The 43,840-nt window shown below is 32.0% G+C and carries 52 protein-coding genes and 1 tRNA gene; 29 read left to right on the top strand and 24 right to left on the bottom strand.

Going from position 1 to position 43,840, the window contains the following annotated elements; translation table 11 throughout:
• Nucleotides 1–242: 242 nt before the first annotated feature.
• Nucleotides 243–1,436, bottom strand: coding sequence for a pyridoxal phosphate-dependent aminotransferase (locus tag M9Q43_RS12540; RefSeq protein ID WP_262319217.1), 1,194 nt, complete (start codon nucleotides 1,434–1,436; stop codon nucleotides 243–245).
• Nucleotides 1,437–1,536: 100 nt separating this feature from the next.
• Here M9Q43_RS12540 and M9Q43_RS12535 point away from each other — a divergent pair, with 100 nt between their 5' ends.
• From M9Q43_RS12535 to M9Q43_RS12525, 3 genes are all read left to right on the top strand, one after another.
• Nucleotides 1,537–2,346 (top strand): helix-turn-helix domain-containing protein, encoded by an 810-nt coding sequence (locus tag M9Q43_RS12535; protein ID WP_262319216.1) that lies wholly within the window; start codon nucleotides 1,537–1,539, stop codon nucleotides 2,344–2,346.
• Between the two features lie 66 nt (nucleotides 2,347–2,412).
• Nucleotides 2,413–2,823: a DoxX family protein gene (locus M9Q43_RS12530; RefSeq protein WP_262319215.1), complete on the top strand. Its 411-nt coding sequence runs from the start codon at nucleotides 2,413–2,415 to the stop codon at nucleotides 2,821–2,823.
• A gap of 28 nt (nucleotides 2,824–2,851) precedes the next feature.
• On the top strand, nucleotides 2,852–4,189 hold the full coding sequence (locus M9Q43_RS12525; RefSeq protein WP_262319214.1) for a PDZ domain-containing protein: 1,338 nt from the start codon (nucleotides 2,852–2,854) through the stop codon (nucleotides 4,187–4,189).
• A 31-nt stretch (nucleotides 4,190–4,220) separates the two neighbouring features.
• Here M9Q43_RS12525 and M9Q43_RS12520 read toward each other — a convergent pair whose 3' ends face one another.
• Complete coding sequence (locus M9Q43_RS12520) at nucleotides 4,221–4,646, bottom strand: DUF1573 domain-containing protein (protein ID WP_262319213.1); 426 nt, start codon at nucleotides 4,644–4,646, stop codon at nucleotides 4,221–4,223.
• 196 nt (nucleotides 4,647–4,842) lie between these two features.
• Between M9Q43_RS12520 and M9Q43_RS12515 the strand changes: the two genes are divergently transcribed.
• Nucleotides 4,843–7,473: a valine--tRNA ligase gene (locus tag M9Q43_RS12515; RefSeq protein ID WP_262319219.1), complete on the top strand. Its 2,631-nt coding sequence runs from the start codon at nucleotides 4,843–4,845 to the stop codon at nucleotides 7,471–7,473.
• Nucleotides 7,474–7,553: 80 nt separating this feature from the next.
• On the opposite strand, the gene M9Q43_RS12510 is transcribed toward M9Q43_RS12515, so the two are convergent.
• From M9Q43_RS12510 to M9Q43_RS12490, 5 genes are read right to left on the bottom strand one after another with little or no spacing between them, the layout of a single operon-like run.
• Nucleotides 7,554–8,207, bottom strand: coding sequence for a DUF6565 domain-containing protein (locus tag M9Q43_RS12510; RefSeq protein ID WP_262319212.1), 654 nt, complete (start codon nucleotides 8,205–8,207; stop codon nucleotides 7,554–7,556).
• Between the two features lie 9 nt (nucleotides 8,208–8,216).
• Nucleotides 8,217–8,546: a hypothetical protein gene (locus M9Q43_RS12505; protein WP_262319211.1), complete on the bottom strand. Its 330-nt coding sequence runs from the start codon at nucleotides 8,544–8,546 to the stop codon at nucleotides 8,217–8,219.
• 10 nt (nucleotides 8,547–8,556) lie between these two features.
• Nucleotides 8,557–8,931 carry a hypothetical protein gene (locus M9Q43_RS12500; RefSeq protein WP_262319210.1) on the bottom strand — a complete coding sequence of 125 codons (375 nt, stop codon included), beginning with the start codon at nucleotides 8,929–8,931 and terminating at the stop codon, nucleotides 8,557–8,559.
• 15 nt (nucleotides 8,932–8,946) lie between these two features.
• Nucleotides 8,947–9,216: a YtxH domain-containing protein gene (locus M9Q43_RS12495; RefSeq protein WP_262319209.1), complete on the bottom strand. Its 270-nt coding sequence runs from the start codon at nucleotides 9,214–9,216 to the stop codon at nucleotides 8,947–8,949.
• A gap of 19 nt (nucleotides 9,217–9,235) precedes the next feature.
• A complete protein-coding gene (locus tag M9Q43_RS12490; protein WP_262319208.1) occupies nucleotides 9,236–9,388 on the bottom strand; it encodes a lmo0937 family membrane protein in 153 nt (50 codons plus the stop codon).
• 197 nt (nucleotides 9,389–9,585) lie between these two features.
• On the opposite strand from M9Q43_RS12490, the gene pyrF reads away from it, so the two are divergent.
• Both pyrF and M9Q43_RS12480 read left to right on the top strand, forming a co-directional pair.
• Entirely contained in the window at nucleotides 9,586–10,401 is an 816-nt protein-coding gene (gene pyrF / locus M9Q43_RS12485; RefSeq protein ID WP_262319207.1) for an orotidine-5'-phosphate decarboxylase, read from the top strand.
• A gap of 112 nt (nucleotides 10,402–10,513) precedes the next feature.
• Nucleotides 10,514–10,909: a hypothetical protein gene (locus M9Q43_RS12480; protein ID WP_262319206.1), complete on the top strand. Its 396-nt coding sequence runs from the start codon at nucleotides 10,514–10,516 to the stop codon at nucleotides 10,907–10,909.
• Here M9Q43_RS12480 and M9Q43_RS12475 read toward each other — a convergent pair.
• The gene (locus M9Q43_RS12475; protein WP_262319205.1) at nucleotides 10,906–11,664 is read right to left on the bottom strand and encodes a TIGR02757 family protein; all 759 of its coding nucleotides are present in this window, start codon (nucleotides 11,662–11,664) and stop codon (nucleotides 10,906–10,908) included. The genes M9Q43_RS12480 and M9Q43_RS12475 overlap by 4 nt on opposite strands.
• 3 nt (nucleotides 11,665–11,667) lie before the next feature.
• The gene (locus M9Q43_RS12470) at nucleotides 11,668–12,333 is read right to left on the bottom strand and encodes an ABC transporter ATP-binding protein (RefSeq protein ID WP_262319204.1); all 666 of its coding nucleotides are present in this window, start codon (nucleotides 12,331–12,333) and stop codon (nucleotides 11,668–11,670) included.
• Between the two features lie 277 nt (nucleotides 12,334–12,610).
• On the opposite strand from M9Q43_RS12470, the gene msrA reads away from it, so the two are divergent.
• Genes msrA through M9Q43_RS12455 form a run of 3 tightly spaced genes read left to right on the top strand, consistent with a single transcriptional unit; the run spans nucleotide 12,611 to nucleotide 14,181 of the window.
• Nucleotides 12,611–13,138: a peptide-methionine (S)-S-oxide reductase MsrA gene (gene msrA, locus M9Q43_RS12465; RefSeq protein WP_262319218.1), complete on the top strand. Its 528-nt coding sequence runs from the start codon at nucleotides 12,611–12,613 to the stop codon at nucleotides 13,136–13,138.
• A 15-nt stretch (nucleotides 13,139–13,153) separates the two neighbouring features.
• Nucleotides 13,154–13,822 (top strand): GTP cyclohydrolase I FolE, encoded by a 669-nt coding sequence (folE, locus tag M9Q43_RS12460; RefSeq protein WP_262319203.1) that lies wholly within the window; start codon nucleotides 13,154–13,156, stop codon nucleotides 13,820–13,822.
• Between the two features lie 47 nt (nucleotides 13,823–13,869).
• Nucleotides 13,870–14,181: a hypothetical protein gene (locus M9Q43_RS12455; protein WP_262319202.1), complete on the top strand. Its 312-nt coding sequence runs from the start codon at nucleotides 13,870–13,872 to the stop codon at nucleotides 14,179–14,181.
• An 11-nt stretch (nucleotides 14,182–14,192) separates the two neighbouring features.
• Here the strand turns inward: M9Q43_RS12455 and M9Q43_RS12450 are convergent, their stop codons facing one another.
• The 6 genes from M9Q43_RS12450 to M9Q43_RS12425 form a co-directional block, all read right to left on the bottom strand.
• The gene (locus tag M9Q43_RS12450; protein ID WP_262319201.1) at nucleotides 14,193–14,525 is read right to left on the bottom strand and encodes a DUF6787 family protein; all 333 of its coding nucleotides are present in this window, start codon (nucleotides 14,523–14,525) and stop codon (nucleotides 14,193–14,195) included.
• Between the two features lie 3 nt (nucleotides 14,526–14,528).
• The gene (locus tag M9Q43_RS12445; protein ID WP_262319200.1) at nucleotides 14,529–14,960 is read right to left on the bottom strand and encodes a DUF6146 family protein; all 432 of its coding nucleotides are present in this window, start codon (nucleotides 14,958–14,960) and stop codon (nucleotides 14,529–14,531) included.
• Between the two features lie 80 nt (nucleotides 14,961–15,040).
• Complete coding sequence (locus M9Q43_RS12440) at nucleotides 15,041–15,595, bottom strand: DUF937 domain-containing protein (protein WP_262319199.1); 555 nt, start codon at nucleotides 15,593–15,595, stop codon at nucleotides 15,041–15,043.
• Nucleotides 15,596–15,634: 39 nt separating this feature from the next.
• A complete protein-coding gene (locus M9Q43_RS12435) occupies nucleotides 15,635–16,591 on the bottom strand; it encodes a D-2-hydroxyacid dehydrogenase (protein ID WP_262319198.1) in 957 nt (318 codons plus the stop codon).
• 50 nt (nucleotides 16,592–16,641) lie between these two features.
• On the bottom strand, nucleotides 16,642–17,712 hold the full coding sequence (gene serC, locus M9Q43_RS12430) for a 3-phosphoserine/phosphohydroxythreonine transaminase (protein ID WP_262319197.1): 1,071 nt from the start codon (nucleotides 17,710–17,712) through the stop codon (nucleotides 16,642–16,644).
• Between the two features lie 232 nt (nucleotides 17,713–17,944).
• A complete protein-coding gene (locus M9Q43_RS12425; RefSeq protein WP_262319196.1) occupies nucleotides 17,945–19,003 on the bottom strand; it encodes an acyl-CoA reductase in 1,059 nt (352 codons plus the stop codon).
• A 110-nt stretch (nucleotides 19,004–19,113) separates the two neighbouring features.
• Between M9Q43_RS12425 and M9Q43_RS12420 the strand changes: the two genes are divergently transcribed.
• Nucleotides 19,114–19,464, top strand: a complete 351-nt coding sequence (locus M9Q43_RS12420; protein ID WP_262319195.1) for a 4Fe-4S dicluster domain-containing protein — start codon at nucleotides 19,114–19,116, stop codon at nucleotides 19,462–19,464.
• Nucleotides 19,465–19,512: 48 nt separating this feature from the next.
• Here the strand turns inward: M9Q43_RS12420 and M9Q43_RS12415 are convergent, their stop codons facing one another.
• The gene (locus tag M9Q43_RS12415) at nucleotides 19,513–20,049 is read right to left on the bottom strand and encodes a hypothetical protein (protein ID WP_262319194.1); all 537 of its coding nucleotides are present in this window, start codon (nucleotides 20,047–20,049) and stop codon (nucleotides 19,513–19,515) included.
• 206 nt (nucleotides 20,050–20,255) lie between these two features.
• Between M9Q43_RS12415 and ychF the strand changes: the two genes are divergently transcribed.
• From ychF to M9Q43_RS12375, 8 genes are all read left to right on the top strand, one after another.
• Nucleotides 20,256–21,350, top strand: coding sequence for a redox-regulated ATPase YchF (gene ychF, locus M9Q43_RS12410; RefSeq protein ID WP_262319193.1), 1,095 nt, complete (start codon nucleotides 20,256–20,258; stop codon nucleotides 21,348–21,350).
• Nucleotides 21,351–21,352: 2 nt separating this feature from the next.
• Nucleotides 21,353–22,054, top strand: coding sequence for a porin family protein (locus M9Q43_RS12405; RefSeq protein WP_262319192.1), 702 nt, complete (start codon nucleotides 21,353–21,355; stop codon nucleotides 22,052–22,054).
• 89 nt (nucleotides 22,055–22,143) lie between these two features.
• Nucleotides 22,144–22,809, top strand: a complete 666-nt coding sequence (locus M9Q43_RS12400) for a hypothetical protein (protein ID WP_262319191.1) — start codon at nucleotides 22,144–22,146, stop codon at nucleotides 22,807–22,809.
• Nucleotides 22,810–22,815: 6 nt separating this feature from the next.
• Entirely contained in the window at nucleotides 22,816–23,487 is a 672-nt protein-coding gene (locus M9Q43_RS12395; RefSeq protein WP_262319190.1) for a TIGR02117 family protein, read from the top strand.
• Nucleotides 23,488–23,496: 9 nt separating this feature from the next.
• Nucleotides 23,497–24,033: a hypothetical protein gene (locus tag M9Q43_RS12390; RefSeq protein WP_262319189.1), complete on the top strand. Its 537-nt coding sequence runs from the start codon at nucleotides 23,497–23,499 to the stop codon at nucleotides 24,031–24,033.
• Between the two features lie 122 nt (nucleotides 24,034–24,155).
• Complete coding sequence (locus tag M9Q43_RS12385) at nucleotides 24,156–26,012, top strand: DNA topoisomerase IV subunit B (RefSeq protein ID WP_262319188.1); 1,857 nt, start codon at nucleotides 24,156–24,158, stop codon at nucleotides 26,010–26,012.
• A gap of 73 nt (nucleotides 26,013–26,085) precedes the next feature.
• Nucleotides 26,086–28,791: a DNA gyrase/topoisomerase IV subunit A gene (locus tag M9Q43_RS12380; RefSeq protein WP_262319187.1), complete on the top strand. Its 2,706-nt coding sequence runs from the start codon at nucleotides 26,086–26,088 to the stop codon at nucleotides 28,789–28,791.
• Nucleotides 28,792–28,984: 193 nt separating this feature from the next.
• Nucleotides 28,985–30,658, top strand: a complete 1,674-nt coding sequence (locus tag M9Q43_RS12375) for a formate--tetrahydrofolate ligase (RefSeq protein ID WP_262319186.1) — start codon at nucleotides 28,985–28,987, stop codon at nucleotides 30,656–30,658.
• A gap of 68 nt (nucleotides 30,659–30,726) precedes the next feature.
• Here M9Q43_RS12375 and M9Q43_RS12370 read toward each other — a convergent pair whose 3' ends face one another.
• From M9Q43_RS12370 to M9Q43_RS12335, 8 genes are all read right to left on the bottom strand, one after another.
• The gene (locus tag M9Q43_RS12370) at nucleotides 30,727–31,497 is read right to left on the bottom strand and encodes a TerC family protein (protein WP_262319185.1); all 771 of its coding nucleotides are present in this window, start codon (nucleotides 31,495–31,497) and stop codon (nucleotides 30,727–30,729) included.
• A 32-nt stretch (nucleotides 31,498–31,529) separates the two neighbouring features.
• Entirely contained in the window at nucleotides 31,530–31,916 is a 387-nt protein-coding gene (locus M9Q43_RS12365; RefSeq protein WP_262319184.1) for a DNA topoisomerase IV, read from the bottom strand.
• A 24-nt stretch (nucleotides 31,917–31,940) separates the two neighbouring features.
• Nucleotides 31,941–32,177: a DUF6095 family protein gene (locus tag M9Q43_RS12360; RefSeq protein ID WP_262319183.1), complete on the bottom strand. Its 237-nt coding sequence runs from the start codon at nucleotides 32,175–32,177 to the stop codon at nucleotides 31,941–31,943.
• On the bottom strand, nucleotides 32,177–32,641 hold the full coding sequence (locus M9Q43_RS12355; RefSeq protein ID WP_262319182.1) for a hypothetical protein: 465 nt from the start codon (nucleotides 32,639–32,641) through the stop codon (nucleotides 32,177–32,179). Before M9Q43_RS12355 ends, M9Q43_RS12360 begins: the two co-directional genes overlap by 1 nt.
• 2 nt (nucleotides 32,642–32,643) lie before the next feature.
• Entirely contained in the window at nucleotides 32,644–33,468 is an 825-nt protein-coding gene (murQ, locus tag M9Q43_RS12350; protein WP_262319181.1) for an N-acetylmuramic acid 6-phosphate etherase, read from the bottom strand.
• Between the two features lie 4 nt (nucleotides 33,469–33,472).
• A complete protein-coding gene (locus tag M9Q43_RS12345; protein ID WP_026726256.1) occupies nucleotides 33,473–33,853 on the bottom strand; it encodes a PH domain-containing protein in 381 nt (126 codons plus the stop codon).
• 67 nt (nucleotides 33,854–33,920) lie between these two features.
• Complete coding sequence (locus M9Q43_RS12340) at nucleotides 33,921–34,655, bottom strand: ZIP family metal transporter (RefSeq protein ID WP_262319180.1); 735 nt, start codon at nucleotides 34,653–34,655, stop codon at nucleotides 33,921–33,923.
• Nucleotides 34,655–35,398, bottom strand: coding sequence for an SAM-dependent methyltransferase (locus M9Q43_RS12335; RefSeq protein ID WP_262319179.1), 744 nt, complete (start codon nucleotides 35,396–35,398; stop codon nucleotides 34,655–34,657). Before M9Q43_RS12335 ends, M9Q43_RS12340 begins: the two co-directional genes overlap by 1 nt.
• Before the next feature lie 147 nt (nucleotides 35,399–35,545).
• Between M9Q43_RS12335 and M9Q43_RS12330 the strand changes: the two genes are divergently transcribed.
• The 11 genes from M9Q43_RS12330 to M9Q43_RS12280 all read left to right on the top strand — a co-directional run bounded on the left by M9Q43_RS12330 (nucleotide 35,546) and on the right by M9Q43_RS12280 (nucleotide 43,772).
• Complete coding sequence (locus M9Q43_RS12330; protein ID WP_262319178.1) at nucleotides 35,546–36,709, top strand: THUMP domain-containing class I SAM-dependent RNA methyltransferase; 1,164 nt, start codon at nucleotides 35,546–35,548, stop codon at nucleotides 36,707–36,709.
• An 82-nt stretch (nucleotides 36,710–36,791) separates the two neighbouring features.
• Nucleotides 36,792–37,025, top strand: a complete 234-nt coding sequence (locus M9Q43_RS12325) for a hypothetical protein (RefSeq protein WP_262319177.1) — start codon at nucleotides 36,792–36,794, stop codon at nucleotides 37,023–37,025.
• Between the two features lie 169 nt (nucleotides 37,026–37,194).
• A tRNA-Ser gene (locus tag M9Q43_RS12320) sits at nucleotides 37,195–37,279 on the top strand.
• 273 nt (nucleotides 37,280–37,552) lie between these two features.
• On the top strand, nucleotides 37,553–38,806 hold the full coding sequence (locus M9Q43_RS12315; protein WP_262319176.1) for a site-specific integrase: 1,254 nt from the start codon (nucleotides 37,553–37,555) through the stop codon (nucleotides 38,804–38,806).
• Between the two features lie 115 nt (nucleotides 38,807–38,921).
• Nucleotides 38,922–39,533, top strand: coding sequence for a TetR/AcrR family transcriptional regulator (locus M9Q43_RS12310; RefSeq protein ID WP_262319175.1), 612 nt, complete (start codon nucleotides 38,922–38,924; stop codon nucleotides 39,531–39,533).
• A 3-nt stretch (nucleotides 39,534–39,536) separates the two neighbouring features.
• Nucleotides 39,537–40,787: a TolC family protein gene (locus M9Q43_RS12305; RefSeq protein ID WP_250593412.1), complete on the top strand. Its 1,251-nt coding sequence runs from the start codon at nucleotides 39,537–39,539 to the stop codon at nucleotides 40,785–40,787.
• Between the two features lies 1 nt (nucleotide 40,788).
• The gene (locus M9Q43_RS12300; RefSeq protein WP_262319174.1) at nucleotides 40,789–41,664 is read left to right on the top strand and encodes an HlyD family secretion protein; all 876 of its coding nucleotides are present in this window, start codon (nucleotides 40,789–40,791) and stop codon (nucleotides 41,662–41,664) included.
• Between the two features lie 150 nt (nucleotides 41,665–41,814).
• Nucleotides 41,815–42,384, top strand: coding sequence for a DUF2202 domain-containing protein (locus tag M9Q43_RS12295; protein WP_262319173.1), 570 nt, complete (start codon nucleotides 41,815–41,817; stop codon nucleotides 42,382–42,384).
• Between the two features lie 23 nt (nucleotides 42,385–42,407).
• On the top strand, nucleotides 42,408–42,818 hold the full coding sequence (locus M9Q43_RS12290; RefSeq protein WP_262319172.1) for a hypothetical protein: 411 nt from the start codon (nucleotides 42,408–42,410) through the stop codon (nucleotides 42,816–42,818).
• A 21-nt stretch (nucleotides 42,819–42,839) separates the two neighbouring features.
• The gene (locus M9Q43_RS12285) at nucleotides 42,840–43,316 is read left to right on the top strand and encodes a Dps family protein (RefSeq protein WP_262319171.1); all 477 of its coding nucleotides are present in this window, start codon (nucleotides 42,840–42,842) and stop codon (nucleotides 43,314–43,316) included.
• A 3-nt stretch (nucleotides 43,317–43,319) separates the two neighbouring features.
• Nucleotides 43,320–43,772: an OsmC family protein gene (locus tag M9Q43_RS12280; protein WP_262319170.1), complete on the top strand. Its 453-nt coding sequence runs from the start codon at nucleotides 43,320–43,322 to the stop codon at nucleotides 43,770–43,772.
• The last annotated feature ends 68 nt before the right edge of the window (nucleotides 43,773–43,840 follow it).

The following is a 43,840-nucleotide window of genomic DNA, read 5'->3' as shown; positions in this document are numbered from 1 at the left end:
GCAAAACAATTTAAAGCGCATTTTTCAATGAAAAGATAAGAGAAATTTGGTTTTTAAAAGCGGTACTTGATTAGTACCGCTTTTTTTATGCCGAAAGTTTGAGTTTAGCCCCGATGGTAGTGAAAATCCTACTATTGTGAGATTTGAATAACAAGCTCATAATAGTAGATTGAAACGGACAGCGGGAACAAGCCATAAAAAAAGCCCGAATGATGGGCTTTATAAAAAAAGAAAAATCTTAATTATTTTTTGTTGTAAACTGCGATTGCTTCTTTCAGAATTTGAACCGATTTAATCAAGTCTGCTTTCTTTAAAACGTAGGCTATACGCACTTCATCTAAACCAACATTTGGTGTTGAATAAAATCCGGCAGCAGGAGCAACCATTACAGTTTCTCCATTAAAATCATAAGATTCTAATAACCATTGTGCAAATTTATCGGCGTTGTCAATAGGTAATTTTGCGATACAATAAAAAGCTCCTTTTGGAGTAGCAACTGTTACCCCTTCAATTTTTTGTAATTCTGCAATTAATGTATCTCTTCGGTCTTTGTATTCAGAAATTACATCATCAAAATAACTTTGAGGTGTTTCTAAAGCAGCTTCACTAGCAATTTGAGCATATGTTGGTGGACTCAAACGTGCTTGAGCAAATTTCATAGCGGTTGCCATTACTTCTGCGTTTTTAGAAACAATACAACCAATTCTAGCGCCACACATACTGTAACGTTTTGAAACCGAATCAATCATGATTGCATGTTCTTCTAATCCAGGAACATTCATTACTGAAAAGTGTTTTTCACCATCATAAATAAATTCACGATACACTTCGTCAGCGATTAAAAATAAATCGTGTTTTTTTACGATTTCAGCTAGTTTTAAAATCTCTTCTTTAGAATATAAATAACCAGTCGGATTTCCAGGGTTACAAATTAAAATGGCTTTTGTTTTTGGTGTAATTAATTTTTCAAAAGCTTCAATTGGAGGCAAAGCAAAACCAGTTTCAATTCCTGAAATAACCGGAACTACTTTTACACCAGAAGCAGTCGAAAACCCATTATAATTGGCATAAAACGGTTCAGGAATAATAATTTCATCATCTGAGTCCATTGTGCTTCCCATAGCAAAAAGCAAAGCTTCTGAACCACCAGTTGTAATGATAATATCTTGTGTTTCTATTGGTAAACCATGATTTTTGTAGTATTGCGAAAGTTTGTTTCTATAGCTTTCAAAACCAGCAGAATGACTATATTCTAAAACTGTAATATCGGCATTTTTTACAGCTTGTAGTGCAACTTCTGGAGTTTTAATATCAGGTTGCCCTATATTTAAATGATATACTTTATGTCCTTTTTTCTTAGCAATTTCGGCATAAGGAACCAATTTTCTAATCGGAGATTCTGGCATTTGTTGCCCTTTAACGGAAACTTTTGGCATGATTTGTTTTTTAAAGATGCACAAAATTGCGATTTTTTTTTGTGATATTAATAGTAAAGCCTATTAAAAAATGTTAATTTTGAGTATCTGAATTATAAAAATGGAATATAAGCAATATCCTGTGCCAAAAGAATTAAAACAAATTGTACGTTATTTTTGGAGTTACAATGCATCCGCGCCAAGCGCTAATAAATTAGTTATAAAGAGTTTTGCTGATAAATATCCAAGACTTATTTTTCAAGATATTGATAATTTTGAACCCATAATTTCGGACGGAAATAAAATGCCAAGTTGTTATTTAAGTGGTCTTGATACAAAACCAACAGAGGCTTTTTGGTATGAATCATTTTCTCATTTTGGTGTAAGTTTTTATCCAAATGCTTTATATAAAATTTGGGGAATTAATTCGGTCGATCTTGTTGATAAAACGCCTGATTTTTTTGATATTGAAAAAACTATTTTGCCTTTAAAATTAAAAGATGCAAAAAGTCATGAAGAAAGAGTTTTAGTGCTTTCTAATTATTTTTTTGATAAGATTCAGAAAAAGCATGTCGATTTTTTTAGCGATTTTATTTTGTCTAAAAAAGGTATTCATGATGCAAATGATTTTACAGTTTTGCTAAAAGAGTTTAAAATTTCTGAGCGACAATTTCAACGAAAATTTAAGACAGAAGTAGGAATTACCTATAAAAACTTCAGCCGATTATCGCGTTTTGAAAAAGCTTTAGACTTAATTTCAAATGATAAAGAAGCTAATTTTACTCAAATTGCGTATGATTTAGGTTTTGCCGATCAATCTCATCTGATTAAAAATTTCAATGAATTTGCGGGTTGTACTCCATTAGAATTTAAAAAGAACAACCAACTTGGTAACGAAAGCAATTCGTTTATTTACAATACAAATAGCTAATGTCGGATTTTTACAATTTTCAAGGATAAATGCCTGATACTTTTGTAAAAATTAAATTTTGTTTATATGAAAATTAATAGCACACTTTTTTGGATAAGAATAAGCTTAGCGGTTATCTTTATTATGCATAGCGTTCCTGGAATGTTTAATGGCGGTGTTAATGATTTTGGAACTCAGTATTTAGATGTTATAGGTTTTTATCCTTTCGGAATATATGTGGCTTGGTTAATTAAGTTATCGCATTTGGTTTTAGCAATTTTATTAATTTTTAATCGATGGTTAATTGTACCAATTATTCTCACTATCTTTATTCTAATAGCTGGAATTATTTTGGTTCATTATGAATCTGGTTGGTATGTAGTTGGCGGCGGAGCTAATGGGATTGAATTTAATTTCCTTTTGATATTTGTCTTATTTCAAGTTTTGCTTGTGGCAATAAAAGAACGAAATAATAAATTAGAATCATTAAAGGTGTAAGATTATTCATTTTTTAAATAAAATTATTTTGAAATTTAAAACATTTAAAATACTTGTTTTATTCATTAATATGGCAGCTATTTCACTGACAAATGTTTGCTATTCACAAAATAATTGGACTTATAAAAAAGATAAAATAAAAATTCCTTTCGAGCTAACTCATAATTTGATTATTGTTGACGTACAGTTTAATGGTACTCAATTAAAAATGATTGTCGATACTGGCGCTGCAAAAAATATGATCTTTAGTGTTCCTGAAAATGATTCATTATACATAAACAAAGCGGAAAGAATAGTAATTTCAGGTGTTGGAATAACGGAAAATGTTGTTGGCTATCTGTCTCAAAATAATGCTTTAAAAGTTAATCAATATTATGATTATAATTTTGAAGTGGTTTATGTAAGTAATCACGAAATTAGTATAGTAAATAAACTAGGAATTCCCATCAATGGAATTTTAGGAAGTTCTTTCTTTAAAAAATATTTAGTTGAAATAGACTATCAAAGAAAAATACTTACTATTCACAAAAACAAAGATATTAAACTGATTAAAGTTAAAAAAAAATATTCTAAATCTGAAGTAGCAATTATTGAAAACAAACCATATTTTACGCTAAAAACTACAATTGATAGTAAAGAGCAGAATCTTAATCTTTTATTTGATACTGGTCTAGGAGATGGTTTATGGTTGTTTGAAAATGATACGATTCAATGTGGTAAAATTCATTTCACAGATTTTTTAGGTAGAGGATTATCGGGTGATATTAAAGGTAAAAAGGCAAGAATTAAAGAACTTTCAATTCAAAATAATTCATTAAATAATGTCCTGGTTTCCTATCCCGAAATTAAATATTTTGACCAATTAAAGGTTTTAAAAAGTAGAAATGGTTCATTAGGTGGAGAAATTATAAAACGATTTAATTGGTTTTTAGACTATGAAAGTCAAACGTTTTACTTTAAAAAAAATGACCTTTTTGATTTACCATTTGAATACAATATGTCAGGGATAGAAGTGCAGCATTCTGGATCAAAATGGGAAAAAGAAGAAATTAGAAATGATTCACCAACAATGACAATTAATGCGAATGAGTTTGTATTTGAAAATTCAAATTTAAAGTTTAATTATAAATATGAGCTAAAGCCAATTTTTGAAATATATACGGTTAGAGAAAATTCGCCAGCTGCAAAAGCTGGTATTCTAGAAGGTGACAAAATAATTAAAATTAATAATAAATCATCTAAGTACCTTTCAATTCAGTCAATAACAAATTTGTTTCAATCTGAAGAAGGGAAGCTTATAAAAATTACAATTGAACGTGATGGAAAGAAAATTGATTTTGAATTTCGTTTAGAAAAAATACTATAAAAAAAGTCCCAACTAAATTGGGACTTTTTATTTATGAGTTTGGAAACGTTTTCTTTTTTACTAGTGGACTAACTTCTTCTTTAACAATTACCGTTCCTTTAATTCGTAACGGAACCATACCATTTGTTTTATTTACCGCATTAGTTTCAACTGTAATAGTTTTACTAATCGGACCAGGATTCATATTATACTGCACTTTAATTTGTCCTTTTCCTCCTGGAACGATTGGTTCTTTTGGCCATTCAGGCACAGTACAACCACAACTTGATTTTGCATTGATAATATTTAAAGGTTGATCACCTGTATTTGTAAATTCAAAAATACGAATTCCATCATCTTTTCCTTTTTCTACTTCTCCATAGTTAATGGTCTCTTCTTTAAACTCAATCTTTGGGCCAGTTTGAGCAAATGATACCATTCCAACGAATACAGTTAAATAAACAAGTAATTTTTTCATCATCTTATAAATTAATAGGTTGTTGTAAAATTAATTAAATAAAAGCAACCAACAAACTACTCCTAACATTTTTTTTATTTTCGTGATATAGTTACTTTTGCAGTAAGTAATACAAAAAACATACCAAAGTAAGTTTTGGAATGTTAAAACGAATTGTCAAACAATTCAATGATTCAACAATTAAACAAGAAAAAATATAATGATTCCTGCACAATTCAACGCTAAAGAAGTAGAACAAAAGTGGTACGACTACTGGATGAAAAATGATTATTTTACATCCAAACCCGACCACAGAACGCCGTACACTATTGTAATTCCGCCACCAAACGTAACGGGAGTCTTGCATATGGGACACATGTTGAATAACACCATTCAAGATGTATTAATTCGTCGTGCGCGTTTAAAAGGGTTCAACGCTTGCTGGGTGCCAGGAACAGACCATGCCTCTATCGCAACCGAAGCTAAAGTAGTAGCGAAGTTAAAAGAAGAAGGCATCAATAAAAACGATTTAACACGCGAAGAATTCCTAAAACACGCTTGGGAATGGACCGATAAATATGGTGGAACCATCTTAGAGCAATTAAAACAATTGGGTTGTTCTTGCGATTGGAGTCGTACAAAGTTTACGATGGATGACGACATGTCAGCTTCAGTAATTCACTCATTTGTAGATTTATACAACAAAGGGTTGATTTATCGCGGTTACCGAATGGTAAACTGGGATCCAGAAGCAAAAACTACGTTATCTGATGAAGAAGTAATCTTTGAAGAACGTCAAGGAAAACTATATTTCATCAAATATAAAATTGAAGGTTCGGAAGATTTCTTAACCGTGGCAACGACTCGTCCTGAAACTATTTTTGGTGATACTGCTATTTGTATCAATCCAAATGATGAACGTTTTTCGCATTTAAAAGGTAAAAAAGCGATTATTCCAATTTGTGGTAGAGTTATTCCTATTATCGAAGACGAATATGTTGATGTAGAATTTGGTACAGGTTGTTTAAAAGTAACGCCTGCTCACGATACTAACGATAAAGTTTTAGGTGATAAACACAATCTAGAAATTATCGATATTTTCAACGAAGATGCGACTTTGAATTCTTTCGGATTGCATTATCAAGGAAAAGACAGATTTGTGGTTCGTGAAGAAATTTCGAAAGAATTAGAAACTATAGGAGCGTTAGCAAAAACCGAAACACATTTAAATAAAGTAGGAACTTCTGAAAGAACCAAAGCAGTAATCGAACCAAGATTATCAGATCAATGGTTCTTAAGTATGGAAGAATTAGTAAAACCTGCTATCAAAGCGGTTTTAGAATCAGACGAAATCAAATTATATCCAAGCCGTTTTAACAATACGTATGCGCATTGGTTAAACAATATTCGCGATTGGAATATTTCACGTCAATTGTGGTGGGGACAACAAATCCCGGCGTATTATTTTGGTGACGGAAAAGAAGATTTCGTAGTAGCAGAAAACATCGAAAAAGCCCTTGAGCTTGCAAAAGTAAGAACAGGAAATACACAGCTTCAAGCTTCTGACTTAAAACAAGATGCTGACGCACTTGATACTTGGTTCTCATCATGGTTATGGCCAATGGCGGTTTTTGGTGGTGTTTTAAATCCAGAAAGCGAAGATTTTAAATACTATTATCCAACAAATGATTTAGTTACGGGACCCGATATTTTATTCTTCTGGGTAGCGCGTATGATTATTGCAGGTTATGAATATGCAGACGAAAAACCATTTTCAAACGTATATTTAACGGGATTGGTGCGCGACAAACAAGGTCGTAAAATGTCGAAATCATTAGGGAATTCCCCTGAACCGCTTGGACTAATTGAAAAATTTGGTGCTGATGGTGTTCGTGTTGGATTATTATTGAGTGCTTCGGCAGGAAATGATATTTTATTCGACGAAGAATTATGCAACCAAGGAAAAGGTTTCTCTAATAAAATTTGGAATGCTTTCAAACTAATCAAAGGTTGGGAAGTAGCGGATATTGCGCAACCAGAAGCATCAAAAGTAGCTATTGAATGGTACGAAACGAAGTTGCAACAAACCTTAGCCGAAATTGAAGATAATTTTGATAAATACCGTTTATCCGATGCGTTAATGGCGATTTACAAATTGGTTTGGGACGATTTTTGTTCGTGGTTCTTAGAAATGATAAAACCAGGTTACCAACAACCAATCGACCGCGCTACGTTTGACAAAGCAATTGAAATGTTAGAAAACAACTTGAAATTGTTACATCCTTTCATGCCGTTTTTAACAGAGGAAATTTGGCATCATATTGCCGAAAGAACGCCAGAACAAGCGTTGATAGTAGGTGAGTGGCCAAAAGCAAAAGCGTTTGACGCAAAATTAATTGCTGATTTTGATTTCGCAACGGAAGTAATTTCTGGAATTAGAACCATTCGTAAAGACAAAAACATTCCGTTTAAAGATGTGATGGAATTAAAAGTCGTTAACAACGAAAAAGCGTCAACATATTTTGATTCAGTAATTCAGAAGTTAGGAAATGTTGCTACTTTAGCATACGTTTCAGATAAAGTAGATGGCGCGTTGTCGTACCGTGTGAAATCGAATGAATATTTTATTCCAATTACAGGAAACATCGATGTGGAAGCTGAAATTGCAAAATTAACCGAAGAGTTAAACTACATCAAAGGGTTCTTACGCTCAGTACAAGGGAAATTATCTAACGAGAAATTCGTAGCCGGCGCACCCGAACAAGTAATTGCCAACGAACGCAAAAAAGAAGCCGACGCTTTAGCAAAAATCGCAATGATTGAGCAAAGTTTAGCTGGTTTGAAATAGTTTTTCTTGGGATTAATTGTATACAAAAGATGCCAAACTAAATAAATAGTTTGGCATCTTTTTTTGAATCAATAATTAACTTATTCTTTAGCGTTGGAATTTTCTTCTGCTTTAGAACCCATTCTATTCAAGGTATACATTGGAGCAAATTTTATTTTTAATCCAGCAATTTTACTATTATCAGAACTTGATAAACCTTCGGTTTCTACTGTATTTTTTCTTGTATCTAATGCTTCATATAATAATTTGATTTCATCCCAATCTTCTCTTGAGTAGGCATCTTTGTTTTTTTCTACTGTAGAAACAAAGTTTTCATATACACTTAAAATATTGGTTTTGTTTACCCAACTAAAGCCCATATCGTCACCGATATCATTTGTTCCAAAAAGAGCTGTTCTAACTGCTGATTTTGTTACTGTTTTTGGTTGTTGTGCTAAATAACTATTTTTGTAAACTTCATATTTATCACTTGAAACCATGATTTTTCCTTCATATTCTTCACGATTTTCTAAGTCTTGTAAAGCACTTTCAGCAGCAAATTTTCTTCTTTGGTGATCATTTTCAATGCTATCCCAATCTGATTTTAAATCAGCTGCATTTACATTGTTAATAGAATCTACAAACATTTCATAATCTGCTACAGCTTTTTCAGCTTGAGTTTGTTTTTCGTTTTTACAAGAAATTAATGTAAATCCCGATAAAACGGCAATAAGTAAAAATTTAAAATTTTTCATTTTGATTGTTTATTTGTTAGTAATTTTTGAAAGTAATTTGGTCACCGCAAATTGAACACCATAACCTATAATTTTTTTAAATGTATTTTTCGAATCTCCAACAACCATTTTGTTAGATAAATAGCCACCAACAATACTTGTAATAGTTGTAAATAAATTGTTTTTATTAGTTGCTGTCTTGTAAAATTCAGAAACGCCTTGTTCTACAAGATTAAAAACAGTAATACTATTTTGGACAACAAAATATTGTGCTTTGAGTTCTGAGAATTCGTTGTCACGCTTTGCTTTTAATGCTGCAATTTTATTATCGAGAATATCGGTTTGTTTTAGTGTTTTCATGTTCAAATATTTAAGACTTTTCTAAGTCATTTGAAAGTTTTTTCTCTTTCAGTAATTTAGAAACGATTAAATTATCAATAGGAATTTTGATTAAACTTTTTCGGAATATAAAAACTACTATTCCTAAGATCAAATAAAATCCAGAGACAATAAAAAAACCTAAAGCATTATTTCCTAAAAGATTACCAATAAAAAAACTGATTCCGATATTAACAAACAAGGTAAACATTCCTACTATAATTGAAATTGAAATCACTACAGTTAAAGATGAAATTACATCTGAAGTTTTTTCAATAGTATGTAGTTTTAGTAATTCTAAACTAGTTTTAGAATACTGTTCTGCTTTTTTATAAAGTAGTTCTACATTAGAAGCTATGTTTTCCATTGTAATTCTTGTTAATTATCTCGAAATATCGTTACTCATTCGTTCTAATTTTGATTTTCCTTCTTCAATAACATCTTCTGCATTTGAAGTAAAGTTTGAATATTGATCTTCGATTGAAGCCACAAAATCATTAAAATTTCCTTTTAAGTTATCCTTTAAATCGGTTCCTTTTTCAGCAATTTTTCTTCTTGTATTACTTCCTTTATCTGGAGCAAACAAAACGCCTAATATTGCACCAACAGCTAATCCGCCTAATATTCCTACAACAACATCTGAATTTTTCATATTATTATTTTTTAATGATTTATATTTCTCTTCCTTTGATTAATCTAAATAGAATTGCAATCACTGCGATTACTAATAAAATATGGATTAATGAGCCTGCACTGTAGACAAAAAATCCTAATGCCCAAAGAATAACAAGCACTATAGCTATGGTATATAATAAATTTGACATATATTTATGTTTTAGAGTTATTTATAAGATAAATTCTTTATCCTATTTTGAATACTACAAAGGTGTAATCTATTGAATCATTTTGTGTTACATTACGCTAATTAAATGTTACATATTTCCCACTTTTAATAAATAACGATGCTTTGAGTTTCCAAAACTTTAGACTAAATTTGCCAAACAACTAAACAACAACTGTTTTGACTACACAACAACTAACGGCTCAGATTCATTCCAAAAAATCTTTTCTTTGTATTGGTTTAGATGTTGATTTAACAAAAATCCCTCAACATTTATTACAAACGGAAGATCCAATTTTTGAATTCAACAAAGCAATTATCGATGCAACTCACGATTTGTGTGTTTCTTACAAACCAAACACAGCGTTTTATGAAGCTTATGGCATAAAAGGTTGGCAATCGTTACAAAAAACAATTACTTATATCAACGAAAACTATCCTGAAATTTTTACAATTGCCGACGCAAAACGTGGCGATATTGGAAATACTTCAAGCATGTATGCCAAAGCTTTTTTTGAAGATTTAAACTTCGATTCGGTTACGGTAGCACCTTATATGGGAAAAGATTCTGTTGAGCCTTTTTTAGCTTTTGAAAATAAGCACACGATTTTATTGGCTTTAACTTCAAACGAAGGCGCTTTTGATTTTCAAACAAAAAATAATTCTGAAGGTAAAGAATTGTACAAAGAAGTTTTAGAAACCTCAAAATCATGGAAAAATGCTGAAAATCTGATGTATGTTGTAGGAGCTACTAAAGCAGAATATTTTACCGAAATTAGAAAAATTGTACCCCATAGTTTTTTATTGGTTCCAGGAGTTGGCGCTCAAGGCGGAAGTTTAGCAGAAGTTTGTAAATACGGAATGAGCGAAAATATTGGACTTTTAATCAATTCGTCACGAGGTATTATCTATGCTTCAAACGGAACAGATTTTGCTGAAAAAGCAAGGGAAGAAGCATTGAAACTGCAACAAGAAATGGCTCAAATTTTAGATTAATAATATGACAAAGAGAGATTTTTTTAGATTAGTAATAAAGATATTTGGATTATATTCATTAGTTCTTTCATTATTTTCATTTATTCCACAAAATTTCTCAAACTTTTATTTTATGAAAGATGATTTTTGGTATTTTTTTATCATAATTAGTTCAATTTTACTTCTGATTGCATTGTTTGTATTCTTATTATACAAAACCGATTTTATTATTGATAAATTAAAATTGACAAAATCTTTTGATGACGACCACATAATCATTGGAAATTTGAATATCGATTCATTATATAAATTTTCAATTATATTAATTGGCGGTTTTATGATTATAAGTAGTTTTCCAAATTTATTGATGGATTTAATCAACGAATTTAAGTTGAGAATTTCAAATTCTCCTTTTTCAAACTATGAGTCGAATTATTTTTGGACAGGAATTAAGTTTTTGAATTTGCTTATTGGATATGTTTTGATAACCAATTGCAAATCAATTGCTAAATTCTTAAATAAAAACTAAAACCCTTCAAAAACGCCTAAACCAAATAATGCAAAATCATATTTGACTGGGTCATTCGAATCTAACTTTCTTAAATTTTCGTCCAATTCAGCTAAAGCTTTAGCATCGTTTTGTTTGCGACTTAGCAATTCTAATTTCCTTGCCACATTGCCCGAATGTACATCCAACGGACAAGAAAGCAGAGCAGGAGAAATGCTATTCCAAATGCCTAAATCGACTCCTTTGTTATCTTTACGAATCATCCAACGCAAATACATATTAATGCGTTTCGCTGCCGAACCATTCAATGGGTCTGAAATGTGTTTTTCAGTTCGTGCCAAATGTGGTGCTTCAAAAAACAATTGTTTAAATTCGGAAATGGTGTGTTGCATTGTTGGATTTTCTCTCGAAAAAACCGCTTCTAATCCGTTATGATTTTGGTAAATGTGTTGTAAACCTTTTACGAATCCAACAAAATCTTGCCCATTAAAAGTGCGATGAACGAAATTTTCTAACGATTCCAATTGTATTTCTGAATGACTCATGACGAAATCGTAAGGCGAATTTCCCATCAAATCCATCATTTTTTTTGCATTGTTGATAATCATTTTGCGATTTCCCCAAGCAATTGTTGCTGCAAGAAACCCAGCAATTTCAATATCTTCTTTTACAGAATACAAATGCGGAATCTGAATCGGATCGCTTTCAATGAAATTTAGATTGTTGTAAAATTCGACTTTCTCGTCAAGAAATTCTTTTAACTCGGAACGATTCATATTTTAAATCGATACAATATTCCCATCCACCATAGTCAGTTTTCTATCGGCCATGTTTGCCAATTCTTCGTTATGGGTTACAATTACAAAGGTTTGCCCAAATTCATCACGCAATTTAAAAAACAATTCGTGTAAATTTTCAGCTGTTGTTGTATCTAAATTCCCCGAAGGTTCATCGGCAAAAATAACCGCTGGCTTGTTAATTAAAGCTCTTGCAACCGCAACACGTTGTTGTTCTCCGCCCGAAAGTTCACTTGGTTTGTGATGTGTTCTTTCGGCTAAACCTAAATAAGATAATAAACGTTTGGCTTCGGTTTCCACTTCTTTTTTATCGCGATTGGCTATAAATCCTGGAATACAAACATTTTCTAAAGCAGTAAATTCGGGTAACAATTGATGAAACTGAAATATGAAACCCAAATGGGTGTTTCTAAATTTTGATAAGTTTTTATCGTTCAAGTTCAGCACCGATTCTCCATTAATTTCTAAAACGGTATTGTTTTCTTTTTTAGGAAGGTCTAATGTGCCTAAAATCTGCAATAAAGTTGTTTTTCCGGCACCAGAAGCACCAACAATTGAAACGATTTCTCCTTTTTTAATGTGCAAGTCAACGCCTTTTAAAACGTGTAGAGCATCGTAATATTTATGTAGATTTTTTGCTAGTATCATAATCCAAGATTTGTACAAAGAAACAAAGATTTTTGACTAATAAAAAAACTATTCGCTGTCTATTGTCGTAAATCAAAGTATAAAGTTTAGTTAAAACCTATTTTATGTTTAATTATTTATTACATTTGTTAAACAAAATAACCAAAAAATCATGAAGAATAGTATTAAAGGGTTATCATTAATTTTGTCTTTGGTTTTTAGTGCTTGCACTGCAAAAGAAAAACCTGTTGTTAAAGAAGAATTCAAAGAACCAATTAAATTAAAAGTAGCAGAAGGTATGGAAATAGCAACATTTGCCGGAGGATGTTTTTGGTGTACAGAAGCAGTGTTTTTAGATATTAAAGGAGTAGATAAGGTCGTTTCTGGATACATTGGTGGTTCGACCAAAAATCCAACTTACGCAGCTATTTGTACAGGAACAACCGGACATGCAGAAGCAATTCAGATAACATTTAATCCAGCTGAAGTTGCCTATGAAGATTTATTGGAAATATTTTTTGCAACGCACGATCCAACTACTTTAAATCGTCAAGGTGCCGATGTGGGAACTCAATACAGAAGTGAAGTTTTCTATCATTCTTTGGAACAAAAAGAAAAAGCAGAAAATTACATTTCGCTAATTGAAAAAGAAAAACTATACGATAAAAAAGTGGTAACAAAAGTGTCTTCGGCAACCGTATTTTATCCTGCAGAAGATTATCATCAAAATTATTACAATCAGAATTCAAGTCAAGGTTATTGTCAAATGGTGATTGCACCAAAATTAGAAAAGTTACGCAAATATTATAAATCAAAATTAAAATAGAAGGGAAGAATTGCTATGAATACTACTATTGAAAAAGAAATATTTGACATTATTGGCGACAATCACCAAATGACTTCAGCCGAAACACCTTTAAGAGCTGATGCTTTTGTAAAATCGGATGCAGAAAAAATGGAGGTTATTGAACACCATTTTGAAATCATCATGAAAGAATTAGGTTTAGATTTAACAGATGATAGTTTGCAAGGAACACCGCATCGTGTGGCAAAAATGTTTGTTCAGGAAATTTTTTCGGGATTAAATCCTGCGAACAAACCAAAGATTTCGGTTTTTGATAATTCGTATAAGTATGATAAAATGTTGGTGGAAGCGAATATTAGTTTTAATTCAACTTGCGAGCATCACTTTTTACCTATTGTTGGAAAAGCCCATATTGGTTATGTTTCTTCCGGAAAAGTAATTGGTTTATCAAAATTAAATCGAATTGTTGATTATTATGCACGAAGACCACAAGTTCAAGAGCGAATGATTATGCAAATTTTCAACGAATTGAAATCGGTTTTAGAAACAGATAATGTTATGATTGTGGTTGAAGCAACACACTTGTGTGTATCGAGTAGAGGTATTAAAGATGAGAGTAGTTATACTTCAACTTTACAGTATGGCGGCTTTTTTAATCAGAAGGAATTTCGTGATGATTTTTATAAAATGATTCACAAAGAATAATTTGGCATTTGTTTTGTATATTCGTAATAGAATTTATAAAATATAAAATGACAGAAATAGTAAATAATCCAGTTCAACCTGTAAAGAGTGATAAAACTTCAAAATTAATTTTGAGTTTATTGTTTGATGGAATAGGGATGTTGTCTTATTTGGTTCCTGTTTTTGCAGAAGTAACTGATTTAGTTTGGGCACCAATTTCGGGAATATTATTAATAACAATGTACAAAGGAACTATTGGAAAATTAGCCGGTGTTTTTGGCTTTATTGAAGAATTAGTTCCGTTTATTGATTTCATACCAACATTTACGATAACTTGGTTTTACACCTATGTTATTAAAGGAGGCAAAGGACAAGAATAGAAAAAGGAGCTTTATTGCTCCTTTTTTAGTTTAGAATCTACATATTTAGAAATGAAACCTAATTTCATTCGGTCTAACATTTTCTTTTCAAATTCCCAAAAAAAGTTGAATTGTCCAAAAACAAAACCTACAAACACTAATAATACTTGATAAATTGGAAAAATTAGGACTAATCTCAAAACTCTATATAACCAATGCGGTTGAAATGTTTCGGGTATACCTATTAAAGTTAAAAAAGGTTTAGCTAATTGTAATGAACTAAAGCCTGTAATTGCAAATACAATAAAAATAATGGTTAATTGCCAGTTTGAAGAAACATTCCAGCGTAGTTTAAGTTTTTTCATAAGTTAAATTCTTGGAACAAAACCGCCTAATTGTTGTTTGTTTGTAAGCTGAAAATAGACTAAATAGTTGTAAATCATATAATTTACTTCGTGTCCATAATCAACATTGGTTTCATAATTAATTGTCATTTCATATAAATTTGGGTTGTACTGAGAAGGTAACATTGCCCTTCTGTTCCATTCTAAAACCCAAACTCTATTTCTTGCTTCTAAATACGATTGTGTGTAAAAACTTCTTGGTTTTGCATAAGTATTAAACCAAGATGTAAATCCACCATCAATAATAATAACATCATATTCAATTTCTTTGTTTGATATACGAATAGTATCGCTATCCAGTTTTGGATTATCATCAAATTTTTTTTGAGTTTTTGATGAATTACAAGCCACAAGTATTGAAAAGACTGCAAATAATAGTACAACAATTGATTTCATATCTTTTGTTATTTAGAAAGTATAAAGATAAAAAAAAGCATCGAGAGTATCGATGCTTTTAGATATTTGTGATAGAAATTTTATTTTCCAAAAAGTTTTCCAAGTAAACCGCCTAATCCACCTTTTTTGGTTACGGCAGACATAGCATCACTCATATCAACTTTTCCGTCGTTATTTTGGTCTAAACCAAATTGACCTCCATATTTAGTAACTGCGTCCATTAATCCACCGCCCTTACCACCAGAAATAGCACTTACTAAATCGTTCATGTTAAATCCAGGTTGGTTTGGATCTTTAGCTTTGTTAAGTAATCCACCTAAAATTTGTGGAATCAATCCACCAGCAACGCTTCCTGCAGCATCAGATGATAAACCAAATTTTTCACCTAAATTTCCAGTTACTTTTTCTGTTAATTGTTTTACCACTGGATTGTTTCCATCAATTGGTGTTTTTCCAGTTAGCATTCCAGTTAAATCACTAATGTTTCCACTTGCAACCATATCTTTTAAACCCGAAAGGATTGAACCTCCAGCTTCTTGCATTACGGCATCATTTTGTTCATTTGGCACAGCTGGATTGTTTACGACAGCTTCACCACCAAATTGTTTTACTAATTCTGAGAGTTGATCAAACATAATTTATAGAGTTTTTGTTCAGTTAAAGATATTAAATTTTTAGTTATTTTTTAATAAACTGATAATCTGCTCTGCAAGTTCTGTGCCAATTCTATCTTGAGCTTCTTCTGTTGCAGCTCCAATATGAGGAGTTAATGAAATTTTAGGATGCATTAAAATTTGAATTTCAGGTGTTGGTTCTTTTTCAAAAACATCTAATCCGGCAAATAAAACCTTTCCTTCGTCTAAAGCTTCAATTAAAGCTACTTCATTAATTACACCGCCACGAGCACAATTTACGATTCCTACATTTTCTTTCATTAACTGGAATTCGGCTTTGTCAATTACATAGCTATCTTGTGCAGGAACGTGTAATGTGATAAAATCAGAATGCTTAAAGATATCTTCTAAAGATTCGGTAACAATTTCAACATTAATAAATTGTCCATTGTAGAAATCCACACGAATTACCGCTTCATTAACATATTTATCGGCAGCAATTACCTTCATTCCTAATCCTAAAGCCATTTTTGCAACTGCTTGACCAATACGGCCAAAACCAATAATTCCTAATGTTTTACCACGAAGTTCAATTCCGTTGGCATAGGCTTTTTTCAAACCGTCAAAATTGGTATCACCTTCTAGAGGCATATTTCTGTTGGCATCATGTAAAAAACGAACACCTGTAAACAAATGCGCAAAAACCAATTCGGCTACACTTTCTGATGATGAAGCTGGTGTATTAATTACATGTAAACCTTTTTCACGAGCATAAGCTACATCAATGTTATCCATTCCAACACCACCACGACCAATGATTTTTAATCCTGGACAAGCATCGATAATATCTTTACGAACTTTTGTAGCACTACGAACCAAAATTACTTTTACATCGTGTGTGTTAATATAGTTGGCAACTTGTTCTTGAGCCACTTTCGTAGTAATTACTTCAAAACCTCCTTTTTCTAAAGCTTTGATACCACTTTTTGAAATTCCGTCGTTTGCTAAAACTTTCATTTTACTTATTATTTTTATTACGCTAGTTACTATTTACTAGTCACTAATTACTAAATTTTATTTTCCAATTCTTGCATTACATCCACTAAAACTTGAACGCTCTCAATTGGTAACGCATTATACATTGAAGCACGATAACCACCAACCGAACGGTGACCAGGTAAACCTGAAATTCCAGCTGCTTTCCACATAGCATCAAATTTTTCTTGATGTGCTTCATCATTTAATAAGAAAGTTACATTCATGTTACTTCTGTCTTCTTTGACTGCTGCTCCTTTGAATAATGGATTTCTATCGATTTCAGTGTAAAGTAAATTTGCTTTTGCTTCGTTGATTTTTTCAATAGCGGCAATTCCACCTAAGTTTTTCAACCATTGCAACGTTAAAAGTGACGCATAAATAGGAAATACTGGAGGCGTATTGTACATACTTTCTTTGTCAATGTGTTGTTGGTAATCTAACATACTAGGAATAGTTCTTCCAGTTTTTCCTAAGATTTCTTTTTTTACAACTACCAATGTTGCACCTGCTGGTCCCATGTTTTTTTGAGCTCCAGCATAGATTAAATCAAGTTTTGAAAAATCTAAAACACGAGAAAAAATATCCGAACTCATATCGCAAACTAATGGAATATTTACTTCAGGAAACGATTTCATTTGGGTTCCAAAAATAGTGTTGTTACTAGTGCAGTGAAAATAATCTGCATCAGATGGAATAGTATATCCTTTTGGAATATGATTGTAATTTTCTGGTTTTGATGAAGCTACAACTACGGTTTCTCCAAAATGTTTGGCTTCTTTAATAGCGCCACTTGCCCAAGTTCCGGTGTCTAAATAAGCGGCTTTTCCGTCAACTTTCATTAAGTTGTAAGGCACCATTAAAAATTCTAAACTGGCTCCACCACCTAAAAATAATACTTCGTATCCTTTTCCTTCCAAGTTTAAAAGCTCTAAAACTAAAGCTCTAGCTTCTTCCATAACGGCTACGAAATCTTTACTGCGGTGTGAAATTTCTAAAATAGATAATCCTGAGTTGTTGAAATCTAAAATAGCTTGTGCTGATTTTTCGAATACTTCTTGCGGAAGTATACATGGACCTGCACTGTAGTTGTGTTTTTTCATTGTAGTTGTAGTTATTTATTTAAAGTTCAAATTTCGGAAATCTTAAATAAAAAATAGGTCTAAATACTACAATAATTATGAGATCTTATTAACAAAAACGATTTCGGAATCTTATTTCTTCTTTTTTAAAGTTTTTCGATTTGAATTCACTTTTGCTTCCAAATTAAAATTGGGTTCGTGTTTGTGTATTTCTTTCTCTTTTTGGATTTTGATGATTTTTGAAATTTTCATATTACAAATTATTTAAAAATGCCAAAGTGTCCACATTATCCGCATAATCCCAAAGTTTTGGTTGTTGGGTTTGCCCGAAAGTAACCGAATTTGGAATTAAGTCTTTTGAAACCACACATTGAATTTGTTCCGCATCAGCATTCAATCGAGTTGTGATTTCTTCTAAATTTTCGTAGAATTCATAGAAGACAGATGAAATAGGTGAGGCGTAACTCGTGTCTTCTTTAATCGTTAAAAACTCGTTATCTAATAATTGAAAATTACTCATCAAGAAAACTGCTTTGTTGTAATCGTAATTGTTCGCATATTTTTCATATTGAATCACATCACGATATTCGTACATTGCTTTAAAGAAATTATCAAAGTTGTAGTCTTTCGGTACAAAAAGTTTCGAAACATTACGACAACCTAATCCAAAATATCTAAAAATATCTTCGCCTAAACCTACTAAATCTTCAAAAGTTTCAGTTCCGTCTAAAACGGCAACCGAATTTCTGTTTTTACGAATGATACTTGGTTTGTCTTTGAAATAATATTCAAAATAGCGAGCCGTATTGTTGCTTCCTGTGGCAATTACGGCATCAAAACCTTCTAATTTTCCTTCAACAAACGTTATTTTTGAGTTAAGTTCAGGTTGAATCGCAATTAAATATTTTGCTAAAAATTTCAATAAATGTTGGTCGTTTGAAGACGTTTTTACCAATACATCATGACCAGAAATCAGAACTGAAAGAAAATCATGAAAACCCACTAACGGAATATTTCCTGCTAAAATTAATCCCACTTTCTTCGGTTCAATTTTTGAGAAATCATAGTTCGAAAGCCACTGATTTAGATTGTCCACGGTTAAGGCTTTTGCCCAAGATTGGACACTAAACTTTACTTGTTCAGGTGTAAACCAACCGTTGTGCGATTGTGAAAGTACAATCAAAGATGCAAAGTCATCAAAGAACAAATCGTTCTGTAAAACCGATGCTGCTTTAACGTTTCCTTCTTCAGAAAATTGACGTAAGAAATTCCCTAATTCAACAAAACTCGATTTTATTTCAATTTGTAACATTTGTAACTTGTTTATGTTTGGTTTACATTGTATTTTTGTAGCGCAAAATTAATCATAATATTAGAATATCACGTTTTTCTGAATTCTAATTTCTAAATACAAAAGCAAACATGGCAATTATAATAACAGACGAGTGTATCAACTGCGGGGCTTGCGAGCCAGAATGTCCAAATACAGCAATTTATGAAGGTGCTGATGATTGGAGATATAAAGATGGAACAAAATTAAGCGGAAAAGTAATTTTACCTGATGGAACTGAAGTCGATGCTGAAGCGGCTCAAACGCCAATTTCAGATGATATCTATTACATTGTTCCTGGAAAATGTACCGAGTGTAAAGGTTTTCATGAAGAGCCACAATGTGCTGCCGTTTGTCCAGTTGATTGTTGTGTGCCTGATGATAATCACGTAGAAAGCGAAGAAACACTTTTAAACAGACAATCATTTTTACATAATGAATAAAAAAAATCCTGATGAAAATCAGGATTTTTTTTTAAAGCAAAAATAATTTTATTTTGTTACTATATATTTTTGAAAAGATATGGTATCTGTTTTTGGATTGTAGGTTTCTAAAATTAAGTTGCCATCAACATCAAAATACCCAATTGCAGTTTTCTTTTTATTTTGGTAAATAAAGCTATTAGTAGTTGTTTTTCTTAAAAAAGCTTCTTCTTTTTTATCTTCAGATAACATACGATATCCTTTGCTATCTAATGCAACATTATATTTTTTACCTTTATAAGTATAATAAGATGAACGATCAACATCAACAGTTCTCGTCGATCCATCTGGATTAGTTATTGTTGTGGTAGTTTTTACCATTACAGGAGAATCCTTTAAATCCATATTAATGTTTTTTGGTTCCTGATTTTGCAATTCTATGTTCTGAACTTCTCTTGTATTTTCTTTTTTAATGTATGTTTTTTCTCCTTCAGAATCTTTAACCGTTGTAGTTGTTGTTTTAGTTTCGTCTTTAACATTAGTATTTTGACTTAACATCACATTTGTTGAAAATAGAAAAAGTAATCCAATTATTGCTGATTTCATAATGTATAGTATTAAAAATTAATAAGTTATAAAGGTAAAAGTTGCTCTTTAATTAATGTTACACAATAAACTAGAATTGTTACATATTTTCCAGTTGTTCCAAAATTCTAATAAAGCGGATTGAATTGAATAATTTGCTTTTTGTCAAACTTTGTGGCTTTCCAACTTTTAAACTATATTTGCACACTTTTAAAAATACATTCATAATGAAAGCAGGAATTGTAGGATTACCAAATGTTGGAAAATCAACTTTATTTAATTGTTTGTCAAACGCTAAAGCACAAAGTGCGAACTTTCCGTTTTGTACTATTGAGCCAAATATTGGTGTAGTAAACGTTCCAGATCCACGTATTGCTCGTTTAGAGGAATTGGTAAAACCAGAGCGTGTTCAAATGGCAACTGTTGATATCGTAGATATTGCAGGTTTAGTAAAAGGAGCAAGTAAAGGAGAGGGTTTAGGAAATCAATTCTTAGGAAACATTAGAGAATGTAACGCAATTATTCACGTTTTACGTTGTTTTGATAACGATAATATCGTGCACGTTGATGGAAATGTAAATCCAATTCGCGATAAAGAAACAATCGATATAGAATTGCAATTAAAAGATTTGGAAACAGTTGAAAAACGTTTGGAAAAAACCAATCGTGCAGCAAAAACTGGAAATAAAGAAGCACAAGCTGAAAAAGCGTTATTAGATAGAATTCGTGAAACATTATTAGCTGGAAAATCAGCTCGTACAGTAATTCCTCAAAATCAAGATGAGGTGGATATGATGGAAGAATTCCAATTAATTACCACAAAACCTGTTTTATATGTTTGTAATGTTGACGAAGCTTCGGCAGTAAACGGAAACAAATATGTTGACCAAGTACGTGAATTAGTAAAAGACGAACAAGCAGAAGTAATTATTCTTTCAGTAGGAGCAGAAGCCGATATTACCGAATTAGAAAGCTACGAAGAGCGTCAAGTATTCTTAGAAGATATGGGATTAACTGAGCCAGGTTCAGCAGTTTTAATTCGTGCAGCTTACAAATTATTAAAATTACAAACGTATTTCACGGCTGGTGTTAAGGAAGTTCGCGCTTGGACTATCAATATTGGAGATACAGCACCAAAAGCAGCAGGAGTAATCCACACCGATTTTGAAAAAGGATTCATCCGTGCAGAAGTTATTGCATTTGAAGATTTCTCAAACTACGGTTCAGAAGCTAAAGTAAAAGAAGCTGGAAAATTAAGAGTAGAAGGTAAAGAATACATCGTAAAAGATGGTGATGTAATGCATTTTAGATTTAATGTGTAAATATGAAGAGAGTCTTATTACTATTAATGATTCTTTTTTTTAGTTCGGTTTTCTCTCAAGAGAAGGTTAGATTGGGTATTCATTTAGGAGTAAATCATTATTCGTTGAGAGGAACTGAAGTTTTGGATAATGTAGATTCGAATTTTGGGTATGCAATTGGTTTAAATTTTGAATATAAAATTTCAAATAAATTTTTCTTATCGACTGATTTAATTTTTGAAAATAAACAAGTTGACTATAATTATGAATTTGATTATTGGTATTTAAATCCAGATGGATCTAATCAAGAATTTGTTCACTATAATGCAGTAACAAAAAGCTATTTTAATTTTTTAACATTACCAATTACTCTTAAGTACAAAATTGGAAATAAAAATCCTTACTTTATTAAAAGTGGTATTTACCTAGCTAAAATGCTTTCTCAAAAAGAAAAAACAGAATTCTCACCATCACTACCAGATTATTACAATATGTCTAGTGAGAACTTTCCTCTAGCTACGGAAATGGACAATCAAGACTATGGTTTAACATTTTCGATTGGGAAAGAATTTAAAATCAAAGATAAAAACTATTTAATTGTTGAGTTAAGAGATAATTTAGGATTTCATAATTCTGTATCAAGGCTTACAGCATATGGATATAGTAATCAAGAAATTAAAACAAATACGACAACTTTATTAATTCAATGGTCATTTGGATTATAGTTTCAAAATAAAATAAGCAAAACCGTTGAAGCCATTCAGCGGTTTTTTTGTGGCACAACATTTGTATCTGCAAATTAAAACAAACTACCATGAAAAAATATCTTATTCTAGCCTCATTTGCTTTGGCTATGGCTTCCTGTAAAGATTCAGGATTGCACAACAGTTTTATTTATTTTTCTGAAGCCCAACCCACAAATGTGGATGAGATTAATGAATTTCCAAAGAAGTTTGTTCGAACCTATACGATGGATTATTCACATCGTTTAGTAGTGCAACCCAAATGTGCTTACATTTTAGAAATAGAAACTTTAACCGCCTTAAAATCAGAATTGGATTCTATTCCCGAATTTGAATTGCGCAACAATCAGGTTTTCGATAAATCCGAAAATAAAAGTTATAAAACATTCATTAAAGGCGATACAATTGCGTTTGAAATAGAGCGTTTGGATACCATTTTCTCTTTTGCAGAAAACGAAATCGCTAAACAATATAAATCTTCATTGGTTTTAAATAAAGAAGTGGATGGAAAATACCAAACCAGTATTTTGAAATTATCCACTATTGGAGCAAGACACATTCAACTCGGAACCAAAAAAGATTTTACAAAGTTAAAGGCTGAATTAAAAATTCCCTTTGTGGCAGAAATGAAAGAAAACGACACGCTTCACGTAGTTTTAACACCTACTCGTGCCGATTTTAGAAAGTTATTGCGAAAAGAAGGATTTGAGTACGAAAGCAATTACTTGTTTAAATAAAAAGCTATGAAAATCATCAAAAAACTTCTGAAATACACTGTAATTTTTGTATTGTCATTGATGACTTATTTGCTCATTGTAACTTTGTTGTCTTTTGTTTCAGTAAATGAAGATTTTGCTGAAAACCAAAAAGAAATTCCAATTTACATTCTAACTAATGGTGTACACACCGATGTTGTTTTGCCTTTAAAAAGCGAATACTACGATTGGACCAACCAACTCAAACCAGAACATACTAAAGCAAAAGATTCTACGTATCAATATGCAGCTTTAGGTTGGGGCGATAAAGGTTTTTACTTAGAAACACCCACTTGGGAAGACTTAAAAGCAACTACGGCTTTGAAAGCAGCTTCTGGATTAAGTGCAACTGCAATGCATGTAACGTTTTATAAAGATTTGAAAGAAAGTAACTCTTGTAAAAAACTTCAAATTTCTTCCGATAATTACAAAAAGTTGATTCTGTTTATTAATGAATCTTTCCAAACCAAATCAGGGGAATTTCTAAAAATTGAAACCGATGCCGTTTACGGAAAACACGATGTTTTTTATGAAGCCAATGGAAGTTACTCGCTATTTTATACTTGCAATTCTTGGGCAAATCAAGCCTTAAAAGCAGCCAATCAAAAAGCCGCACTTTGGACAATTTCTGATAGTGGAATTTTTAGGCATTATAACTAAATTTGGAGTATGGATTTTGTCAAAAAATATAAGTTAAGAATTCTTTCAATTCTGTCTGTTTTATTCTTGTTTTTACCATTCGTAAAGCAATGTGATAATGTTGAATATGTAAATTCAAATCCTATTTGTGATGGATGTAAAGTGTCAGCTGATTCTCAAAGTTTATTATCCGACATTATTTTTTATTTAAAAGTTTACTTTGTAGAAGAAAGTAAATCTGTTATTGACTTAACTTTTCAAATTAAAGATCTTTTTGGTGTAAATATTTTAAATGATTTAGGGGTGTTTTTGTTGTTTCTTTCTTCTATATTTTCAATTTTATTGGTTTTGTTTTCATTGTTTGGGTCATATAAAATTTTCAATAATAAGTTTAAAAATACTTCAAAAGTATATTTAATTAACTTGATTTTGATTTTACTTATTATGCTTATAAATGGATATGCTTTTATTGATAGAATTGGTCAAATAAAAATTGGTTTTTATTTATTATTAATTACAAATTTTTACCTTTTCCGTCATTTCAGGAAGTTAAAGATTGATAAATAATTTGTCTTTTTTCTTTCCTCTTTTTTCTATCTTCTTAACCATATTTTGTCAATAACTTCTCGGTTTCTGGCTTCCAATCTTTGGAGATATGTGCTATATTGCACAAAATCCAAAATCTATCTATGTTAGAGCAAAATCAATATACCGAAGACAATATACGTTCCCTCGATTGGAAAGAACACATTCGTATGCGTCCTGGTATGTATATCGGAAAACTTGGTGATGGTTCGTCGCCCGATGATGGTATTTATATTTTATTAAAAGAAGTATTGGATAACTGTATCGATGAATTTGTCATGGGTGCAGGAAAAACCATAGAAGTTACCATCAAAGATAAACTCGTTACGGTGCGCGATTATGGTCGAGGTATTCCGTTAGGAAAAGTAGTTGATGTAGTTTCCAAAATGAATACGGGTGGAAAATATGACTCCAAAGCCTTCAAAAAATCGGTAGGTTTAAATGGTGTCGGTACAAAAGCCGTAAATGCACTTTCCAATTATTTCCGAGTAGAATCGGTACGTGATAACCAACAAAAAGTAGCGGAATTCTCTGCAGGAAATCTAACCTTAGAAGAAGACGTTCAAGAAACAACCAAGCGTAAAGGAACAAAAGTTTCGTTTGTTGCCGATGAAGCGATTTTCAAGAACTACAAATACCGTAATGAGTATATCATCAAGATGCTCAAAAATTACTGTTATCTAAATACGGGATTAGTCATTTATTACAATGGTGAAAAGTATTTTTCAGATAACGGTTTAAAAGACTTATTAGAAGAAGCCATTCACGAAGACGATATGGTGTATCCAACGATTCATTTGTTGGGCGACGATATCGAAGTGGCTATTACACACAGTAAATCGCAATATTCAGAAGAATATCATTCGTTTGTTAACGGACAAAATACTACGCAAGGAGGAACGCATTTAGGTGCTTTTCGTGAGGCGATTGTAAAAACCATCAAAGAGTTTTACAACAAACCTTTTGAAGCTTCGGATATTCGTAAATCGATTGTTTCTGCAGTTTCGGTTAAAGTGGAAGAACCAGTATTCGAATCGCAAACCAAAACCAAATTAGGTTCTACCGATATTGGTCCGAATGGGCCTTCGGTGCGTTCGTTTGTGAATGATTTTATCAAAACTAAGTTAGATAATTTTTTACATAAAAATCCAGAAGTTGCCGATGCGTTATTGCGTAAGATTTTACAAGCTGAACGCGAACGTAAAGAACTTTCGGGCATCAGAAAATTAGCCAAAGATCGCGCTAAAAAAGCCAGTCTGCATAATAAAAAATTACGCGATTGTCGTGTGCATTTAACTGATGCTAAAAACCCAAGAAGTTTAGAAAGTACGCTTTTTATTACCGAGGGAGATTCGGCTTCGGGTTCCATTACCAAAAGTCGTGATGTAAATACACAAGCGGTTTTTAGTTTACGTGGTAAGCCGTTGAATTCGTATGGAATGACCAAGAAAATTGTGTATGAAAACGAAGAATTCAATTTATTACAAGCCGCATTAAACATCGAGGAAGACATGGGCGATTTACGTTACAACAATATCGTAATTGCAACCGATGCCGATGTCGATGGTATGCACATTCGCTTGTTGTTGATTACGTTTTTCTTGCAGTTTTTCCCAGAGTTGATTAAAGACGGACATTTGTATATTTTACAAACGCCTTTGTTCCGTGTGCGAAATAAAAAAGAAACGATTTATTGCTACAGCGAAGAAGAACGAGTAAACGCCATTGAAAAACTAAAGCCAAAACCAGAAATCACCCGATTCAAAGGATTAGGGGAAATTTCACCAGATGAGTTCAAGCATTTCATTGGGCAAGACATTCGATTAGATCCTGTTATGTTAGATAAAGCCACTTCTATCGAAACCTTGTTAGAGTTCTACATGGGTAAAAATACTCCAGACCGCCAAGAGTTTATCATTAACAATTTGAAAGTGGAATTGGATGTGGTGGAGAAAAATTAGTGTTCAGTGTTCAGTTTATAGTGAGCAGTGATTTTGAATTAAAAAAGTATACTGAAAATAATTCAGCATAAAAATGAAAGACGAAGAAGAAGATAACATCATTCCAAACGAAGACGAAAATTTCGATAACCAAGACAGTCCCGCTAACGAGGAAGGTTTTGACGATATTCGTGTTTCAACGGGACATCATTTTTACGAAAACAACGAAAACCCAGAAGATACCATTACCAAAGTTACAGGAATGTACAAAGATTGGTTTTTGGACTACGCTTCGTATGTAATTCTAGAACGTGCAGTTCCAGCGATTGAAGACGGTTTTAAACCGGTGCAACGTCGTATTATGCACTCCATGAAAGAGTTAGATGATGGTCGTTACAATAAAGTAGCCAATATCGTTGGTCACACCATGCAGTATCACCCACACGGAGATGCGAGTATTGGTGACGCCATGGTGCAAATTGGGCAAAAAGACCTAATCATCGACATGCAAGGAAACTGGGGAAATATCTTAACAGGAGATAGTGCCGCAGCTTCCCGTTACATTGAAGCCAGAATTTCAAAATTTGGTCACGATGTGTTGTATTCGCCAAAAATCACCGAATGGGGAATGTCATACGATGGTCGTCGTGCGGAACCGATTAATCTTCCAGTGAAGTTTCCATTGCTGTTAGCTCAAGGCGCAGAAGGTATTGCAGTAGGTTTATCGACCAAAGTGTTACCTCACAATTTTAACGAATTAATAGACTCGTCTATCAAAATATTAAAAGGGAAACCTTTTACCTTATTTCCCGATTTTCCAACCGCAGGTATTGCTGATGTTTCCAATTATAATGATGGATTACGTGGTGGCCGTGTGCGTGTGCGTGCAAAAATTGGGCAGTTAGACAAACAAACTTTGGTGATTACCCAAATTCCGTTTTCAACCAATACGTCAACATTGATTGATAGTATTCTGAAAGCCAATGAAAAAGGGAAAATAAAAATCAAGAAAATTGAAGACAACACGGCTGCTGAGGTTGAAATTTTAATTCATTTGCCAGCTGGTGTTTCACCTGATAAAACAATTGATGCCTTGTATGCGTTCACGGCTTGTGAAACTTCGGTGGCGCCTTTAGGTTGTGTGATTGCAAATCATAAACCATTGTTTATTGGGGTTTCGGATATGTTGAAAATTTCGACCAACAGAACGGTAGATTTGCTAAAACGCGAATTGGAAATTCAGTTAGACGAATTAGAAAATAAATGGCATTTCTCTACGTTAGAAAAGATTTTCATTCGTGAAGAAATGTACATCGACTTCAAATTGTATTCCGACAGAGAATCGTTGTACAAATATATGTATGATCGATTTGAGCCGTTTTTAAAATCATTTGTTCGTGAAATTAATGATGATGATTTACAAAAATTAACGCAAATTCCAATGATTCGTATTACACGTTTCGACTCGGATAAAGCGGATGAAGCGATTTCGAAATTGGAAGCCGAAATGGAACAAGTGAAGTATCATTTGGATCATATTATTGATTATACAATTGATTTCTTCCAAAAACTAAAAGACAAATACGGAAAAGGACGCGAGCGTCAAACCGAATTAAGAAGTTTTGATAATATTGAGGCTACGAAAGTGGTTTTACGAAACACAAAATTGTATGTAAATCGTGAAGAAGGTTTCTTTGGAACAGGTTTAAAGAAAGACGAATATGTTGCCGATTGTTCGGATATCGATGATGTAATTGTATTCCTTCGCGATGGAAAAATGATGGTAGCGAAAGTAGATGATAAAAAATTCGTTGGGAAAGATATTATTCACATCGCTGTTTTTGACAAAAACGACAAACGAACCATTTACAACATGATGTATCGTGATGGTAAAAACGGTTCGACTTTTATCAAACGTTTCAATGTTTCTGGGGTAACTCGTGATAAATTTTACGATTTAACACAAGAAAAACCAGGTTCAATGGTGTCGTATTTCTCTGCCAATCCAAATGGAGAAGCCGAAGTGGTTACGATTTTATTACGTCAAGTAGGTAGTGTGAAAAAACTGAAATGGGATGTTGATTTCTCAGATATTGCTATCAAAGGAAGAGCTTCACGTGGAAATACGGTAACCAAATATCCAATCAAAAAAATTGAGTTAAAAGAGAAAGGAATTTCGACTTTACGACCAAGAAAAGTTTGGTTTGATGATACGGTGCAACGATTAAATGTCGATGGAAGAGGTGAGTTATTAGGCGAATTTCGTCCAAATGATCGTTTGTTGATTGTGAACCAATCTGGAAAGCTAAAAACCATTATTCCAGAATTAACAACGCATTTTGACGAAGACATGATTGTGTTGGAAAAATGGAATCCAAATAAACCTGTTTCGTGTATTTATTACGATGGCGAAAAAGACCGTTATTTTGTAAAACGTTTCTTGGTTGAAAACGAAAATAAAGAAGAAATTTTCATCACCGAACACGAAAAATCGCAATTAGAAATTGTTTCTACTGATTGGCGTCCGGTTGCTGAGGTAATTTATGCTAAAGTAAAAGGCGTTCAAAAGGAAAATCAAATTGTTGATTTAGAACAATTTATTGCGGTTAAAGGAATCAAAGCTTTGGGTAACCAATTAACTGCTGATAAATTAAAACAGATTAATTTATTAGATCCGTTGCCTTACGAAGAACCTGAAGTTATTGCTCCAGAAGAAATGGAAGTTAAAGACAGTGTTGATATTACAGACTTCAATATAGAATTAGACGACGACGGACAAATAACGTTGTCTTTAGATTAAAATTAAAAGATGTTCGAAAGGTTTTATGTTTTTTGTCATGCTGAATTCATTTCAGCATCTAAATTTTAGAAACTGAAACAAGTTCAGTTTGACAGGGAATGAACTTTTTTGAACATCTTTTTTATTTGATTTTTATCATATTTTTTAAAAATTTCATTCGCTAACTTTACTATAAATTATAACACAACAACTAATGTCAACATTTCCATCAGACATTGAAATTGCGCAAAATGCAACCATGTCTCACATTAAAGAAATCGCCAATAAAATCAATATTTCAAACGACGATTTAGAATATTATGGCAAATATAAAGCCAAATTACCTTTACACTTACAACAAGAAAATCCAAAAGGAAAACTAATTTTAGTTTCAGCCATGTCACCAACTAAATATGGTGAAGGAAAAACAACCATGTCAATTGGTTTAACCGATGGTTTAAATTACATCGGTAAAAAAGCGATTGCGGTTTTGAGAGAACCATCTCTTGGACCTGTTTTTGGTTTAAAAGGCGGTGCTGCTGGCGGTGGTTATGCCCAAGTTTTGCCAATGGAAGATATTAATTTGCATTTTACAGGAGATTTCTCTGCGATTGAAAAAGCGAATAATTTGCTTTCGGCGATGATTGATAATAATCTGCAAAATCAGAAATATTCTTTGAATTTAGATCCACGAACAATTGCTTGGAAACGAGTGATGGATATGAACGATCGTTCGCTTCGTCAAATTATCATTGGAGTTGGAGGAAAAACAAACGGGATGTTACGAGAAGACGGTTTCAATATTACACCCGCTTCTGAAGTGATGGCGATTTTGTGTTTGGCAAAAGATTTAGAAGATTTGAAACTTCGTTTAGGAAATATTTTTATTGGGAAAACGTTTGATGGAAAGCCTGTTTTTGCTCGCGATTTGAATGCAGTAGGAGCAATGACTGTTTTGTTGAAAGATGCTATTAAACCTAATTTAGTACAAACTTTAGACGGAAATCCTGCTATTTTACATGGTGGACCTTTTGCGAGTATTGCGCAAGGAACGAATACTGCAATTGCTACCAAAATGGGATTATCGTTAGGTGATTATGTAGTTACAGAAGCTGGTTTTGGTGCCGATTTAGGTGCCGAAAAATTCTTGCATATTAAATGTGAACAAGTTGGTTTAAAACCTGATGCTGTTGTTTTAGTGGCTACTTTGAGAGCAATAAAACATCATGCCGGAATGAGCGAATATGAATTGAAAGTACCAAAAGTAGCTGCGATTGAAAGTGGTTTTTGTAATTTAGAAAAACATATCGAAAACATTCAGAAATTTGGACTTAATCCTGTGGTTTGTGTGAATGCTTTTCCAGATGATACACAAGCAGAATATGATAAATTGAAAGAATTATGTGCTGCAAAAGGTGTAACCGCAATTGTAAGTACAGCTTTTGTTGAAGGCGGAAAAGGTTCGGCTGAATTGGCTTCGAAAGTCATTGCAGAAATAGAAGCTGGTAAAGCAAATTACAAACCGCTTTATGTGCCTTCGGATAGTATTGAACATAAGATAAAAACGGTTGCTACGGAAATTTATGGTGCCAATACGGTAGATTTTTCCCCAAAAGCAAAAACACAATTAAAAATGATTAACGATTTAGGTTTTAGTCATTTTTCGGTTTGTATGGCCAAAACACCAGCAAGTTTTTCGGACAATGAAAAGTTAATTGGTCGCCCAACGAATTTTGATATTACGGTTCGTGAATTTGAAATTGCGAGTGGTGCTGGATTTATTGTACCGCTTTTAGGTGAAGTAATGCGAATGCCTGGTTTACCTGCTGTTCCAAACGCAGAACGAATTGATATTGATAATGAAGGAAGAATTACGGGATTGTCTTAACACTTATATTCTATAAATAAAAATGTCCCGATATTTTCGGGACATTTTTTTATATAATAACTTTATAATTAGTTTTTCTTACGCATCTTCATATTGATGAATTCTACCGCTAAAGAGAACGCAATTGCAAAATACAGATAGCCTTTTGGAACTGCACCTACGTGTTGACCCGCTAATTCGGCATGCGATAAGTGCATACTTTCGGTAATTAACATAAATCCGATTAAGATTAAGAAAGCTAATCCTAAAATTTGGATTGATGGATTGGCATTTACGAAATTTCCAACAGGAACTGCAAATAACATCATAACTCCCACAGAAATAACAACAGCTGTAATCATAATTACTAACGCGCCTTCGATGCCATTTGTCATACCTACTGCGGTTAAAATACTATCTACAGAGAAAATAATGTCGATTAATAAAATTTGACCAATAACGCTTCCAAATGATTTGGTTGCCGAAGTTTTTAGTTCTTTTTCTTCTTCGCCTTTATGATCTACTTTTTCGTGAATTTCTTTTGTACTTTTATAGATTAAGAACAATCCTCCAAGTAGTAATATCAAGGCTTGACCTGTAATTTCAGCTGAGAACCAACCAAAATCGAAGCTGAACCATGGCGCTTTCATGGCAATTAAAATCGTAATTCCGAAAAGTAATGCAATACGCATGAACATAGCTAGGAATAATCCAATTCGGGTTGCTCTTTTACGTTTTTCTTCTGGTAATTTTCCAGTAACAATCGAAATAAAAATGATGTTATCGATACCTAAAATGATTTCTAAAAAAGTAAGTGTTAAAAGTGCTATCCAAGCATCTGGGTTTAAGAAAACTTCCATTTATATAGTGTTTAAATTGTATTATACGTTGATTAATACTGTTTTGTTACAGTGCCACGTTGTTTTTTTGAATCGCCTACAAAAGAATATTCAAAAGTGTATGAATCGGAGCTAGTTGTCAAAATTTTCATTTGAACTGGTTTTTTTTCTTCCCGGTTTTTGGGATTCGTATTTTGAATAATGTATTCGCAATCATTAGTCCATCGAACTTTAAAAGTATCTATTTTTCCTTCGTAACTTTCTATTTGAATGGAATCGTTTCTTTCAAAAGTACTCGTGTATTTTTTACCTTCGATTTCAGTTTCGGATGTAAATTTACCAGTTTTAAAATCCGTACAATTACGTTCTTGGTTGTAGCACGATGTTAGTAATGTAAGTAGTAATAAACTGCAAATAGAATATTGTATTTTGAATTTCATAATTGATTTTTGATATTGAATTTGTTATTGCCCTTGTTTATCTCCATCAAACATACTTTTTACCAAGGTAGTAATTCCTTTAAAAATTAAAAACATAGCCGATAAAGCAATTATGATTCCTAATCCTAAAATGTATGGATATAATGGATGTTTTTCGTTTTTAAAGGCACTATTAATAACGATTGGACCAAGAAACAATAATGGCAAAGCACCTGAAAGATATTTTACTCCTTTTGCTAATATGTTTTTATCTGTTGCCATTAGAAATTAATTTGAATGCCAAAACCATTGGAATTATTCACAATATTCAATTCGAAATTATCGCCTAATGTTTTCTTTTCGTCTTTTAATCCTTGATTGTATATATCAACGCTTTCTTGTACCATTTTTTTTCTTCCTGATAAAATGGGAATAGAAATTGCCATTAAACCAACACCTGCGTAAGTTATCCCAGTTGGATATTTAACGTCAGAAGTTAATCCCATTGCTAAATCTGCTACAGTTCCACCAATACCTAAACCAAGTAAAAACCCGCCGAGTGACTCTTTTGTTTTTGCTTTTTTAAATAAATGCAATGCTTTTAAATCGGTTTCCATTACTTTCTTAGTTTCAAAAGAAGATAATTGTTCACCTGCTTGATAAATTTTCCCATTATTATACTCTAATTTTTGAGCAAAAGACATTGAAAAACCGAATATTGTTAGGATTAAAAATAATTGTTTCATACCTATTTATATTTATTGTTGTTGTAAAAATCTACTGCACTTCTAACACTTCCATGCGTGTTTAATAATTGATTGGCTTCTTCGTAACTTACCGGAATTTCCTCCATAATCATTCTCGTGCCTCTATCGATTAATTTGGTGTTGCTTAATTGCATGTCGACCATTTTGTTGCCTTTTACTTTGCCCAATTGTATCATAGTTGCGGTCGAAATCATGTTTAAAACCAACTTCTGAGCCGTTCCAGCTTTCATTCGACTGCTTCCTGTAACAAATTCAGGGCCTACTACCACATCAATCGGAAATTTAGCCGTTTTTGATAATGGACTTTCGGCATTACAACTAATACTTCCTGTGCTGATGTTATTTTGATTACACATTTCCAAACCACCAATTACATAAGGTGTGGTTCCCGAAGCAGCAATTCCAACTACAACATCATTTTCATTGATATTCCATTGTTGTAAATCTTTCCAAGCTTGTTCTCGGTCATCTTCAGCAAATTCTACTGCTTTTCTAATGGCAGTGTCGCCACCAGCAATAATTCCAATTACCAAATCAAAAGGAACTCCAAAAGTAGGCGGACATTCCGATGCATCTACAATTCCTAAACGCCCTGAAGTTCCTGCTCCAATGTAAAACAAACGACCTCCTTGTTTCATTTTCGAAACGATTTCAGTCACTAATTTTTCAATTTGTGGCAATGCTTTTTCTACGGCTAACGGTACGGTTTTGTCTTCGTTGTTGATATTCGTCAACAAATCACTAACCGACATTTTTTCTAAATGTTCGTATTTGGAAGCTTGTTCAGTGGTTTTGGTAAAGTTCATGCGATTATTTTAAAACGTGATGTGCTAAAACATTTTGCACATCATACACATTAACTGATTTATTAAATTGTTTCACGATACTCGGATGAGCTTCGCTTGAAACCCAAATTTTCAATTCGGCTTCTAAGTCAAAAGTGCCTGCCGTTTCTACACTGAAACGTGAAATGCTTTTATAAGTAATGGATTTATATTCTATTTTACTGCCTGTAATTCCTTGTTTTTCAATTAGAATTAATCGTTTGTTAGTGAAAATAAAAGTATCGCGAATTAGTTTGAAACCCAATTCGATTTCTTCACCTGTAATTAAAAGTTTGCCATAATCTTTCACTAAAGTTTCTTGATTTACAGCACCTGCATTGCCAAGTAGCGCAGAAAATAATCCCATATCAATTGTTTTAAATGTTCTTCAAATTTAACTAAAAACTACATATGTTTTATGTGTTTATCGCTTTTTAATGCGAATGCCCCATTTCAATTATGTAAGCCAAAACAAAGCCAAAGACAATCATGGTAATTTTTGCCAAATTGAATTTATGTCCTTCGTTACTTTCAAAAATAATAGTAGACGAAATATGAAATAAAATTCCAACTACCACAGCCGAAATTTCCTTTGAATAATGTTGGGCAAAATGCATTTGTTCCGCTAATAAAGTTCCTAGTGGAGTCATTAATGCGAAGGAAAACATGAAAGCAAAAATCATCATTTTATTCATCTTCGCATTTACGAAAAATAAGGTCAAAATAATGGCAATAGGGAAGTGGTGTACTGCAATTCCGTAGGCTAAATTGTTGTTTTCGTGAATTGGAAAACCTTCTAACAAGGCGTGAATACACAAACTAATAAATAACAACCACGGAATGTGATGCAATTCGTTATGTTCATCAGTGTGTACGTGAACGTGACCGTGTTCGGCACCTTTTGAGAAAAATTCCAATAAGATTTGGAACAATATTCCAATCATGATGAAAACACCAACCGGTAAAATGGCATGAGCTTCTTCGCCTTCGTGAACGTGATTATGTCCTTCGCTAAATAATTCGGGAAGTAGGTGTAAAACGGTAAGCGAAAGTAAAAACGCACCACTAAACGCCAACAATAACTTGATGTTTTTTTTCTTTTGCGGTTTTAAAAACAAAGCGATTAAAAACCCTAAAATAACGGCTGAAAAGGTGATGATATATTGCATTATTTAAAAATCATAATTAAACGTTCGGATTGTGTTTTAAAGAATTTTCGCAATTTATAATCGCCAAAAATATCCAACAAATAAATGCCAGCTTCTTCCATGATTTTCTCGAAATCTTCTAAACGAAGGGCTTGTACTTTTTCGGTGAAATGAAACTTTTCGCCTTTATCTTCAAAATCAATTTCTTTGTAAACGTAGCCGTCTTTTAAGTAACGTTTGATATGAAAATCAATTCCATCTACCGATTTTAGTTCATCGGCAACTAAATTTTCCAATACATAATCCACATTCATAAAATCAATCACAGCAAAACCTGTTTCAGTTAAACTGTTGTGAATGGCTTTAATGGTTTTGTAATTGTCGGCATCGTCTTCAAAATAGCCAAAACTGGTGAACAAATTGAAAATAGCATCGTACTTTTCGTTACACGTTTCGCGCATATCGTGAACCTTGAAATGCAGTTTTTCATTGGCAAACTCAGACGCTTCTTTAATACTGTTTTCAGATAAATCAGCACCCGTAACATCAAAACCAAGTGAATTTAAGTAAATGGCATGACGCCCTTTTCCACAAGCTAAGTCTAAAATTTTAGCGTCTTCTGGAAGGTTTAAATAATGCGTTAAATTGTCCATTAACAATTGCGCTTCTTCGTCGTTGCGTTCCTTGTATAAAATGTGATAATATTCGGTATCAAACCAAGATTCGAACCAATTTTCTGATACAGGCTTTTGAATTTCTGACATTTATTCTTTTTCTGACAAATTAATCTTGCAAATTTAATGTATTTTTGCACGATAATTCAATTAATACGAATATTGATTTTTAATTTCGGAAATCAAATTTAAAAATAATAGTAAGGAAAAGGAAATTACTATTTTAAAGAAAAGTAAATGGAAAATTATAAAATGACAGTCAAAACCTTCTTTGGTTTTGAAGAAATATTAGCTAGAGAATTACAAATTCTTGGCGCACAACAAGTGGAAATTGGAACACGTGTGGTGAGTTTTAAAGGTGATAAAGGATTTATGTACAAAGCCAATTTGGCACTTCGTACAGCTTTAAAAATCTTAAAACCGATTAAAACGTTTAAAGCGCATAACGACAAAGCATTGTATGAAGGCATTAGAGCGATTGATTGGTCGGATTACTTGACGGAGCACAATACTTTTTTAGTAGAAACTACATTGCATTCTGAAAACTTTAATCACAGTCAGTTTGTGGCTTTGAAAACTAAAGACGCGATTGTAGATCAATTTAGAGATTTGAACGGAAAGCGTCCAAGTATTGATAAAGATTTCCCAGATTTACAAATTCATGTACACATTGATAGAGATAATGTGACGGTTTCGTTAGATTCTTCAGGCGCTTCGTTACACCATAGAGGTTATCGTACGGCTACCAATATTGCGCCTATCAACGAAGTTTTAGCAGCAGGAATGTTGATTTTATCGGGTTGGGAAGGGAAAAGTCATTTCTTAGATCCAATGTGTGGTTCAGGAACTATATTGGCAGAAGCAGCAATGATTGCATGTAACGTTCCAGCGAATATTAATCGTAAGGAATTTGGTTTTGAGAAATGGAAAGATTGGGATGCGGAATTGTTTGATAACATTATGGAATCGTTATTAAAGAAAACACGCGAATTTCATTACACGATTACAGGGTATGACAAAGCGCCAAGTGCGGTTGCTAAAGCAAAAGATAATGTTAGAAATGCCAATTTAGACGAATATATTACAATTACCAATGAAAACTTCTTTGATTCTAAAAAAGAAACCGAAGGACCATTGCACATGGTTTTCAATCCGCCTTATGGAGAGCGTTTGGATATTGATATGGAGCGTTTTTACAGAGAAATTGGAGATACGTTAAAACAAAATTATCCGAATACCAACGCTTGGTTTATTACTGCCAATTTAGAAGCTTTGAAATTTGTAGGGTTAAAACCTAGTAGAAAGATTAAACTTTTCAATGGTAAGTTAGAAGCCCGTTTGGTGAAATACGAAATGTATGAAGGCAGCAAGAAAGGGAAGTATATGAATGGTGAGGAATAGATTGGAGTAATTAGTAAAAAGGGATAAGGGATTAGTCATCGATTCAACAATTTATCGATTTAACAATTAAACATTATAAACAATGAGTAAAAAAGTAAAATCATTTATATATAACTTCTTAGGATTTAGTGTGTTTTATATTCCTGCTTATTTATTAGTTATGAATTATTCGCATTTGCAGGGTTTGTGGATAGCTGGAACTGCTTTTATGGTGTCGTTAATTTTGGCGCCTAAGTTTCAAGCGGTCAAAACTCATGATGGTGAAAAAATCTTTATGAAATGGCTTTTTGTAAGCGGTGTAAAAGAGGTAAAATAAGTTTGTTTTACACATTAGGTTAAAAAATATAGATTGGCTATCTGCTGAAATTCAGAGTTTTGTAAAAAAGTGCATAAAAAATGTTATTTTTTGTTCTTAAAACGCTTGCAGAAATAAAAAAACGTTCTATATTTGCACTCGCAATACGGAAATGATTGCACGACTTATTGGAGAAATGGCAGAGTGGTCGAATGCGGCAGTCTTGAAAACTGTTGACTGTAACAGGTCCGGGGGTTCGAATCCCTCTTTCTCCGCTGAAAAAATCCTAAACGGTATCAAAACCCTGTAAATCTTATGATTTACAGGGTTTTTTCTTTTGCAGACATATCAAATTATTCATTCAATCTTATTTAAATCGAGATAAAATCGAGACCCAAGAAAATTTAAAAATTAGGGTCTCGCTAAATTACCTCAACACTTGCAAACATTAGGTTCAACGACATGTTCAATAACTCGTTCAGTCAGTAAACATCTTGTTTGATTTGAAGAAGAAAATTAAATTGAATAATAATTAATTGGTCACCACAATGAAAACAAAAATCACACTTCACTTTTATGCTAAAAGCACAAAAGCCAATTCAAACGGACTACTTCCAATTTATGTAAGACTAACAGTCGATGGTAAACGATTAGAGTTTAGCACCAAAAAGTTTGTAGAAAAATCAAAATGGTCTAGCGAACTATCTAAAATGAAAGGTACAACGGAAGAAGCTCGTTCAATCAATAGTTACCTTGATTTGATGAAATCTAAAGTATTAGATGCACAAATGGAACTACTCCACCGAAATGAAGCTTTATCAATTGAAAACTTTAAAAATAAATTGATTGGTAATGAAGAACGTCAAAGAATGTTAGTTCCCATCTTCCAAGACCATAACAACAAAATAAAAGAATTGGTAGGTAAAGAATATGCACCAGGAACATTAGAACGTTACATAACATCTTTAAAGCATACCATTGAGTTCATGCAATGGAAATACAATATTTCTGATATAGATATTACAAAGGTTGATCACGCTTTTATTACCGATTATGAATTCTGGTTACGAAGTGTTAGAAATTGTGCAAATAACACAGCAGTTAAATACATCAAGAACTTCAATAAAATAATTAAGATATGTTTGGCCAATGACTGGCTTGATAAAAATCCTTTTGCAAACTATAAGTCGAAAGTTAAAGAAGTAGAACGTGTTTATTTATCTGAAGAAGAAGTTCAATCCATAATTGAAAAAAACTTCAAAACAGAACGACTTTCTTTAGTTCGCGATATCTTCCTTTTTAGCTGCTTTACTGGTTTGGCTTACATTGATGTCAAAAACCTAACAAAATCGCATATAAGCTATGGAATCGATGGTGAGAAATGGATATTTACACATAGACAAAAAACGGAATCAGCTTCAAAAATTCCAATTCTTCCTGTTACACAAATGATAATCGATAAATACGAGAATCATCCACAAAGTAACAATCAAGAAAAATTACTACCAATCTTATCCAATCAAAAAATGAATGCCTATTTAAAGGAAATAGCAGCTGTTTGCGAGCTAGAAAAAGAATTAACCTTCCACATTGCCCGTCATACTTTTGCGACAACTGTAACGCTTACAAACGGAGTTCCAATTGAAAGTGTTAGCAAAATGCTTGGGCATAAAAATTTAAGAACAACACAACACTATGCAAAAGTTTTGGATAGAAAAGTAAGTGATGATATGAAGATATTGAAAGATAAATTCACTGTTCTAAATAATCGCCAATTAAATAAAAATGTAATTTCTAGTTGAATATTAATCAAATTATAAATAAATAATTTATGTTAAATAAATCTTAAATAAGATTTAATAAATATATTTTCAATAAATTTGTTAACCAAATAGTTAAATCACATAGTTAAACATTATGAATAATAAAGAATTAGAAAATACTGAAACTGAAATATTAAATGCAGCAAAGGAAGTTTTTCTACAGAAAGGAATGGCTGGAGCAAGAATGCAAGAAATTGCAGATAAAGCCAATATAAATAAGGCATTATTACATTATTATTATAGAAGTAAACAACTTTTATTCGAAGCAGTTTTTAAAAGTGCTTTTAAATTGTTAGCTCCTCAATTAAATAGAGTGTTGAATGACGACACCGATTTATTTGAAAAAATAAGAAAATTTACAGAGAATTATGTCGCATTTGTAATCAAACATCCCTATTTGCCAAATTTTGTAATACAAGAGTTAAGTAAAAATCCTGATTTTATACAAAAACTTCGTGCAGAAAAAAACTTCCCTACAATTGATAAATTTAAAATTCAGGTTAATGAAGCGATAGATAAAGGCATTATTAAACCAATTGAAGCAGAACAATTGTTTATTAATATTATATCCTTAAATATTTTTCCATTTATAGGTGAACCTCTATTAATGGCACTTGTAAATATGGACAAAGAAAGCTACAAGAAATTATTAAAAAAACGTAAAACGGAAGTATCGGAGTTTATTATTAATTCAATAAAAATTTAAATTATGAAAAATAATTTAGTAACAATATTGCTTCTAATTTTAACTATTAGTTCTTATGCCCAACAAAAACTAACGATTGAAGAATGTTATGCTTTTGCAGAAAAAAATTATCCCATTGCTAAACAAACAAATTTTTTGCAACAGAAAACATCGTTTGAAATAGATGCTCTAAATAAAGCAAAATTACCTAAAATAGACATAAACGCACAGGCAACTTACCAATCAGATGTAATTGGATTACCTACTTCTTTACCTGGTGTAGAGCCAATAAATAAAGACCAATATAGAGCCACTTTAGATGTAAATCAATTACTTTATAATGGAGGAATGATTAATGCAAACACCAAATTAAAAGAAGCTCAAATGCTTACACAGCAACAACTAGTTGCTGTTAATTTGTATCAACTTAAATCTCGTATCAATTATTCATACATGATGATTTTGTTATGGCAAGACCAAAGAGAATTATTATTAGCCAAACAAAGCACTATCCATTCAAAAATAAAAGAAGTAAAATCAGGTGTGAAAAATGGTGCTATGTTGCCTTCATCTGAACAAGTTTTAGAAGCTGAATTGTTAAAATTAGAACAGGCATTAACTGAAAATACATTTCAACGAATAAAAGAACTTCAAAATTTAGCCGGTTTAACTTCAACAACTATAAAAGAAAACTCTGTTTTAGAAAGACCAAGTACTACTTTAGAAACAAACGGAGTACGACCTGAAATGAAATTTTTTGAACTGCAACAAGATCAAATAGAAGCTTCTAAAAATATAATTTCAAAATCAAATTTACCAAAATTAAACGCTTTTGGACAAGCTGGTTATGGAAATCCTGGTTTAAATATGCTTAATAATTCATTTGATGACTTTTATATGGTTGGTTTAAAATTGAATTGGAATGTATTTGATTGGAATAAATCAAAATCGGAGAAACAAGCTTTAGATATTGCAAAAGAAATTGTTACAACTGAAAAAGAAACTTTTGAAACCAATAATCAAATGCAATTAAACGAATTAAAATCTGAAATTTCTAAACTAGAAACCATTATTAAAACGGATTCTCAAATTATTCTGTTGCGTGATAAAGTTGTTCAATCATCCGATTCTCAAATGCGAAACGGTGTAATCACAACATCTGAATATGTAACAGAATTAAATCAACTTTTTGATGCTAAAACCAATCAAAAAGTACATCAAACACAATTAGAATTGGCTAAAATAAATTATCAAACTATTAAAGGAACCCATTAAGATGAAAAAAATTATATTATATATTACAGTATTAGCGATATTTTCTTGTAACAAAGACAAAAATGAAGCAGATGCTTTTGGAAACTTTGAAGCTACAGAAATAACTATTTCATCTGAAGCAAACGGAAAAATCGAATTTCTAAAACTTGAAGAAGGAGATCTTTTACAAGAAAACGCTTTAGTTGGACAAATAGATACCACTCAATTGTATCTGAATAAACAACAATTATTGGCTTCAAAAAATACAATTTATTCTAAATCAACTAATGTTTTATCACAACGAAATGTGTTAAACGAACAATTGAAAACCACTTTAATTGAACAAAAAAGAATTCAAAATATGTTTGCCGAAAGTGCTGCAACAAAACGTCAAGTAGATGAAGTAAACGGAAAAGTAAGTGTTTTAAAGCAACAAATGCAAAGTGTTGAAACCCAAAATGCACCAATTATTAACGAAGTTAAATCAATTGATGTTCAAATTGAAAAGATTAACGACCAATTAAAAAAATCGAAAATCTTCAATCCAATTTCTGGAACTGTTTTGGCAAAATATGCCGAACCAAACGAAATCACAGCTTTTGGTAAACCATTATATAAAATGGCTAATTTAAATGAAATGACTTTACGAGTTTATTTTAGTGAAACCCAATTAGCATCCATAAAAGTCGGGCAAGATGTAAATGTAACTATTGACGATAAAGACGGAACAAAACCATACAAAGGAAAAATTTCATGGATTTCTTCTTCGGCAGAATTCACTCCAAAAATCATTCAAACCAAAGAAGAAAGAGTCAATTTGGTGTATGCTGTAAAAATTATCGTAAAAAATGATGGTGCATTGAAAATTGGAATGCCAGCAGAAGTTAGTATAAATTAATTCCTAAAATTAAGTTAAACTATTGTTTTAAAGTAGTTTAAGTAACAAATGTAGCAGTTTAAAAGAGTAAAAAAACTAAATTTATTAAATATTAATAATAAATAATAACATTATGAAAAAGTATTTTTTGCTACTGTTTTAACATTAATTATGTTCAGTGGCTGTTCAAATGATTCTGATAATCAGAGTTCAATTCCTCTTACTCAAGCAGAAATTGATGATTTAAAATTTTTAAGAGAAGAAGAAAAATTGGCTAGAGATGTGTATTTGTTTTCCTATGATAAATATGAAGCAGCAATTTTTAATAACATATCGCAAAGTGAACAAAAACACATGAATAGCGTATTGAGTTTGATGAACAAATATGGAATTCCAGACTCTGCTTCAACAGAAATTGGCGTTTTTAATAATTCAGATTTACAATCACTTTATTCAAGTTTAACGGCACAATCAGACATTTCATTAATTGAAGCTTTAAAAGTTGGAGCAACAATTGAAGATTTAGATATAAATGATATTGATGTTTTTATTGGACATACAACAAAATCCGATTTATTAAATGTACATGATAATTTAACCTGTGGTTCAAAAAACCATATTCGTTCTTATACTAGCCAACTTACTGCAAATAACGTAACATATATACCACAATATATATCAGCTGAATATTATAATTTAATATTAAGTGAATCAAATGGTGGTTGTGGAAAAAATAATTAAATACTAACTTAAAATTAAAAATCATGAATGGTAAAAACAACATCGCAATTGGCTTTCTTACAATGGGCTTTTTTATGGCTTATGGATTTCTATTGATTTATTTAAGAGATTTTGCTCCTGGTAAGGAAGAATGGGTAAATACATATAGTATTGGTAAACATTTTGAAACTAGATTGGCTCATGTACATGGCAATTTATTTGCTTTTTTAAATATTGTAATTGGATATTTATTACTGCATTTTCAAAAAGAATTAAAAAATGTGAAAGCAATTTCTTGGTTGGCTTTAATAGGTTTACTTATGCCAATTGGAATATTATCTGAAGTATATTTAGGATTTCCTCCAATTTTTGTGCTATTAGGAGCTATTGCAATGACAGCATCAGTAATATGGCTTGGTATTTCTTTTTTAAAAATGAAACCTTCAATAAAATAAAATTAATTTAAATAAAAAATCATGGAAAAATTTAATGCTATTGGTTTAGACCAAAAAAAAGCCGAAAATTTGGCTAAAAAACTAAATATATTATTATCAAACTATTCAATCTTCTATCAAAATACAAGAGGATTTCATTGGAATATTCAAGGAGAGAAATTTTTTGAATTACATTTAAAATTTGAAGAACTTTATAATGATTTATTACTAAAAATCGATGAAATAGCCGAACGTATATTAACATTGGGCTATACTCCGGAACATAGTTATAATGAATACACTAAAACTTCCACTATTATTGAAAGCAATAAAGTTTCAGATGGTCATACAGCTGTAGCACAAATTCTTGAAAGCTTGAAAATAGTTATTGTAATGCAAAGAGCAATTCTTGAATTAGCTGGCGATGCAAACGATGAAGGTACAAATGCTTTAATGAGTGATTATATCCGTTTTCAAGAGAAACAAATTTGGATGTATTCATCGTTTTTAAACAAGTAAAAAATGGAAAAGCACTATTATAATGTTGATGTAAATTGGAGCAGTGATCGTAAAGGAAATTTATGTTCTCCCGAAATAAATCAATTTAATGCAGTAAAAAAATGTATTGAAGTGGCAACTCCACCTGAATTTCAAAAAGGAATACCAGGTATTTGGACTCCAGAACACTTGTTTACTGCCGCAGTAAGCAGTTGTTTAATGACTACTTTTTTAGCAATTGCAGAAAACTCTAAACTTGAATTTAAAAATTTCAGTTGCAAGTCTAAAGGTGTTTTGGAACAAATAGAAGGTAAATTTCTAATAAGTGAAATAATCCTAGAACCAACAATTATTATTAATGATGAAAAAGACCGTGAAAGAGCTGAAAGAGTTATTCAAAAATCGGAAGCTGCATGTTTAATTTCAAATTCAATAATTTCTAAAATTACTATGAATTCAATAATAAAAACAGAGTGATTATGAAAAAGTTAATTTCATATGGTATAGCATTTTTATTAGCTGCTTTTGGACTTTTGACTTTATTC

This window comes from Flavobacterium odoriferum, assembly GCF_025499515.1.
In the GTDB taxonomy this organism is placed as follows: domain Bacteria; phylum Bacteroidota; class Bacteroidia; order Flavobacteriales; family Flavobacteriaceae; genus Flavobacterium; species Flavobacterium odoriferum.
This window is presented reverse-complemented; position numbering and strand designations above follow the sequence as displayed.

Coding starts and splice junctions, on each gene's coding strand:
- M9Q43_RS12540 (WP_262319217.1), bottom strand. CDS start 1,436: ATGCCAAAAGTTTCCGTTAAAGGGCAACAAATGCCAGAATCTCCGATT.
- M9Q43_RS12535 (WP_262319216.1), top strand. CDS start 1,537: ATGGAATATAAGCAATATCCTGTGCCAAAAGAATTAAAACAAATTGTA.
- M9Q43_RS12530 (WP_262319215.1), top strand. CDS start 2,413: ATGAAAATTAATAGCACACTTTTTTGGATAAGAATAAGCTTAGCGGTT.
- M9Q43_RS12520 (WP_262319213.1), bottom strand. CDS start 4,646: ATGAAAAAATTACTTGTTTATTTAACTGTATTCGTTGGAATGGTATCA.
- M9Q43_RS12510 (WP_262319212.1), bottom strand. CDS start 8,207: ATGAAAAATTTTAAATTTTTACTTATTGCCGTTTTATCGGGATTTACA.
- M9Q43_RS12505 (WP_262319211.1), bottom strand. CDS start 8,546: ATGAAAACACTAAAACAAACCGATATTCTCGATAATAAAATTGCAGCA.
- M9Q43_RS12500 (WP_262319210.1), bottom strand. CDS start 8,931: ATGGAAAACATAGCTTCTAATGTAGAACTACTTTATAAAAAAGCAGAA.
- M9Q43_RS12495 (WP_262319209.1), bottom strand. CDS start 9,216: ATGAAAAATTCAGATGTTGTTGTAGGAATATTAGGCGGATTAGCTGTT.
- M9Q43_RS12490 (WP_262319208.1), bottom strand. CDS start 9,388: ATGTCAAATTTATTATATACCATAGCTATAGTGCTTGTTATTCTTTGG.
- M9Q43_RS12480 (WP_262319206.1), top strand. CDS start 10,514: ATGAAAGATGATTTTTGGTATTTTTTTATCATAATTAGTTCAATTTTA.
- M9Q43_RS12475 (WP_262319205.1), bottom strand. CDS start 11,664: ATGAATCGTTCCGAGTTAAAAGAATTTCTTGACGAGAAAGTCGAATTT.
- M9Q43_RS12470 (WP_262319204.1), bottom strand. CDS start 12,333: ATGATACTAGCAAAAAATCTACATAAATATTACGATGCTCTACACGTT.
- msrA (WP_262319218.1), top strand. CDS start 12,611: ATGGAAATAGCAACATTTGCCGGAGGATGTTTTTGGTGTACAGAAGCA.
- folE (WP_262319203.1), top strand. CDS start 13,154: ATGAATACTACTATTGAAAAAGAAATATTTGACATTATTGGCGACAAT.
- M9Q43_RS12455 (WP_262319202.1), top strand. CDS start 13,870: ATGACAGAAATAGTAAATAATCCAGTTCAACCTGTAAAGAGTGATAAA.
- M9Q43_RS12450 (WP_262319201.1), bottom strand. CDS start 14,525: ATGAAAAAACTTAAACTACGCTGGAATGTTTCTTCAAACTGGCAATTA.
- M9Q43_RS12445 (WP_262319200.1), bottom strand. CDS start 14,960: ATGAAATCAATTGTTGTACTATTATTTGCAGTCTTTTCAATACTTGTG.
- M9Q43_RS12440 (WP_262319199.1), bottom strand. CDS start 15,595: ATGTTTGATCAACTCTCAGAATTAGTAAAACAATTTGGTGGTGAAGCT.
- M9Q43_RS12435 (WP_262319198.1), bottom strand. CDS start 16,591: ATGAAAGTTTTAGCAAACGACGGAATTTCAAAAAGTGGTATCAAAGCT.
- serC (WP_262319197.1), bottom strand. CDS start 17,712: ATGAAAAAACACAACTACAGTGCAGGTCCATGTATACTTCCGCAAGAA.
- M9Q43_RS12425 (WP_262319196.1), bottom strand. CDS start 19,003: ATGTTACAAATTGAAATAAAATCGAGTTTTGTTGAATTAGGGAATTTC.
- M9Q43_RS12420 (WP_262319195.1), top strand. CDS start 19,114: ATGGCAATTATAATAACAGACGAGTGTATCAACTGCGGGGCTTGCGAG.
- M9Q43_RS12415 (WP_262319194.1), bottom strand. CDS start 20,049: ATGAAATCAGCAATAATTGGATTACTTTTTCTATTTTCAACAAATGTG.
- ychF (WP_262319193.1), top strand. CDS start 20,256: ATGAAAGCAGGAATTGTAGGATTACCAAATGTTGGAAAATCAACTTTA.
- M9Q43_RS12405 (WP_262319192.1), top strand. CDS start 21,353: ATGAAGAGAGTCTTATTACTATTAATGATTCTTTTTTTTAGTTCGGTT.
- M9Q43_RS12400 (WP_262319191.1), top strand. CDS start 22,144: ATGAAAAAATATCTTATTCTAGCCTCATTTGCTTTGGCTATGGCTTCC.
- M9Q43_RS12395 (WP_262319190.1), top strand. CDS start 22,816: ATGAAAATCATCAAAAAACTTCTGAAATACACTGTAATTTTTGTATTG.
- M9Q43_RS12390 (WP_262319189.1), top strand. CDS start 23,497: ATGGATTTTGTCAAAAAATATAAGTTAAGAATTCTTTCAATTCTGTCT.
- M9Q43_RS12385 (WP_262319188.1), top strand. CDS start 24,156: ATGTTAGAGCAAAATCAATATACCGAAGACAATATACGTTCCCTCGAT.
- M9Q43_RS12380 (WP_262319187.1), top strand. CDS start 26,086: ATGAAAGACGAAGAAGAAGATAACATCATTCCAAACGAAGACGAAAAT.
- M9Q43_RS12375 (WP_262319186.1), top strand. CDS start 28,985: ATGTCAACATTTCCATCAGACATTGAAATTGCGCAAAATGCAACCATG.
- M9Q43_RS12370 (WP_262319185.1), bottom strand. CDS start 31,497: ATGGAAGTTTTCTTAAACCCAGATGCTTGGATAGCACTTTTAACACTT.
- M9Q43_RS12365 (WP_262319184.1), bottom strand. CDS start 31,916: ATGAAATTCAAAATACAATATTCTATTTGCAGTTTATTACTACTTACA.
- M9Q43_RS12360 (WP_262319183.1), bottom strand. CDS start 32,177: ATGGCAACAGATAAAAACATATTAGCAAAAGGAGTAAAATATCTTTCA.
- M9Q43_RS12355 (WP_262319182.1), bottom strand. CDS start 32,641: ATGAAACAATTATTTTTAATCCTAACAATATTCGGTTTTTCAATGTCT.
- murQ (WP_262319181.1), bottom strand. CDS start 33,468: ATGAACTTTACCAAAACCACTGAACAAGCTTCCAAATACGAACATTTA.
- M9Q43_RS12345 (WP_026726256.1), bottom strand. CDS start 33,853: ATGGGATTATTTTCTGCGCTACTTGGCAATGCAGGTGCTGTAAATCAA.
- M9Q43_RS12340 (WP_262319180.1), bottom strand. CDS start 34,655: ATGCAATATATCATCACCTTTTCAGCCGTTATTTTAGGGTTTTTAATC.
- M9Q43_RS12335 (WP_262319179.1), bottom strand. CDS start 35,398: ATGTCAGAAATTCAAAAGCCTGTATCAGAAAATTGGTTCGAATCTTGG.
- M9Q43_RS12330 (WP_262319178.1), top strand. CDS start 35,546: ATGGAAAATTATAAAATGACAGTCAAAACCTTCTTTGGTTTTGAAGAA.
- M9Q43_RS12325 (WP_262319177.1), top strand. CDS start 36,792: ATGAGTAAAAAAGTAAAATCATTTATATATAACTTCTTAGGATTTAGT.
- M9Q43_RS12315 (WP_262319176.1), top strand. CDS start 37,553: ATGAAAACAAAAATCACACTTCACTTTTATGCTAAAAGCACAAAAGCC.
- M9Q43_RS12310 (WP_262319175.1), top strand. CDS start 38,922: ATGAATAATAAAGAATTAGAAAATACTGAAACTGAAATATTAAATGCA.
- M9Q43_RS12305 (WP_250593412.1), top strand. CDS start 39,537: ATGAAAAATAATTTAGTAACAATATTGCTTCTAATTTTAACTATTAGT.
- M9Q43_RS12300 (WP_262319174.1), top strand. CDS start 40,789: ATGAAAAAAATTATATTATATATTACAGTATTAGCGATATTTTCTTGT.
- M9Q43_RS12295 (WP_262319173.1), top strand. CDS start 41,815: ATGTTCAGTGGCTGTTCAAATGATTCTGATAATCAGAGTTCAATTCCT.
- M9Q43_RS12290 (WP_262319172.1), top strand. CDS start 42,408: ATGAATGGTAAAAACAACATCGCAATTGGCTTTCTTACAATGGGCTTT.
- M9Q43_RS12285 (WP_262319171.1), top strand. CDS start 42,840: ATGGAAAAATTTAATGCTATTGGTTTAGACCAAAAAAAAGCCGAAAAT.
- M9Q43_RS12280 (WP_262319170.1), top strand. CDS start 43,320: ATGGAAAAGCACTATTATAATGTTGATGTAAATTGGAGCAGTGATCGT.